Source organism: Flavobacterium sp. (assembly GCF_035292545.1).
Classification (GTDB): domain Bacteria; phylum Bacteroidota; class Bacteroidia; order Flavobacteriales; family Flavobacteriaceae; genus Flavobacterium.
On record NZ_DATDPV010000024.1, the window covers coordinates 1 to 43,940 of the forward strand.

Genomic DNA, 43,940 nt, shown 5'->3' on the forward strand with positions numbered 1-43,940 from the left:
GGAGAAAAAGAAATCAAACAATTCCTGATGGTTGCCGGAGAAATTGGCAGTATTTTCAAAAAAGGATCGACAATTTCCGCAGCAATGGGTGGCTGCCAGGCAGAAATTGGCGTTTCATCATCCATGGCAGCAGCAGCTTTGTGCGAATTAATGGGCGGAACTCCCGAACAGGTTTTAATGGCGGCCGAAATAGCTATGGAACATCATTTAGGAATGACCTGTGACCCGATTGGCGGTTTGGTTCAAATTCCGTGTATCGAAAGAAATACTATGGGCGCCATAAAAGCTATTAATGCAGCTGAATTAGCTTTAGCAACAGATCCTAAAAACGCGAAAGTTCCTTTGGATAAAGTAGTCGATACCATGTGGCAAACGGCCAAGGATATGAACAACAAATACAAAGAAACTTCCGAAGGTGGTTTGGCAATCGCCGTGAATCTGGCAGATTGTTAATTCGATTTTAGAATGTTAGATGCCTCGATTTAAAAGAAATTAATTCTATTATTTTCTTCGGGTATCAATAATGTAGATAATCTTCCAAACATCATATTCTTTAAAAAGGGTAAAAGCATTCACCCCTTTGTGGCTTAATTTTCCTTTAACATAAAACTCATAAGGCGTCCAGGCATGCGCCATTGTACCATCGATTTGGATCGCATAGCTTAAAATCTTTTCCTGAAAATTGAAATCTGCGGGAATTGCAGTAATTGAATTATAAAATTCTTTAGCCGTTTCGTCTGAAAGTTTATTTCCTTTCGGACTTTCTGCAATGGATTGTAAAATCATTTTATCGGCACAAACAGAATGCATTTTAACGGTATCTTTTCCATGGAAACCTTCAAAAAAAGTTTCAATCACTTTTTGAATTTCCTGATTTTGCGCTTGTGAATAAGTCGTTGACAATAATAAAATCATCAGTAAAAAATTTCTCATAGTTTTCTTTTTAATTAATTTGTAGCACAAACAATATTACTGTTACATTTTTGAGTTAAAAATATACATTTTATTACCATTCAAACGACAAACTAGTTGTCATAATAAAATCGTCTTTTACTAAATTTTCATTTCTAAGAAAAGCAGGTTCATCGGAATGCAACCATCGTGCTTCTGTACGCACTTTTACTTTCGAATTTGGTATGAAATCTAAGTTTATGGAGTTTCCGAAAGTTTTGAATTTCCCATTATTGGAAGCGATAACCACATTATCAACATCTTGAAAATATTCGGTTCTAAATGAAGTTTGCCATTTTGGACTAATTGTATATTGAGTAATCAAAACAGGACTAAACCAGTTGCTATATCCTTTCTCTCCCATTTTCTTTTGATAACCAATGTCAAATCCGGTGATGGTTCTCCACTTTGCATTCCATTGATAATCCCAATAAAAATTATTAAAATAGCGCGTTTGCAAATTATCACCTATAGGTTCGTCTCCAATAAAAGTGCTCCAATTCAATGTGCTTTTTACCGATGGCTTATATATGATTTGACTACCAAAAGCTGGTAATGCTTCCCGATTCGGTTTATTAATTCGTTGCCAACCGTTGTTTAACAATCCGGTGAAAGTCCACTTTTCATTGGGTTTATAATTAAATTTAACTCCAGATAAAAAATACGGTGAATTTTCAGCTAATATAGAACGCGTTACAGTCAAATTCGAATGAGAAGTTGCGGTTTCAAAACCAATGTGTGAGGTAAAAATACCCGCTTCAATGCTCATCTTTTGAGCTTTATCTATATAAACACCTATATAAGCTTCATTGAACAATTTCAAATCTTCGTTGGCATAATTATCCTGTACATATTTTCCAGCCTGCAATGCAATCTTAGCATAAAAATTTTCGTAGGAAATAGTACATCTTATCAATCCAATATTAATATTAAACTCATTGTGATGGTTGTGATTGAATAAGAAATTTTGATTTGTTCCCGATTTAGGATGATTGAAATCATAGCCATAATAAGTTTCTAGATATCCCGAAAAGTCAACCTTAACTTTTGACGGATTAATAGTGTCCTGCGCACCCATTTTTAAACTTAAAATCAAACAAAATACGGTAAAAACTATGGTGAAATTTATTTTCTTCATGTTGTGAAATTACTTAGATTTTCTTTCTAAAACAAGGTTTGTAACCGGACTATAAATCATTGGCACGTTTTCGATTGCAACATCACTTTTGTCTAATCCAAAGGCTTTTTCATCTGAAAGCGATAATTTTTTTAACCAATAATAAGAATAAAGCAACCAACCATCTTTTATAGCAAACTCGTTTTCAATAGATAAGAATTTTTCAATGATAATAAATTTGAAATCGGGTTCGGCATTATATTTTGTAGAACCATCAGGGCGAATGTGTAAATTCAATTCTTTTCTTTGAACCAATTCCTGAACAATTTTCTTGAAATACAATTCAACTTTTGGCTGCACCCTAAAACCTACATTCAATATCACTTTAATGACTTTATCATCTAAAATCTCCACCACTTCATAATTTAAGGTAAACGGATCGTTCGTTCTATTGATATGCAAAAACCAATATACATCGGCTCTTTTTGGTTTTTTAGCAAAGATTGATTTCATGATTTTCTCCTCAATCTCATAGGTTTTATCTGCCTTAGATAAGTAAATTAAATGCGTAGAATATTTTGGAATACTATCGTCTTGTCTTAACTCATTTAATAAGGGCGTTTGTTCTACCAAATTAGTGAATTTCAAGAAACGATTGTTAATTTTTCGAGAATAATACCAAACGTACATGACCATAAAAATGAACAGTTCAAAGAATAAAAACATCCAACGTTCTTTGATTTTGACCACATTGGCAATGAAGAAAGAAACTTCGATAATGAAGAAAATAAATAAAATAATGGCAACCCAACCGATTTTTATTTTCTTGATAAATACCAAATAATAGGATAACAAAACGGTTGTCATTAACATGGCAATAGTGATTGAAAATCCATAAGCAGCTTCCATATGTGCCGAATTTTTGAAATACAAAATCATTAATACACAACCTACCCAAAGGATGGTATTTACCGATGGAATATAAATTTGCCCTTTTAAATTCGTTGGATTTTTCAAAGCTACGCGAGGCCAAAAGTTTAACGAAATAGCTTCGTTAATTAACGTAAAAGAACCACTAATTAAGGCTTGAGATGCAATAATTGCTGCTAATGTGGCAATCACAACTCCGATGATTAAAAACCATTGTGGCATGATGGTATAAAACGGATTCTTCCCTTCAAGAAATTCATTCCCCTGATGCATTAACCAAGCGCCTTGCCCTAAATAATTAGTTACCAGAGCTATTTTTACAAAAATCCAAGTAATTCGGATGTTCTCTTTTCCGCAATGTCCTAAATCGGAATACAAGGCTTCAGCTCCTGTTGTACATAAGAATACAGCGCCAAGCAACCAAAATCCATGTGGATATTCTACCAACAATCGATATCCATAGATTGGGTTCAATGCGTTTAGGATATCAGGATGATGCACAATTTGAGAAACTCCCAAAACGAGCAACATCGTGAACCAAACCACCATGGCTGGCCCAAAAAAGAAACCTACTTTTTGTGTTCCGAAGCGTTGAAAAAGAAACAATCCTGAAAGAATAGCGATAACAATAGGAATTGTTGGCAGATTGGGAACGACTGCCTCTAAACCTTCTACAGCAGATGCTACCGAAATTGGCGGTGTAATAATTCCATCGGCTAATAATGTGGTTGCTCCTAAAATGGTTGGAATAACCAATTTGCCTTTACCAAAACGTTTTACAAGCGCATATAAAGAAAATACGCCGCCTTCGCCATGGTTATCAGCCGAAAGCGTTAGAAAAATATATTTGAAAGTCGTTTGAAAGGTTAATGTCCAAAACACACATGAAATTCCTCCATAAACTAACAATTCGGTTATGGATTTATCGCCAACAATTGATTTCATTACATATAATGGACTAGTTCCGATATCACCATAAATGATACCTAGAGCCACTAAAAGTGCTGCGGCGCTTACTTTTTGTACATTTGAATTCTTCATTTTATATAAAATATTAAATTTAATTTGAGGTCACTTTTGAGCATAGAAAATCTGGATTGCGATGAAATAAGTATTCGCAATAACAATTAAATTGGTATGTAACTATTGATTAGCTTGTATTAAATCGGTAACCTACACCCGATTCGGTAAGTATGTGTTTTGGGCGATTAGGATCATTTTCGAGTTTTTTACGAAGTTGGGCAATAAAAACACGTAAATATTGTGTTTGGTCAGAATACGTTTGTCCCCAAACTTCTTTTAAAAGATATTGATGCGTTAAAACACGTCCTTCATTTTTGACTAATAATGCCAATAAAGCATATTCCGTTGCAGTTAGTTTAATGATTTCGTCAGCTACTTTTACTACTCTGGCATTGAAATCAATAGTTATATTTCCAAAACTAACAATGGCTTCATTTGGCTGACCAGGAACCGAGCGCAAAGCAGTTCTGATTCTGGCTAATAACTCTTGAGATCGAAATGGTTTTGATAAATAATCATTTGCACCGTTATCCAGAGCTTTAACAATTTCATCCTCTGTGTTTTTAACTGTTAAAATAAGTATTGGATTATTATACCATTCCCGCAATAGTTTCAATACATTTTGACCATCATCATCGGGTAAACCCAAATCTAAAATAATGAGGTCTGGCGGATGATTAGCAGCGGCCGTGAGTCCTTCTTTTGCGTTTACTGCAAAATTTACTTTGTAACCATTGGCTTCTAAAGTGATTTCCAATAGTTTTCTAATTTGACTTTCGTCATCGATAATTAATATGGTAGCTTCATTATTCATTACCTATATTTTTTGTATTCATCGTTTTTGCCGGAAAAGACAATTTAAAAATTGCCCCACCTTTCTCTTTATTCTTAAGTGTTATTTTGCCTTTTTGTGCTTCCACAAAACCTTTTACTATGGAAAGACCCAAGCCTGTCCCTCCTGTTTTAGAATGTTGCAATCTGTAAAACTTATCAAAAACTTTATCTATTTCATCTTCCGGAAATCCATTTCCATCATCTGAAACAGTTATAACACAAGTCATTTTTTTGTCTTCGTGATATTCAAAATCCAAATCCATCTGATGTTTTATTTTAACTTCAATTGTAGCCCCTTTTGGTGTATATAATGACGCATTATAAACCAAATTGTAAATAATTTGCTCCATTAATCCATAATCTAATTTAAAAAGTGCCAAATTATCGTCAGCAATTACAACTGTTTTATGAAATTTTAATTCTTCGGATAAACTATCAAAAACTTTATAAGTCAATTCTTTAAGGTCACACCAATCTAATTTAGGTTGAATATAGCCACTTTCCAATCGGGACATATTCAATAAATTTTCCACCTGATGGTTTAACCGCATGGATGCTTTTTCCATTTCGGACAATAATTTCGATTTATTATCTTCTGATAAATGAACCGATTTTTGTTGTAAAGTACCAATGGAACCAATTATTGTTGCTATTGGTGTTCGTAATTCGTGAGATAAAGAGTCCAGCAAGGTTTTGTATAACTGCATTGTTTTTACTTTAGCCTCTTTAAACTGCATTTCGCGTTCTATTTTTCTGATTTTATTGGTCAAAACCCCATTGATTAAAGCAATGATAAAAAACAATAATAATAGCAAAGTATCTTCTGCGCTCTCAATATGAAGCGTATAATAAGGCTGAATAAAGAGAAAATCTAGACATAAAGCGCTTAAAACTGCTGCCAAAAGCACCGGAAGGATGTCTAAAAAAATAGCTAATAAAGAGACGACCACTAGCAATAAGTAACCCACTACTTTATATTCGACAACGTTTCGAATTAATAAACAAAGCAGTGTAACGATGGTTACAGATAGTATACTTATAAGGTATTGACTTTTAGGTTCTGTATGTCTTAAGATGCTTTTCACTTGTCTCTGATTTACTATGCAAAGTTAAAGCATCTGTTATAAGTATTTTATAATATAAAAGCTGGGAAGCATAAAGATTTTATAAAGATTTTTTTTAATTAATAATTTTCTAAAAATCAAACTATCTAATACTCTTATAACTCAATTTTATTACTTTTACATCTTCTAATAAACACATCTATGTCAGTCGCCAAAAAAGATTACAAAAGAATTACTACCAAATCACTAATTGATATGAAAGCCAATGGAGAGAAAATCTCCATGCTTACCGCTTATGATTATACCATGGCCAAAATTGTTGATGCTGCCGGTATTGATGTAATTCTTGTTGGAGATTCCGCTTCCAATGTAATGGCCGGACACGAAACTACTCTTCCAATTACTTTAGATCAAATGATTTATCATGCTTCAGGGGTGGTTAGAGCAATTACAAGAGCCTTAGTTGTGGTGGATTTGCCATTTGGAAGTTACCAATCGGATCCAAAAGAAGCCTTGCGTTCTTCTATCCGAATTATGAAAGAAAGTGGCGGACATGCCGTGAAACTGGAAGGTGGAAGAGAAATCAAAGATTCCATCAAAAAAATATTAAACGCTGGAATTCCAGTTATGGGACATTTGGGTTTAACGCCTCAATCTATTTATAAATTCGGGACTTATACCGTTCGTGCCAAAGAAGACGAAGAAGCCGAAAAGCTTTTGGAAGATGCAAAAATGCTGGAGAAAATTGGATGTTTTGCATTAGTTTTAGAAAAAATTCCGGCTCATCTGGCTACCAAAGTAGCTCAAAGCATTTCTATTCCCGTAATCGGAATCGGTGCAGGAAGCGGTGTTGACGGACAAGTTTTGGTATTGCACGATATGTTAGGCATGACACACGAATTTAGTCCTCGTTTCCTAAGAAGATATATGAATTTGTATGAAGACATGACAAAAGCTATCGGTCAATATGTTTCTGATGTAAAAGCAGTTGATTTTCCGAATGAAAATGAACAATATTAATACTGATTATTAGATTTTCGGATGATTCGATTGTTCGAAAAATCTAGTAATCGAATAATCCAAAAATCGAACAATACCTTTTGAAAATAATTTCCAATAAAGATAATCTACAAATTCTTCACGAAGACAATCATATTATTGTGATTAATAAACGTGTAGGCGATATTGTGCAAGGCGATAAAACTGGCGATAAACCGCTCAGTGATGTTGTGAAAGAATACATCAAAGACAAATACAACAAACCAGGAGAAGTTTTTCTTGGTGTGGTACATCGTTTAGACAGGCCTACAACGGGAATTGTTGTTTTTGCAAGGACTTCAAAAGCCTTGACACGAATGAATGAACTGTTCAGCAATCGTGAAACCCAAAAAACCTATTGGGCAATTGTAAAAAACAAACCTTCAAACTCCGAAGACAAATTGGTTCATTTTATGAAAAGAAATGAAAAAAACAATACTTCAAAAGCGCATATTAAAGAAGTTCCCGACAGCAAAATAGCGAGTTTAGATTATAAAATCATTGCCACACTTCAAAACTATTTTGCCCTCGAAATTCATCTTCATACGGGTAGACATCATCAAATCAGAGCCCAATTATCGGCTATCGGTTCTCCAATAAAAGGCGATTTAAAATATGGCTTTGACAGAAGTAATCCTGATGGAGGAATACACTTACATGCAAGAAAATTGGTTTTTATCCATCCCGTTTCTAAAGAAAACATAGAAATTATCGCGCCTACACCAAATGACGTGATTTGGAATGCTATTTAAAATTAAAAAAACTGTAACTTTACCTACAGCATAAATTTTAATGTCAATTATTCTACACCAATTAAAATCAAAAGTCTATGAGAAATTTACTGATTCTGTCGTGTTCGTTATTGTTTTTAAATGTTTCAGCGCAAGATCATTTTTCAGGTATAAATACTTCTAGCAAAGTCGGGATTCTCAATGCTGGCATAAATCCGGCAGAGCTTTCTAATATAACTTCTAAATATGAATTTATTGTTTTTTCTGCAAGTGTTAATGCTGCCAATAATAAAGTAGGTTTTGATGATTTAATAAATTCCGATAATATTGAAGATTTAATTTTCGCAGGAGATGAACCTGTAAATATGCGTATCGATGCAGAAATTTATGGGCCAGGATTTGCAATGAAAATGGATAAATGGGTTTTTGGTTTATCAACTAAAGCATATGCAAAATTAACCCTGGAAGATGTTGACTCAAAATTGGGTGAAGCAATTAATTCCGGAACAATTGGCTCTCTTTTTACTGGTTCTACCACGATAAATAATGATAATAATCAACGTTTGAATGGAACAACCTGGGGTGAAGTAGGATTCTCGGTGGCACGAAATCTGTTCGAAAACGAAAAACATAAGTTTAATGCCGGAACAACTTTAAAATTATTGTTTCCAGGTTCGTATGCCAATTTTGGTGCCGATAAATTTCATGGAACAATAGAAGTCAGCGCAGGACAAGCCTATTTGAATGATACTGACGCTACACTAAACATTGCTTATTCGGGAAACTTAGCAAATAGTTTTACCAATTTTGAAGATTATTCACAATCTCTTTTTGGTAAATTAAATGGATTTGCCGTGGATTTTGGTTTGAATTATAAATGGAAAGACATTGATAATTATAAAGTTAATGCCGGTATATCCATTAGAAACATTGGAGGAATGACTTTTGAAGACACTAATAATTCATCAACCAATTACGAATTAAATATTCCACCGGGAACACCACTTGAACCAGGTCTAAATCTTAATCAATTTGAAAATGTGGATAGTTTACAGGAAATTGAAACTATTTTGCAAAATAGCGGTTATTTAACGACCACAAATTCAGAAAAAAAATTCAAAGTAAAATTACCTACTGTTTTCTCTGCTTATGCTGATATAAAAATGGTTTCAAGATTTTTTGTAACACTTTATGCGCAACAAAAATTAGGTGATGACAATAAAGACGATCAGGTTACTACCCAAAATATATTTTCAGTTACACCGCGATTTTCATTAAAAAATTATGAAGTTTATTCCTCTTGGGCAAGCAATGAAATTTCTGGAGTAACTGGTGGATTAGGATTTAGAGTTTATGGATTTTATCTTGGTTCAAGTTCTATATTGACCGCATTGACAAGTGATACCAAACAGGCGGATGTTTATTTAGGATACCGATTCGGATTAAAATAAAAGTTTTATAATTCCACCAAATTTGAAATCAAAGATGAATTACAAAACAGATATTGTCTACAGAAAAGAATCGCTTAAAAAATTATTGCACAACATTCTGAAAAACGAAGATGCAATAGTACAAGCTTTGTATGATGATTTTAGAAAACCAGCCTTTGAAGCCGTTTTAACAGAAACTCATTTTGTAATTTCCGACTTAAAAGACACGATAAAAAAAATCAAATCCTGGGCAAAACCAAAAAGAGTATTGCCTTCGATCTTAAACTTTCCTTCAAAAGATTATATTTATATCGAGCCATACGGAAAAGTATTAATAATTGCGCCATGGAATTATCCGTTTCAATTAGCGCTTTGCCCTTTGATTGCAGCTGTTGCGGCAGGAAATCAAGTTGTTTTAAAACCATCGGAACTTACCCCGAATACCTCAAAAATTATTGCAAAAATTATCTCTGAAACATTTGATGCAAATCATGTAGAAGTGATGGAAGGCGGTGTTGATGTTGCGCAAAAATTATTAGCACAACGTTGGGATTATATTTTCTTTACCGGAAGTGTTGGCGTTGGTAAAATTGTTGCCAAAGCTGCCGCAGAAAATCTTACTCCGGTAACTTTAGAACTAGGCGGAAAAAATCCATGTATAGTTGATGAAACTGCCAATCTGAAACTTGCCGCAAAACGCATTGTTTGGGGAAAATTTATTAACAGCGGACAAACATGTATTGCTCCCGACTATATCTTGGTTCAAACCAAAATGAAAGCCCGATTTATTGCGTATTTAAAAGAAGAAATTACAGAAGCTTATGGCGAAAATCCTGAAAATTCGCCAGATTTCTGTCGAATTGTAAACGATAAAAATTGGCAGCGACAATGTGATTTATTAGTTGGATGCACAATCGTTTATGGCGGGCAAACCAATGCAGCAAATTGTTACATCGCTCCTACCCTAATTGATGAGCCTAGTTTAGATAGTTTGGTTATGCAGGATGAAATTTTCGGACCAATTTTGCCGATACTTTCCTATGATAATGATCTGGATTTAAAAAACATAATCTCAAAATATGAAAAGCCTTTAGCATTATATGTTTTTACAGAAAACAAACGTTTTGCAGAAAAAGTAATTCAAGAATTCTCTTTTGGCGGTGGTTGTGTAAATGACACGGTAATACAATTTTCGAATAAAAGACTGCCTTTTGGAGGCGTTGGTTATTCCGGAATTGGTGCCTACCACGGTAAAATGAGCTTTAATCTTTTTTCACATAAAAAAGCCATTGTAAAAAAAGCAAACTGGCTGGATTTACCCATGAGATATGCTCCTTATAATAACAAATTAAAGACTATCCGTAAATTTCTTAAATGGTTATAAAATATTTTAAATTTTAAAAAATTAACCATAAAATCAACATTCTTATTCCATAATTTCTTAAATTTATACAGATATCTTCTTATAACCTAAATAATTTGTTGTTGAATGTTATTACGAAACAAATTAGTGTTTTTATTTTTTTTCCTTCACCTCATAGCGACAAGCCAAGTCTATGATTTTCAGTCTATTAATCAAGAATCTGGATTACCTTCGTCTGTCATAAATTGTATTACTCAAGATAGCCGTGATTTAATTTGGATTGGAACTGATGGAGCCGGATTAGTTCGATATGACGGAAATAATTTTGAAACCATTGATCAAAGTAAAGGTTTAGAAGGCATCTTTGTGACTGATATTGTCGAAGGTTTAAATAAAAATTTAATAATTGCCACGAGGTATAATGGCATTTATATTTATGATGGGGCTACATTTCGAAAAAGCATTAATCCTGGAGGTCCGATTATATCATCAAATACGGTTTATAAACTCTTAAAAAGTAAAAAAGGAATCTATTGCATTACCGAACAGGAAATAATCCTTATAAAAAATGATGGTTCTTTAGAAAAAATTACACCTAACAATAAAACTTATCATATTGTAAACGGCGCGGCTTTAGATGAAAATTCAAATTTAATTATCTCTGCAAATAACGGATTGTTTAAAGCTCAGAATAACCAAATAAAACGGATATTTCCTGATATTTTTAAAAATTATGTTTGCTTGAATACCAATTCTAAAAATGAAATCATATTAGGCACCTATGATGGGAATGTATATAAATTTAAAAATAGCAAACCCGAGTTTCTAAAAAAAATCAAACTTCCAAGCGGCAAAAACTTCTCTATCAAACAGTTATTTGTTGGCAAAAGCGGAAGGATTTGGCTGGGAAGCAACGACAAAAGTGGTATTTGTCAATTAAGTGGTGACTCCATCTTGTTTATCAATAGTACAAATGGTTTTGATGGCGATAATATTTCTTGCTTTTATCAGGACAAATCCATGGAATTATACATTGGAACTTTAGGAAATGGCTTATATAAAACAGGGAGACAACAGTTTTTCAACTACAGTAACACCAAAGAATTAGCCTCTCCTTATATTTTTTCTATTTACAGCGAAAAGGATAGATTGTATGTTGGCATGCTTCGACAGGGCGTCTTTGAGTTTAAAGAGAATATTGATGGCAAATATATTCTGAAAAAAACTTTTATCAATAATCACGGAGCAAGAACTATCATAAAAAACAATTCCGGCAATATTACCTTTGATAACCCGAATGGTTTGTCTGTCATAAAAAACAACAAAATAATCAATCATGATTTAAGACCTAATTATTCCGGAAAAGGTGCTATTGTTGCATTAATTCAGGACAAACAAAACAGGTATTTCTTAGGAACTCAAAACGATGGCTTATTAATTTTTGATGAGAATTTTAAATTTCAAAAAAGTATATCAATAAATAACGATGAAACTTTTGCCATTACAATAAATACAATCGATGCTTTAAGTGACAATACGTGGCATGTTGGTACTATTAACGGTTTGTATATTCTAACTGAAAAGACACCAAATAAGTTTTCTTTATCAAAAAAAATTATTTCTGATGTTATTTCAATTTCTACAAAAGATAATTTCGGGAATCGATGGTTTTGCGGGAGTAATAACATTTATGTTCTTACCAAAAACAATGAAATTTTAAAATACGGCAAAAAAGATGGTTTAACATCGACATTGATTTATACTTTTATCAATGATAAATTTGGGAATCTGCTGATTGGAACCAATTTAGGAATTGATAAACTTCAAGTAAATGAAAAAGGACGAATCATTTCTATAAAAAATTACAACTCAAAAAATGGTTTCAGAGGATTGGAAACCAATATGAGAGCTCAGTTTTTAGATGACAAAGGAGATATTCTCCTTGGAACCGTAAAAGGTTTGTATAAATATCTACCCAGTTACACACGTCTGGATGAAAAAACTCCAAAAATTGTTATAAGCAATATTAAATTATTCCATCAAAATAAAAACTGGAAAACAGAAACATCTGATAACAAATGGTTTAACGTACCTAATGAAAATCATGTATTCAATAATAATGAAAATCAATTAACTTTTGAATATAATATCATTAATCGCCAATCGGGCAAAACTGCTTTATATTCCTATAAACTTGAAGGGGTAGATATTAAATGGTCAAATCCTACGACCCAAAAAGAAGTCACCTATGCAAATCTCGACCATGGGAAATATAAATTCAGAATAAAATTGGTTGATAATTTCGGGCGAGATCTTAATACAGAAAACACATATTCTTTTGAGATAGAAACCCCTTTTTATTATGAATGGTGGTTTATATTTATTATTCTTGGATTCCTGACTGCTTTTTTTCTAGTCATATTTAGTAAAACCTCAAGTTACAATAAAGAATTTGTAAAGCATTATTCTGATGCTCAATCTGATATCGAAGAATATCGTCTTTATCTCTTGTTTCTTGGAATAGCTATTCCAATTCTGGAAATCATAACTGAACTTTTCAAAATTCGAAATCAGAGTGATTTATACTTAAATCTAAGTTTAGGGCTAATTTTGGTGCTTCTCTATTTTGCCAGCGATAAAATAAAGTTCATTAAAAATAATTTACAATACCTATTTATTTTTATTTTCCTTCTCTACTTAGCTTATACGATGTATAAATTTATTTATACTGAATTCGAATTCATCATGTTAACCGAGTTCTTGATTATATTTTTCTTCTCTTATAATGTTTTTAGACCGATGCGATTGTATTGGGGATTTATGGGATTTATAATTTTATTTTTCATTTACATGTTTATTTATAATGTAATTCCTAAAAATTATACCGTCATCTTATTTAATGCCTGCATATTAACAGCCATTATTAACCATGCCAGACATATTGCCATTTTAAATACAAAAGATAAATTTTTGTTTGCAAATAATATTGTAAACAAAGGCAACTCTTTAATTATTGCTACAAACAAAAAAGGGGAATTGTCTTTTTGCAGCGAAACAATAACAACTATTTTAGGATATAAAACGGATGAAGTTATGGGCTTGAATTTTTGGAAATTGACCGAAGATCAAGAACTAATCGGAGAGGAATACCATCATAATTTTGTGGATAATAAAGTATATCTCAAAAAATTGAAATGCAAAAATGAAAATTACAAATACATTCAATGGACCGATCAAAAATATTCTGAAGATTTATTTATCAGTAATGGCCAGGATGTAACAGAGCAAATCCATATTCAAAAATTATATGAAAACCTAGTTGAATCAGCTACTGATATTATATATGAAATAGACAAATACGGGAATTATGTTTTTATAAATCAGAATACTGAAAAAATTACAGGATATAGCCTGGAAGAGATTTATAAAACAAAGTTTAATGATTTTATAAGAAAGGATCATTTAGAAAAAGTTGCCGATTTTTATGCGAAACCAACATTAGAGATGAATGCTTTTCCGATTTTAGAGTTTCCTATCATTAAAAAAAATGGTAATGAAATCTGGATTTCACAAAAAGTATCAATCAATAGAGACGAAAAACGCAGGATAACCGGATATTCCGTAATTGCAAGAGACATTACTTTTATAAAAAACATTGAGCTTAAAGAGTTAAAACGACAACAAAAAATAACAAAATACAATGCGGTTATCAATAAACTCAATACGATAAACTACTTAAATATTGAAAATCTGCAAGAAAGCATTAAACTTATAACAGAAAATGCTGCGAGAGGAACCGGAATTAATAGGGTTAGTTTTTGGGATTATCATTATGATCAAATCAAATGCTTTAATTTATATGAATTAGATAAAAATAAGCATTCTAATGGGTTAGTTTTTAAACGAACAAACTTTCCAATCTATTTTGAAGCAATAGAAAAAGAAAATCAGATTGTTGCTCCTGATGTTAATACAAAAAAAGAAATTAGTGAATTTTGCGCCGCTTATTTTCCGGAACGCAATATCAAATCCTTACTCGATTCTCCCATATATCTCAATGGGATTTTAAAGGGAATCATTTGTTTTGAAACTACAAATAAAACCAATGATTGGGATGAGGAAGATATTAATTTTGTAAAATCCATTGCCGATATTATTGCGCTTGCCATCGAAGCACACAAAAGAAAAGAAGCTGAGCAAGTTCTTGCCTACAAAAATGAAATTCTATCCGTTATAAATGATAACACAGAAAAAATTCTGGTTAGCAAAAATACTTCCGAAATTTTTGAAAAAACACTTCACTCCATCGGGAAAGTGATACAAGTGGATAAGATATCCTTTTTTGAAAATAATCCGAAATTAAATGTTGTAAGTCAAAAATACAGATGGCTGAAAGAATCACTCTCTTTAGTGGAACCAAACCAAAATTTACAAAATATTCCTCACAGTCAAATCCAGGATGCGCTGGAAAAGCTATTAGCAAAAAAACCATACAAAAAGTTGATTACCAAAATTGATAATCCAATTATAAGAGACAAGCTCACTTCATTGGGAGTTAAATCAATTTTGGGATTGCCGATTTTTATTAAAGCTAATTTTTATGGATTTATAGTTTTTGATGATTCAACAAGAGAAAGAATCTGGTTAGAGGACGAAGTGTCAATATTACAGTCACTTATTAACAATATAGCTTTAGCAATTGAACGAAATATTAATGAAGCCATCATCAACGAAAGTGAAGAAAAGTTCAAACTTCTGGTTAATAATATTCCGGGAGCGGTGTATCTTTCTGAATATGATGAGAATTGGACAAAAATATATATTAATGATGAAATAGAAACTTTAACCGGTTATTCAAAAGCTGATTTCTTAGAAAAAAGAATTGTCTATTCCGATTTAATTCATCCTGAAGATGCAGAAAAAGTCATTTCTGAGTCTAAAAAAAATCTAGCAGAATCTGAACATTTCCATCTGACCTATCGAATCATCAAAAAAACAGGTGAAATTGTTTGGATAGAAGAGTTTGGCGGTGCAATAGTAAAAGACCAAGGAATTGCATTTATCGAAGGAATATTAGTCGATATAACGGAGAAAAAATTAGCAGAAGGAGCCATAAAAGCACGTGAATATGCCGAAGCAGCCAATAGGGCCAAGTCTGAATTTTTAGCGAATATGAGTCATGAAATCAGAACGCCTCTAAACGGAATCATTGGTTTTACCGATTTATTGATGAAAACCATGCTTGATAATACTCAAATTCAATACATGAAAACGGTGAATCAGTCGGCAAATACCTTAATGGAAATTATTAATGACATTCTTGATTTCTCAAAAATTGAATCTGGAAAATTAGATCTCGAAATAAAAAAAATAGACATTAGACAAATTTGTAATCAGGTAATCGATTTAATCAAATATGAGGCCCATCAGAAAAACATAAAAATGATCCTTACCATAGATCCAAATATTCAAAAATATATTTGGGCTGATTCTTTCCGTTTGAGACAAGTGATTATCAATTTATTAGGAAATGCAATAAAATTCACGACAGTTGGTGAAATTGAATTAAAAATAGAACTTCTTTCAAAATTAGAAAATAACCAAAGTAAACTCCGCTTTTCGGTAAGAGATACAGGAATAGGAATTAAACCGGAAAGCCAGGCCAAAATTTTCGATGCCTTTTCTCAGGAAGATAATTCCACAACAAGAATATTTGGTGGTACGGGACTTGGTCTTACAATTTCAAACAAATTATTAGGATTGATGAACAGTAAATTAGAACTCAAAAGTGAACTGAATAAAGGAAGTACATTTTATTTTGATGTTCAATTCAAAACTGAAGACAGCGAGATTGATATTGAAAACAGTGATGTGTTTCTACCCGTAGAAAACATCAATTATGACACAAAAGAGCCAGTAATCATAATTGTAGAAGACAACAAAATTAATATGCTTTTGGCAAAAACTATTATCAAAAAAAATATTCCAAAAGCAATTATACATGAATGCAATAATGGAATTGAAGCTGTTGAATTATCCAAAAAAATGTTGTCTAACTTAATCTTTATGGATGTGCAAATGCCCTTAATGAACGGATACGAAGCAACCAAAGAAATACGAAAACTAAAAGGCTATAAAAAAACACCAATTATAGCCCTAACAGCAGGAACAATAGTAGGCGAAAAAGAAAAATGCATTGAAGCAGGCATGGATGACTATATAACAAAACCTATAGTTCAGGAAACTATTATTAATACAATTCATAAATGGCTGAAATTTTAATTTTTTTTCATAAATTGAAAAAAAAATCAGTAAATTTATTTAAAAAGTATAAAGTATGAAATGGTTAGGACGAAGAGAAAGTAGCAATATGGAAGACCGCAGATCAAGCCCCGGCGGTAAAATAGCGCTTGGAGGAGGAGCAATCGGGATAATTATTTTACTAATCAATATGTTCATGGGAGGAGATTCTTCTGAATTACTCAATGGAATACAGGAACAGTTGCAACAACAAACCGAAACCTCAAGCGTACCATTAAGTGCCGAAGATGAAGAAATGGGTAGATTTGTAGCCACTATTCTGGCCGATACTGAGGATGTTTGGTCTAAAATATTTCAAGAAAACGGTTTGACTTACAAAAAACCTAATTTAGTATTATTCCGCAATTCAGTAGAAACTGCATGTGGCGGAGCATCTTCTGCTTCCGGACCTTTTTATTGCCCTGAAGACCAAAAAGTGTATATGGATTTGGTCTTTTTTGAGCAATTAAAAAGCCGATTTGGAGCTGAAGGCGGTGATTTTGCCATTGCTTATGTTATCGCTCACGAAATTGGGCATCACGTACAGACTTTATTGGGTACATCATCAAAAGTACGTGAATTACAACAAAGCATGAGCCAAAAAGAGGGCAATAAACTTTCGGTTGCTGTTGAATTACAAGCGGATTTTTACGCCGGACTTTGGACTCACTATAACGAGAAGCAAAATGCAATGTTAGAGCCAGGTGATATCGAGGAAGCCTTGAGCGCTGCAAATGCTGTAGGAGATGATGCCATTCAATCAAAAACACAAGGACAGGTTGTTCCGGATTCATTCACTCACGGGACTTCTGAACAAAGAATGTATTGGTTTAATCGTGGTTTCAAATCAGGAGATATTAAACAAGGGGATACTTTTGCTGAATTAAATTAAAAAAATCATTTTATATCAAAACCACCGTCGTTTTTTGAAATAAAAGACCATTCCGATTACAATAAAAAGCATCACGCCCAGTACAATGAAATAACCATTGGGATTTCGTAGTTCTGGCATATTATCAAAGTTCATCCCATAAATTCCAACAATAAAAGTCAATGGAATAAATATAGAGGAAACAATGGTAAGTGTTTTCATGACCTCATTCATTTTATGGTTTTGAGATGAAAAAAAGAAACTGGAAGCACTTTCCAATGTAACCATATCGTCATCAATTTGATCCAGAAGTTCCAGGCTTTTTTGGTGCAAACGAGCAAAGAAACTAAAGTTTTCAGGTGCGATTGCGTTAAAAACATCATCATCTTTAATGCTTTTAATAGAATATAAGGAATCGCGCAGAGGTATAATAGAACGCCTTAAGAAATTATAATTCCCACGATGTTTTTCAATTTGTTCTAAAATCATTGGATTGGTACTCACTTTTGAAAGGCTTATTAATTCCTCTACTTTATCTTCTTCCGCTTCAATAGTGATGTAGAAATTTTCCATCACGGCATCAAGCAATAAATACAATAAGTAATCGGCTTTTTTGGTTCTCACAATTCCGGAATGCGTGCGGATGCGTTCCCGAATATGAGTAAAAAAGTCACTTCTTTTTTCCTGAAAAGAAACTAAAATCCCGTCTTTTATCAAAAAACTGATATGCTCAACAGAAATATTATCCGAATTTTCCGCAGGTAAAAGTGATTTGATATTAAAAAACAAAATATCATGAAGCTCATCTAATTTTGTTCTTCTTGTAGTATTTAAAATATCTCCGAGAATAAAATTATCGATTTTTAAATAAGCTCCTATTGATTTTATCACTTCAATATCGTTTAAACCATGAACGTTTAACCAATTTATTTTTTTTAAATCAATATGTTTGCAAACCTCATTAACCCGGAAATTTTCGAATTCCGTTAAATTGAAATCATCATAGACAAATAATTGCATTTCTGTGCGTTTGTCCTTGTGAATCCCTGTATATTCAAGAGTTGAAGGTTGAACTTTTCTGCCTTTTTTATATTTAATTTTTCTCACAAAGTCTAATTTTGTCTAAATTTAAGAATTATTCTATTTTTCAAACTATTTTTACAAAAAATCATCACATGAAAACATTAATTACCAACATAAAAGAACTCCTTCAAGTTCGTGAAACTTCAATTTCTAAAGTTTCAGGTGCCGAAATGGCGCTGCTTCCAACCATAAAAAATGCTTATTTAGTAATCGAAAATAATATCATTGCCGATTTTGGTTCAATGGAAAATTGTCCAAAAATAAATACTGATACAATTATTGATGCCGCCGGAAAAATGGTACTCCCAACCTGGTGCGACAGCCACACCCATATTGTTTATGCCGGAAATCGGGAACAAGAATTTGTGGATAGAATAAATGGTTTGTCTTATGAAGAAATTGCCAATCGCGGTGGTGGTATTTTAAATTCAGCCAAAAAACTAAACGAAACTTCCGAAGAGGAAATCTACAATCAATCAAAAGTGCGATTGGAGGAAGTCATGAAATTAGGAACCGGAGCAGTCGAAATTAAATCGGGTTACGGACTTTCTGTAGAAGGAGAATTGAAAATGCTTCGTGTAATAAAAAAATTAGCCTCGAATTATCCAATTGCCATCAAAGCTACTTTTCTTGGCGCCCATGCTTTTCCTTTAGAATACAAAGACAATCACGAGGGTTATATCGATTTGATAATCAATGAAATGTTACCAAAAATTGCCAAAGAGAATTTAGCGCAATATATCGATGCTTTTTGCGAAACAGGCTATTTTTCTGTCGCAGAAACCGAACGTATTATGGAAGCTGGCTTACGTTTTGGCTTAATTCCAAAAGTCCACGTCAATCAATTCAATGCGATTGGTGGTATTCAGGCTTGTGTAAAACATAAGGCATTATCGGTAGATCATCTTGAGGTTATGAACCCTGAAGATATTGAGGTTTTAAAAAATACCGGAACCATGCCCGTAGCGTTGCCTTCCTGCTCCTATTTTTTGAGTATTCCATACACTCCTGCACGTGAAATGATTTCGGCCGGATTGCCATTGGCTTTAGCGACCGATTTTAACCCTGGTTCTACTCCATCCGGAAATATGAATTTTGTGGTTGCAACCGCTTGTATCAAAATGAAAATGACTCCCGAAGAAGCTATCAATGCTGCAACAATTAACGGAGCTTATGCAATGGGACTTTCTGAAACCCATGGAAGCATTACAGTAGGTAAAAAAGCCAATATCATTATTACCAAACCAATTACTTCGTTTTATCAATTGCCTTATGCTTTTGGTAGCAATCTGATTGATGCTGTTATGATTGAAGGTGAAGTTATTTCATAAACAGCAACATTAAAATTTTATAAAACAAAAAAGGATTCGTTTTTGGCGAATCCTTTTTTATTAAAAATATTTAGTTTAAATCAACTTCTAAAAAAGTACTATTTTAGGGTAAAGCTTGTTTTTGAAACCAATTCGCTTTTATCAAAAATATTTACAAAGTAAGTTCCTTTTTCAAAATCTTTTCCTGGTAAATCTTGTGAAACTTGTACCGTTTTATTTTCATATTGAACATTAGTCGTAAAACTATATGTTAATGATTTATCGCCAAAAGTTTCAGTTTTTTTATCTCCTAAAACATTATTTTTACTGTCAATAACCTGAACATAATAGGTTTTATCACCAGATTTTGCAATGGAGTTTTCGGCAATCGTAAAGCTAATTTTTAGTACATCAGCACGACCTGCTTTTTCAGTTTCAATTTGTTTTCCTGAACTTCTTATTTTATAAGCAGAAGTTTTTAAATTCAAAATACTCAATTTAGAACCTTTTTCAACTGTTTTGGCCAATTCTTCATTTTGTCCAACTAAAACCTCATTGTATTTTTTTGCTTCACCTAAAACAACAACAGTACTGTCTCTTTCTGTCGTTAAAGTCACATTTTGTTTTTTAAGCACTTCATTTTCTTCCACTAAATTTTTCATTTTAGTCTCTAAAGAAAAATATTGTGTTTTGTATTTTCTCATCGAAGCGGCATCACCTTTCGATTTTTGTAAATCGGCCATAAGAATAACCACCTTTTCTCTTTCGGCAATTAACTCATCCGACATTGATGTATTTTCTGCAATTGCAGCATCATAAGTAGATTTCAATGCTTCCAAATCCTTCATTACAGTTGCTTTCTCAATTTTTGTTGTATCCAACATTTCTTGAGTTGTGTTAGCATCAGAAGTCGCTTTATAAATGTATACTAAACTTCCTGCTAAAAGAAGTGCTAATACAATAATGATTGCTTTTAGACTTGAATTACTTTTTTGATTTTCCATATGGTTTAATTTTTTACTAAAATAATAATTATTCTTTGTTATAACGTAAGTTTATATAATTATATTATTTTTGGAGAAAGAATTTTTCATGGAAAAATTAATCCCATTTACTATCAATGACCTTGCAAAAGTTACAAACTACAGATGTGGTGAAATAAAATTTGGGGAAAAAATGATGACTGTTCCGAAAGATGCAGATATAATTTCATTTCTGAAAAGTTGTGAATCTAAATACGTCTTGTTTGGAATCCCTGAAGACATCGGGGTTAGAGCAAATTTCGGAAGACCCGGAGCAGCTTCAGCTTGGGAAAGTGCTATCAAAAGTATCGCAAATATTCAGCACAATCGATTCTGTAAAGGAAGTCAATTGCTCGTTTTAGGTCATCTCGATGTTGTTGAAGAAATGGCTGCTGTTGAAAATTTAGATTTTAACGATAATAATGACCGGAAAAAACTGAGTCAGCTGGTTGAACAAATAGACAAAGAGGTTTCCCATATCATTTTTAATATTGTAAAAGCTGGAAAAACGCCAATTATTATTGGTGGTGGACACAACAATTCTTATGGAAATATAAAAGGAACTGCTCTTGCAAAAGGAAAACCTATCAATGCCATTAATTTTGACGCTCATTCTGACTTTAGAATCCTTGAAGGACGACACAGCGGCAATGGATTCTCCTATGCATATGAAGAAGGTTTTCTGAAAAAATATTTCATTTTTGGATTACACGAAAATTACACTTCTAAAAGCGTATTGGACACTTTGAAAAAAATTGATGACCGGGTTCAATTTAATACCTATGACGAAATCAATATCAGAAAGCAAAAGAACTTTGAACAAGAAATGGTTCAGGCTTTCGAATTTATCAAAGATGATTTTTATGGAATTGAAATAGATCTTGATGCCATCCCTAATATCGCCAGCAGCGCCATGACCATGAGTGGATTTTCTGTCGAAGAATTACGCCAATTTGTGTATTATTTCAGTCAAAATCAAAACGTAAGTTATATACACATTTGCGAGGGTGCTCCCGACTTGAGTGAAGATAAAAACAATCATTTAATTGGAAAATTAATTGGTTATCTGGTAACTGACTTCATGAAAGCGAACCTACATTCTTGATTTGTCAATTCGGTTATTTGCTGCATTTGAAAACATTCATATCACCGATAACCGAATTAACAATTTAACAAATCTACAAATAACCTATCTTTGCAAAAATATTTTGTACCTATTACAAGATACTTAATTCATAATTTATGTTATTCGAAGATTTATCACTTTCCAAAAGTATACAAAAAGCCGTATTTGAAGAAGGCTATATTAGCGCAACTCCCATTCAAGAACAAGCCATTCCTATCGTTTTGGCAGGAAGAGATTTAATCGGCTGCGCACAAACAGGAACAGGAAAAACAGGCGCATTTGCTATCCCAATCATACACCAATTGCACAGAATCGTTGGTTCAACAAAAAAAGCCAAACAAATTCGTGCTTTAGTAATTACCCCTACAAGAGAATTGGCTGTTCAAATCGGACAAAGTTTCGATACTTACGGTAAGTACACCAATTTGACACAGCTTACTATTTTTGGTGGCGTTTCTCAAGTGCCGCAAGTGGAAACACTTAGAAAAGGCGTTGACATTTTAGTGGCAACTCCAGGAAGATTATTGGATTTGCACAAACAAGGCTTTATCGATTTAGACCATTTACATGTATTGGTTCTTGACGAAGCAGACCAGATGCTTGACATGGGATTTGTTAATGACGTTAAGAAAATTGTAAAGCTTACGCCAAAAAACAGACAAACCTTATTCTTTTCTGCAACCATGCCAATCGCTATTCGGGAATTGGCCGAAATGTTCCTTAAAGATCCTGCAACAGTAACTGTTTCCCCAGTTTCATCAACAGCTGAAAATGTGGAGCAACACGTATATTTTGTTGAAAAAACAGAGAAGAGAAATTTATTATACCATTTGATAAAAAACCAAAATCTATCTGATGTTTTGGTGTTTTCAAGAACAAAACACGGAGCAGACAATGTTGTAAAAGCATTGCGAAAACACGATATTGCAGCTGAAGCCATTCACGGTGACAAATCACAAAATGCAAGACAACGTGTTTTAGATGCTTTCAAAAATAAAGAAGTTGGCGTTCTGGTAGCTACCGATATTGCAGCACGTGGTATTGATATTGATCAATTACCATTTGTAATCAATTTTGATTTACCCAATATTCCTGAAACGTATGTTCACCGAATTGGTCGTACAGGTCGTGCCGGAAATGGTGGAATTGCGATTTCTTTTTGCAGTAAGGACGAACATCAATATTGGAAAGACATTCAAAAACTGATAAAAGTAGATGTAAAAACAGTTTCCGAGCATCCATATCCTTGGCATTCCGGTGCTCCTGAAACGGCTCCTTCCGGTACTCCAAAGAATTCAAATCGAAGCGGTGGCGCACACAAATCCAGAAAATCTGACGCTTCAAAACAAAATAAAAAACGCTGGTACTAATTGGATTACAGATTCCATTTTTTACATGTAAGAAATAACTTTTAGCATTTGTTAAAAAACGTACTTAGTCGTTAAGTTACTTACATTCAACGATTTGCGTATTATTTATGATTTAAAACTGAATAATTTCATTAAATTTGATATTATTATTTATAAACCATTTAATACAAAAAAATTATGGAATCATTAGTTAAAAGAGGCGGTTTGTTACCGTCAGTGAACAGTTTAGGGTTAACTCCGTCAGTGAATACCTTTTTTGATGATGTTTTGTCTAGAGATATTTTTGATTGGACTGAAAGAAATTTTGCTACCCTAGGCAGTAATTTACCTTCAGTTAATTTAAGAGAAACGGATACTAAATTAGAAATTGATTTGGCAGCTCCAGGTATGAAAAAAGAGGATTTCAAAGTTGAAATCGATAATGACATGCTTATTATTTCGTCTGAAAAAGAGGAAAGAAAAGATGAATCAAACAAAAAAGAAAATTACGTTAGAAAAGAGTTTAGTTATCAATCATTTTGCAGAACATTTGGACTTCCTGATACCATAGATGAAAACAAAATTGAGGCTAACTATAAAGATGGTATTCTTCATGTTACAGTTGCAAAAAAAGAAGGTGCTAAGAAAAAAGCGCCAAAAACGATAGCTATAAAATAAACACCCTTATTTATATATCTTGAATTTCAGGATAAACCATAAAATCATTTGAACTCAGCAATTGGGTTCAAATGATTTTACGGTTTTTACTATTTACTCAGAAATAAAGATTTGTCAGTTTTCTGTAAATTTAAATAATAAATACTTAAAATAATTTATTGCTTTTATAAGATATTAGACATGTTTTTTTATTTCATGTTTAAAAAATAATCCATACAAAACACTAAATATCAGATATTTAAATGTTATATATTTGTTATTTGCATTTCATAAATGAAGAATTATCATTATATTTGATTGCATCTGTTTAAGAATCATTTAATACATACTATTATGGAATCACTTCTAAAAATAAACGGTTTATTGTCTCCTGTAAACACACTTATGGAGGATTTTTTTTCGAAAGATATTTTTGATTGGGCTGACAAAAATTTTGCTCATGTAGGAGCTAATTTACCTTCAGTGAACTTAAAAGAATCGGATAAAAAATTAGAAATTGAAATGGCCGTTCCAGGAATGAAAAAAGAAGATCTAAAGGTTGAAATCGACAATAATATGATTATTATCTCTTCTGAAAAAGAAGAAGAAAAAGAAGAGTCAAGAAAAAAAGGAAATTACCTTAAAAAAGAGTTTCATTATCAATCTTTTTACAGATCTTTTTTCCTTCCGGATTATATAGATGAAAACAAAATAGAGGCAAACTATAAAGATGGCATTCTCCACGTTATTATTGGCAAAAAAATAAGCGGAAAAGGAAAAAAAATTAAACCTATTGCTATAAAATAATCAAATATTGAAAGTTTTTATTAGGTTTCAATTTGAATTTTAAAATCAAAAAAAATACAGTTATTAATCTGATTTTTTTATTTTATTAATTTGATTTATAATAACTTGAAACAATTTTACAGGCTCAAAGGGTTTGATAATAATATCGTTCATGCCCGACGCAATTACTTCTTCTATCACTTCTTCTTTGGCAAAAGCAGTTAGGGCAACGATAGGTGTCGTTACTCCTATTTCCCTGATTTTTCTTGAAGTGTCGAAACCATTGATAATGGGCATATTAAGATCCATTAAAATAACATCAAAGGTCTCCTTTTTTAATAATTTTAAAGCAATCAAACCATCATCGACAACCTGACATTTGAAGTTATTACCTTCTAATATTTTTTTGGTAACCATTTGATTGATTTTATTGTCCTCGACAACCAAAACCTTGAAAATTTGGCTTGAAGTTAAATCCACTTCAAAATCACTGATGATTTTATTGGATTTTATAGAATCCGCTTCAAAACCTATTGTGAATGTAAAAGTAGTGCCCACGCCTTCTCTGCTTTCAAGAAAAATTTCGCTTCCAAATAATTCAATTAACCTTTGAACGATAGATAATCCAAGACCTGTGCCCTGGTAGTCATCTTCTTTTCGTTCTATTTGAACAAATTTTTCGAAAATTCTGTCCTGATCATCTTTTGCAATTCCGATTCCGTTATCTTGTACCTTAAATTTGATATAATTCATTTTACCATCAACTCTAACCAAATCTACAGTAACAATAACTTTCCCTTTTTTGGTGAACTTCAATGCATTACTTACCAAATTCATCAATATTTGTGAAAGTCGAAGTTTATCGCCTATTAAAGATTCTGGAATTGCAGTGTCAATTTCGCATTTGATTTTGTTTTTATTCTTATTTGCTATAAATTGTAATGAGCTTAAAACAGTATTAATTTCATCGGCAATATTAAAAGTCAGGCTTTCTAAAATAATTTTATTCTCTTCAATTTTATTAATTTGCAGGATATCATTAACAAGTGAAAGTAAATATTTTGCCGAAAATTTAAGTGAGTTTATATACGGACTATTTATTAATTCTTTGTGTTCATCTAAAATCATATTGGTAATCCCAACAACTCCATACAACGGCGTTCTTAATTCGTGGCTAATTGTGGATACAAACTGGGTTTTTAGTTTAGAAGCTTCTTCTGCTTTTTCTTTAGCAATCATGAGCTCCTGATTTGCAATGGTTAATTCGTAATTGACTTTCTTTTTGAATCTATTATTTTTATATAACGTAAATGATAAAAGTAATAAAACCAGAAATACGACGATAAACAGGGTCACAACAATCTTAGACTGTTTTATATTTAGTTTTTGAATATATCTCTCCGATTCAATTTTGTCAATTTGATTCTTATATTCATCTAATTCAACTTGAGTTCCTGTTATTTTGGCTCCAATTGTCCGTTTGTCGTTGACAATTTTGTTTTTTAGTTGATTAAATTTATCTAAATATAGATAGGCATTTTTATAATCTTCATTTTTAAAATAATACTTTGAAAAATCATTATATACATCCAATGTGTGATTTTCCACAAATGCTTCTTTATTTTCGCCACATAAACGCAACGCTTCATTAAAAGAGGCTTCTGCTTTTTGATTTTCATTGATATGTGAATAATAAGAACCAAATAACGAATTCATGAATAATTTCGCTTCTAATCCACCAGCTTCATTAATTATTTTTTCAGTTGATTTTAAATATGGAAAACCCTTTTTATAATCCCCAATAGCAAAATAAGCGCTTGCTATATTTAGCTTTGCATATGTGATTTTAAGTTCATCATTAATTTTATAAGCATATTTTAATCCTTTTTCATAATGCTTAATTCCTTCTTTAAAGTTGACCTTTCGATAGCAATAAACGTTTCCTAAATTATTGTTTAATCCATATTTTAAAGTGTCATTTGAAGACAAATTCGCATATTCCAATCCTTTATAATAAAAATGAATGGCTTTTTTATAGTCAGAGAATTCCTCGAAATTGAGTCCTATCAGATTGTAGGCACGAGCAACTAACTGAATGTCTTCAATTATAAGGGCTGCGCTGAGTGCTTTTTTCGCTAAATTTAAAGAATTACCACATTCTAAATCTGTTAAATAATCTCCTGACTTATAGAGCAGTAACTTAACATCTTTATCAGTAACCTTTTCTGATTGGGCAAAACCAAACTGAAAAGCAAACAAAATAAATGAAAATATTAGTTTTTGAAACATTTTAAAAATGAAAATTTTTGAGAATACTAATGTATTGAAACCTTTTGAATAAATCGGTTAAGTTTTTTATTATTTTTAAGAGAAATAAATAATTGATTTCTAATAAAATATATAAAAAATATCATCTGATTTGGCTTCATTATACACCAAAAAAAAGAGGCTTTTCAGCCTCTAGTTTTTATTTAACTTCTAATCAATTTTCTATATTTAAGTCGTTTTGGAGTTAAATCACCACCCAAACGTTTTTTCTTGTTTTCTTCATAATCAGAGAATCCACCTTCAAAATAATAGACTTCAGAATTTCCTTCGAAAGCTAAAATGTGGGTACAAATTCTGTCCAGAAACCATCTGTCGTGAGAAATCACTACGGCACAACCTGCAAAATTTTCAAGTCCTTCTTCCAAAGCACGAAGCGTATTAATGTCCAAATCATTTGTTGGCTCATCTAATAACAATACGTTTCCTTCTTCTTTCAAAGTCATCGCAAGATGCAAACGGTTTCGTTCACCACCGGAAAGCATAGAAACTTTCTTGTTTTGATCGCTTCCGCCAAAGTTAAATCGGCTTAAATAAGCTCTTGAATTCACTTGTCTTCCGCCCATCATAATCAATTCCTGACCATCACAAAAATTTTCCCAGATTGATTTATCAGGATTAATATTGGAATGCGATTGATCTACATAAGCGATTTTAACGGTGTCTCCAATTAAGAATTCTCCCGAATCTGACTTCTCTTCACCCATAATCATCTTGAAAATAGTTGATTTACCAGCACCATTGGGTCCGATAATTCCAACAATTCCAGCTTGTGGCAAATTAAAATTCAAATTGTCGTATAATAATTTATCTCCAAATGCTTTAGAAACATTTTTGGCTTCAATTACATTGGTTCCTAAACGAGGCCCATTTGGAATATAGATTTCCAGATTTTCATCCAATTGTTTCTGGTCTTCGTTCAAAAGCTTGTCATAGTTTTGCAAACGTGCTTTTTGTTTGGTCTGACGCCCTTTCGCACCTTGACGAACCCAATCCAACTCGCGTTCCAACGTTTTTCTTCGTTTAGAAGCTACTTTTTCTTCGGATGCCATACGTCCTGATTTTTGTTCCAACCAAGAAGTATAATTCCCTTTCCAAGGAATACCTTCACCTCTATCAAGTTCTAAAATCCAGCCTGCAACATTATCAAGGAAATAACGGTCGTGAGTTACCGCGATAACCGTTCCGGCATATTGTGCTAAATGTTGTTCTAACCAAAGTACACTTTCCGCATCCAGGTGATTCGTAGGCTCATCCAAAAGCAAAACATCCGGTTGTTGCAATAACAAACGACATAATGCTACACGACGGCGTTCTCCACCTGATAAATTTTTAATTGGAGTATCGCCTTCAGGAGTTCTCAAGGCATCCATCGCAATTTCTAGTTTGGTATCGATTTCCCAAGCTCCAAGTGCATCAATTTTATCTTGTAAATCCGCTTGGCGGTCCATCAATTGTTGCATTTTGTCCGCATCTTCATAGACTTCGGGCAAACCAAACATATCGTTGATTTTATTGAATTCATCCAAAACTGCCATCGTTTCTGCAACGCCTTCTTTTACAATCTCGATAACGGTTTTGCTATCATCCAAAATAGGTTCCTGTTCCAAATAACCGACCGTGTAACCAGGTGCAAAAACTACATCACCCTGATAATTTTTATCCGCTCCGGCGATAATTCTTAAAAGAGAAGATTTTCCGGAACCGTTTAAACCCAAAATACCAATTTTCGCTCCGTAAAAGAAACTCAAATAAATATCTTTCAATACTTGTTTATTACTGCTTGAATACGTTTTACTCAATTTTGACATTGAGAATATTACCTTTTTATCGTCTGCCATTTTTTATTATTGTTTATTCGTTGATTTGTATTTTTTACTGATTGTTAATTTCTAAAGACGCCCTTTAAGTGAACTGAAAACCCATGCATTTGCCAAGAATCCCACTCCTACTGCCGCAAAACCCCAACCGGCGGTATCATCATATTTAAAAGCACCTAAACTAATAAGCAACAACCCCATTAGTATCATTATTAATGTGGCCCAACCTAAAATAGTATTTTTATTCATTCCCATAAACTGTCATCTTTTATGTTTTTTAATCCCGAAGTTTCGGGAGTGCAAATATCGTGAATATTCCTGAATTTTAAATATTGATTTTTAAATGATTAATTAAAAACCTTTACCAACATTTCTTTCAATAAATCATGTTGTGACATAGCATTTGCACCAACACCCTTACTCTTCACATCAATATCACGTAAAGTCGCGACTATCTGACTGACTTTTTTCATCGGATAATTCTTCAAAGCCACATCGTAATCTTTTAAGAAAAACGGATTAACACCCAAAACAGCCGCTACATTTTTCGGGTTTCGATCTTTCAATCCGTGGTATTTCAACAATTGAATAAAAAAACTAAAAACCAAACTTGTGGTCACTACCATTGGATTGTCCTTTGGATTATCGGAAAAATATTGGGCAATCTGATACGCTTTCAATTGGTTATGTTCGCCAATCGCTTTTCGCAATTCGAATACATTAAAGTCTTTGCTAAAACCGATATTCTCTTCAATATGTTTGGCTGTGATTGCACTTCCCTGTGGTAAAATAATTTGTAATTTCTCGAGTTCATTATTTATTTTACTCAAATCGGTTCCCAAAAATTCCACTAACATCGCTGATGCTTTTGGGTCGATAGTATAATTTTTACCTGATAAGACACGCTTAATCCAATCGCCAACCTGGTTTTCATACAATTTTTTACTTTCGTAAACTACGCCAGATTTCGCAATATTCTTAGTTACTTTTTTACGTTTGTCTAATGTTTTGTATTTATAACAGATAACCAAAACCGTAGAGGGCATCGGATTTTCGGCATAACTTTCTAATTTATCGATGGTTTTCGTCAAATCCTGCGCTTCCTTTACAATCACGACCTGACGCTCGGCCATCATCGGATAACGCTTTGCCGTAGAAATTATATCTTCAATCGAAACATCCCGTCCGTAAAGAACAGTTTGATTAAATCCTTTCTCTTCTTCCGTAAGGACATTTTTTTCGATATAATCCGATAACTTATCAATATAATACGGTTCTTCGCCCATCAAAAAATAGATTGGTTTGATGTTTCCGCTTTTTATATCGTTTACAATTTTTACTACTTCGTCCATCTTTTTATTTCAAAATTCAACATTCGTTGTTCATCATTCAATCTTCAAAAATTTTAAACCTTAAACTTTAAACTTATTTAATACTTTTGCTTTATGCAACAACTGAATTTCCCTTCTTATTCGTTTCGCTTCAAAAATAACGAAAATAAAGTAGCTATCTTCGATGAAATTCGTAAAAAATTTGTCATTCTTACTCCCGAAGAATGGGTTCGCCAGCATGTGGTTCAGTTTCTTTTGCAGGAAAAAAAATATCCAAAATCATACATTAATATTGAGAAACTGCTAAAAATCAACGATCTAAAAAAACGTTATGATATTGTTGTTTTCAATCCTGACGGAAGTATTTTTATTTTAGTAGAATGCAAAGCACCCGAAATTAAAATCTCTCAGGACACTTTTGATCAGATTGCACGTTATAACATGACTTTGAATGCCCAATATTTGATGGTGACTAACGGACATAATCATTACTTTTGTCAAATGGATTATGAACAGGAACTCTACAAGTTTTTGCAGGAATTACCTAATTATCAACTTTAATTATGAATAAAATAGCTGTCGTAATTTTGAATTGGAACGGGGTGAAGTTGTTAGAACAGTTTCTGCCATCCATTGTGAAATATTCTCCGGAAGCGACTATTTATGTCGCCGATAATACTTCGACAGACCGTTCAGTTGCTTTTGTAAAAGAAAATTATCCAACGGTTGAAATTATAATAAATGAAAGCAATTTTGGTTTTGCCAAAGGGTATAATGAAGCTTTAAAATTCGTTAAAGAAGAGTATTATGCCTTAGTCAATTCGGATATTGAAGTGACCGAAAACTGGTTAAAACCCATATTGGAAACTTTCGAAAATGAACCTCAAACAGCAATTATTCAACCTAAAATATTGGATTTCAAAAACAAGAAATATTTTGAATATGCTGGTGCAGCAGGCGGATATATTGACGAATATGGTTATCCTTTTTGTCGTGGACGCATTTTTGATACTTTGGAAAAAGATAACGGACAATATGATGATGATTGTGAAATTTTTTGGGCATCCGGTGCCTGTTTTTTTATAAGAAATTCGGTTTACAAGGATTTAAATGGATTTGATGGTGAGTTTTTTGCCCATCAGGAAGAAATTGATTTGTGTTGGCGTGCTTTCAATAAAAATCATATCATAAAATACAACGGAAAATCAACAGTTTATCACGTAGGCGGCGCCACTTTGAATGAAAGTAATCCTAGAAAAACCTTTTTGAATTTTAGAAATTCGTTATTGATGTTAACTAAGAATGTTCCCGGACAATCTTTATTAAAAGTCCTATTTGTTCGGATGATTTTAGATGGAATTGCTGGGATTCGGTTTCTTCTTCAGGGAAAATTTTCTCATTTTACGGCAATTTTAAAAGCTCATTTTTCTTTTTACCAACTTTTTTCTGAAAATTATAAAAAAAGAGAAAAAATACAATCAAAAAAATACTACAAGTTAAAAAGTATCGTTTATAGCTATTATATCAATAATGACAGGGTTTTTCAAAGCCTTTTTTAACAATAGTTTAAGAGCGAAAATTTAACTGTTAATCGAATTAAACCTTAATTTTATAAAAACAAAAACAATCATTTTTATGAGAAAAATCATTTTAGCGCTATCACTAGTTGCTTTGCTAACAACTTCATGTGGTACAAAAAAGAAAATCGCTGCTTTAGAAAGTAAAAACAAAGAAATTCAGGATTTGTTGAATACTTGCACAGTGAAATTAAATACGTGTTTGACTGAAAAAGAGGCAATTTCCAGCCAAATGGATTTTTTGAAGAAAAACAATTCTGACTTAATCAATAATATGGGCAACATGACCACTTTATCTACTAAAGGTGCTGAAAATATTGAAAAAGCTTTGGAATCCATTAAAGAAAAAGACTTGAAAATTACCAGAATGCAAGATGCGTTAACTAAAAAAGACAGCGTTACACTTGCTTTAGTAACCAGTTTAAAAGGTGCTGTTGGTATTTCTGATCCGGACATTGAAATAAATGTAGAGAAAGGGGTTGTTTTCATCTCCATTTCCGATAAATTATTATTCAAAAGCGGAAGTTATAATGTAAGCGACAGAGCCAAAGAAGTTTTAGGAAAAGTGGCCAAAGTAATTAACAGCAAGCCTGACTTTGAATGTATGGTTGAAGGTCATACTGATAATGTTCCTTTTACCGGAAATGCTGTTTTGCTTGATAATTGGGATTTAAGTGTGAAACGTTCTACGGCTATTATTCGTGTTTTAACCAGGGATTTAAAAGTGAATCCGGCACAATTAATTGCCGCAGGAAGAAGTGAATTTATTCCGTTAGTACAAAATAATTCCGCAGGAAACAGAGCTGTCAATAGAAGAACACGTATTGTGATATTACCAAAAATCGATCAATTCTATGAAATGATTGAGAAAGAAATGAAGAAACAATAAACAGTTTTAAGATTTCATAAATGAAAAAAACGTCTCGAAATATCGGGACGTTTTTTTTTATATTATTATATTTTTAAAATTAAAGAATATCCAAACTTCCTTTTCCTTCCCTAATTACCACTGGTTCTCCGTTGGATAAATCGATAATCGTAGAAGCATGGTTATCACCGTAACCCCCATCAATAACTAAATCTACCAGGTTTTGCCATTTCTCGAAAATCAATTCCGGATCCGTAGAATATTCCAAAACGGCATCATCATCATGGATAGATGTAGATACAATTGGATTTCCCAATTGACGGACTATTTCTAAGGCAATGGAGTTATCGGGAACCCGAATTCCGACTGTAGTCTTCTTTTTGAATTCTTTCGGAAGGGTATTATTTCCGGGTAAAATAAATGTATAAGGCCCAGGCAATGCTCTTTTTAATAATTTGAAAGTCGAAGTGTCAATTTGTTTCACATAATCGGAGATATTGCTCAAATCATGGCAAACAAAAGAAAAATTAGCTTTTTCTAACTTCACTCCTTTAATTTTTGCAATGCGTTCCAATGCTTTTGTATTGGTAATATCACAACCCAAACCATAAACGGTATCGGTTGGATAAATGACTAAGCCGCCTTCTTTTAAAACCTTTACAACTTTGGCAATGGCCGATTCGCTAGGTTTGTCTTCGTATATTTTAATGAATTGAGCCATGATAATTTTATTTTGATATTAATCAATTTACGAAACTATATCCAGCTTCGCAAATCGTAACAATAATTTCTTGATGCCTCCGACTTCAAACTTGATTTCTGCTTTTTTGTCGGCACCAACACCTTCTAAATTGATGACTTCACCTCTACCGAAACGTTCATGCATTACGATATTTCCAACAGTCAATTTATTATCAAATAAATTAGCTGCTCCTGATGGTGCATTAGATGTCATTGGTTTTAACTTCCTAACCATTGCTGTTGGCTCTTCCCCGTACTTTTTTGGTGGCGTTCCTGTAGTAGGTTTTGCCAATCGCAATTTCGATTTATCAATATCATCAAAGATATCGCTATCAATCATGGGCTTATATCTATAATTATTTTCTGCCGGGGTAAGGTATTCTAAATATTTCCCGTCAATTTCTTCAATAAAACGAGAAGGCTCACTATCCGTTAATTTTCCCCAGCGGTAACGCGATTGTGCATAAGTCAGATACGCTTGTTTTTCGGCACGGGTTAAGGCAACATAAAACAAACGGCGTTCTTCTTCGAGTTCGCTTCTCGTACTCATACTCATGGCACTTGGAAACAAATCTTCTTCCATTCCAACCACAAAAACCTGAGGGAATTCTAATCCCTTTGCCAAGTGAATCGTCATTAAAGCCACACGATCTTCATCGGAAGTATCTTTATCTAAATCGGTTGCCAGCGCTACATCTTCCATAAATTCGGACAGTGCACCACGAGCGCCATCCACTTCTTTTTGCCCTTCGGTGAAATCCTTGATTCCGTTTAACAACTCTTCTATATTTTGTACAACTGCCATTCCTTCCGGAGTAGCATCTTTTTTAAATTCCTGAATCAATCCTGTTTTTTTAGTCACATGATCGGTAATATAAAAGGCATCCTGATTTTCATTTATCACTTGAAAACTCTGAATCATCGTTACAAAATCTTGCAATTTTTGTTTCGTTCCAGAATTTAATTTTAAATCAATTCTATCGATGTTTTGCATCACTTCAAAAACGGAACGCTTGTAATGATTGGCAGCTATGACCAATTTTTCGACCGTAGTGTTTCCGATACCTCGTGCCGGATAATTGATTACGCGCATCAAAGCTTCTTCATCTTTTGGATTAATTACCAAGCGCAAATAGCACAATACATCTTTGATTTCTTTTCGTTGATAGAAAGATAAACCACCGTAAATTCTATACGGAATATCGCGTTTTCGGAGCGCATCTTCCATGGCACGCGATTGTGCATTGGTACGGTACAAAATAGCAAAATCGCCATTCATCATTTGGTGCTGCATTTTTTGCTCCCAAATGGTACCGGCTACAAATCGGCCTTCCTCCCCATCGGTTAAACTGCGATGTACTTTTATTTTTGGCCCATCATCATTGGCTGTCCAAACAATTTTGTCCAGTTTTGTTTTGTTTTTTTCGATGATTGAATTCGCTGCTTCAACGATATTTTTGGTAGAACGGTAATTTTGTTCCAGACGAAAGGTTTTTACGCCATCGTAATCTTTTTGAAAATTCAAAATGTTATTGATATTCGCACCACGAAACGCATAAATACTCTGTGCATCATCACCAACGACACAAATATTCTGAAAACGATCCGACAACGCACGAACAATCAAATATTGAGAATGGTTGGTATCTTGGTACTCATCTACTAAAATATAACGAAAACGGTCTTGGTATTTTGCCAAAACTTCAGGAAAACGAGTTAGTAACTCATTGGTTTTTAATAACAAATCATCAAAATCCATCGCTCCGGATTTAAAACAACGATCAACATAATTCTGATAAATTTCGCCCATCCGTGGTTTTTTGGCCATCGCATCGGATTCCTGTAATTCAGGATTGTTCATATAGGCTTTTACGGTAATCAGACTGTTTTTATAAGAAGATATTCGACTTAAAACCTGTTTGGGTTTATAGACATCTCTATCCAGTTGCATTTCTTTTATAATTCCCGAAATCGCTCGGAGACTGTCTTGGCTGTCATAAATCGTAAAATTGGATGGATACCCTAATTTCTCAGCTTCAGAACGCAGAATCCTGGCAAAAACGGAGTGGAAAGTTCCCATCCAAAGATTTTTGGCTTCGCTGGCTCCAACAATATCGGAGATACGTTTTTTCATTTCACGTGCCGCCTTGTTGGTAAATGTCAGTGACAAAATACTAAAAGCATCAACACCCAAACTCATCAGATAGGCAATTCTAATGGTCAGCACACGGGTTTTACCGGAACCGGCACCCGCAATGATAATCATGGGTCCGTCTTTTTGGAGAACGGGTTCGCGTTGGGCTTCGTTAAGTTGGCTGATGTATTTTTGCATTTTTATTTTTCAATTTTGTTATGCAAAAATAGCGATTTAGAATGAAGAATTTGGTAGCGAAAAGACTTCATTTTCAGGAATTGATAATTGATTTATTTTCCTATAAAAACATCATATCCAAAACGGATTAAAGTTCCAATTATAACTATTAAAAAGAAAATCCGAATGAATTTGTTACCGCGATTAATAGCTAATTTTGCTCCTATAAATCCACCAATGGCATTGCAAATAGCCATTGGAATGGCAACCATCCAAATGATTTTTCCTTTGATAATAAACAAACAGATGGAACCAAAATTTGTTGCCAGATTGACCATTTTAGCATTGGCGGAAGCATGAAGAAAATCAAAACCCAACAACGTGATAAATGCCAAAACCAAAAAACTGCCTGTTCCGGGACCAATAAATCCATCATAGAATCCTATGAAAAAACTAATTAATACGGCATAAAGTAATTGTTGTTTTGGGGAATGTGATTTATCCGTGTGCTGCCCAAAATTTTTCTTTGCATAAGTATAAATAACCAAAAGCGAGAGGACCACAAGCAGCAACGGTTTCATAAAATCATTGCTTACATAAGTCAATAAAGTAGAACCCGCGAAAGCCGATGGAACGGCCAATACCATCATAATCAGCAATAACTTCCAATTCATTTCAACTTTTTTCATGTATTGAATAGCCGCAAAAAGGGTTCCGCTGAATGATGGAATTTTCAATGTGCCGATGACAGTGGCGACCGGTAAATTGGGTAATAATATCAATCCCATCGGCGTTTGGATTAAACCCCCTCCACCAACAATTGCATCAACAAAACCCGCAGCAAAAGCAGCTATACACAGTAAAATTAGAATTGAGGTATCCATTTTTTTGAAAATTTTATCAAATGTACTGTTTAAGTTTATTTGTTTATTCGTTTATTTGTTTTTTGATTTGGCAAACATAGCTCAATCTTAAAATCTTATAATTTTTAAAAACAAAAAATGGAAACTACAAAAATCATAGAATTATTAAGTTATACTTTACCGGCAATTATTACTGGTGTTGTTGCCTACTTTTTTTTCGATTTACATACTAAAAACGAAGAAGGAAGACGTCGTTATTTAATAAACAAAGAAGCACAAAAAAATGCTTTGCCTTTGCGTTTACAAGCATACGAACGCTTGGCTTTGTATTTGGAACGTATCAATCCTGCCAAATTATTGATTCGTATAAAACCAATTTCTGAAGATAAAAACGATTATGAAAACTTTGTAGTCGCACAAATAGAACAGGAATTCGAACACAATTTGACACAGCAAATCTATATGTCCGATGAGTGCTGGACTATTATTGTTTCGGCAAAAAATGCTACAATCCAAATGATAAGAAAAGCCAATATGAGCGAGCGCGTGGATAGCGCTGATAAATTGCGAGAAGTCATTTTGAGTGATTTAATGGAAAAACAATCCCCAAGTAATGTCGCTTTGGCTTACATTAAAAATGAAGTTGGGCAGTTGTGGTAAATTATTGATTTTAGATTAAAAAGAAAAACCTTCTTAATGAGAAGGTTTTTCTTTTTAATATTATAGATTTAGGATTAATTGTCTCGCAGTACGTGCACGGTTCCAGTGATGGTATGTGAAACACTTGTATTACTATCAATATAGGTTCCATTAAAAGTCATATCTATATATTGACCTACTGAACCAAAATTACTCAAATTAAAAGAAACGGCATTTGTTGATTGGACAGATATATACCCAATATCACTTCCTTCTATTGAAAATTCAGCCGTTGTATAAATTCCTGGAATATTTGTATTTCCCCAAATATATAATCCTTGCTGATTGGAATTATAACCAGAAATAGAAAGTCCATTTGTAGTTCCAGCACTACCGGAATTTGCCGTAATACCTGCTATGACATACACAACAGGATTGTTATCTATTTGATATGAAATAAACTCTGTAACAGCATTACAAACTGTCAAATTTCCAACGTTAGTAGTCGGCGTTGTAAATGTGTAATTAATTACCCCTGTAGTTTGAAGATTATCATAATCATACCCCTCTAAAGTGAAACTATTGTTGGTTGAACTGCAAACCAAAGTATTAAAACTAAAATTCCCATTGGTAACAGTTGAAAAAAGTGTTTGGTTGCCATAATCAAGCAATACATAGCCATTGGTTACATTAGAATTATCACATTTCAGCAAACTTCCCTGAACCGTTGTAGATTGTACTGTTCCACTGGTCACCACAATATTCGGTAAAGTAGTGTTAGCCGACAATGGACCAATAGATGAGGTGTTAATTATATTTCCACAATTATCATAGATATTCATGGTTAATGTTTCATTTGCTGGAACTAAACCGCAAACTTGACCGTCACTGTTTGTCATTCCCATTACAGGATAACTGTTTCCATTTCTAATAATTCCAACCCCAACATTGGATATTGGATTTCCATTACTATTTACAAGCGTTACACATAAAGTAACGGTTGGAAATTGGGCATCACAATTCCACCAAGAAAAATGTGATACGGTGCCCACATATTTATTCCCTTGTTTGGTTGCACTTCCTTCTTCTTTCCAATACCCAAGCGTTTCGTCAAAATGCCAAAGTGGAATTGTTGATGGAGCTGTGGCTAATTGTGTTGCTGTTATTGGCATTTCGATTTGTGCCGTATTAGAAATTTGTAATTTTTCTCCGCCACTTCCTCTTAATTCCACATTCATCATTCCGAAAGTTTCTAACACTTTTGCAGCGCCATCAGCATTCTCTGCAAATAACATTCCTGGCATTTTATCCGCAATATTAGGATCTGTCGGATCTAAATGATGCATGATAACACTTACATTTCCGGAATAAGCGCTTCCGGTTTCGGTTTTGAAATTACCATCAAAAACTACTTTGATAGCGTTTGGCAAAGCCACTTCGCTTGCCGCTCCAGAAGCAACCGTAGCCACTATATTTCCAGAAAGCATCATGATTTTTACTGTATTTGTTCCGCTGGAAGGAACCACGGCTCTTGAACCATCAATAAAACCTGATTTTTTTGCCGTGATATAAGCAAATTTCTCATAAACATTAGCATCATTAATAATGAAAACGCCATTAACATCGGTTTGAGCGGTGGAACTTCCAATCTTAACAGCCACGTTTTGAATTGGGTTGTTGTCTTCATCGACAACCTGACCCAGAAAGTCTTTTGAAGTGGCATTACCGAAGTTGTCTGAAAAGTTGCCATTTGAATTGTTGTTGTCATCACTTGGATTGCAACTAACAATCAATAAAGAAGTCAAAAATAGAACGAAAAACGATTTAAATTTAGTCATAAGGTCTTTGTTTTTAGTTGGTTATTAACCAGATGCAATTTAATCAAAAAGGTTGCGTGATAAAATTAACAAATTATTTCTCACTTAATAATTTCCGAAGCTGAACTTTTTCATTTTCTGAAAGTTTGGATAATAACTCTTCAAAATAAGTCTTATGGTTTTTATTTTTCAAAAGAAGCCTGATTTTTTCTCTTGCAAATTTGGTGAACTGCCATTTGTGATTTGTAGTGGCATTGACTAAATATTGCAACACATTCTGATCGTTTTTATTAATAAATAAAAGGTTTTCAAGTGCATTTTGTCGAATCGAACTTTCATGCTTTGGCGAACAATATTCTAACAATTCTTCGTAGAATTTGACTTTATTTCCTGCTTGATAATCTTTCGTTCCAAGTGCTAAAGTTAGCCAAAGCATACGTAAATTTTTATCATTAAAACCAATCCAACTTTTAGATTTATCGAGTAATTGCTTTTGTTCCTCCGGAAATTGGGACCAGAAAGTATTCAACACAATTTCTCGTGTAATATATGATTCATCGTTAAATAAAGTTTCATATTCCGATTTAAAATTTAAAGGGATTTTAGGCATCGTCTTAGCTATAGCCTGACGCACCTGAATGGTGTTTGTTCGCATAGCTAATCGCAATAAACTCGATTTTTCCTCAAAAGATAGATTTTCTAATTGAAATATAATTTCCTCTTTTATAGGATAAAAAGCATTCGACTGCATGGTTCTTTCGAAAATTTCTTTTTTGTCTTTGAATGGTTTGTCCCGAAGTTTTTTAATTTCTACCAATACTTTTATGGCTTCATTTTTATAAAGTAACTGATTCGCTTTCTGACTGTCAAACCCTGATTGTTCAAGCCATGCTTTACTAAAATTATTCAAATCATATTTAGATAATTTTTTGATTTCATTAAAAAAATCTTGTGTATTTACATTCTGAAAAGCATGTTTTTTTAAATAATTCTTCACTGCTTTTTTAAATATTTTCTCTCCGACTCCTTCTCGCAAAACATGCAATGCCCAAGCGCCTTTTTGGTAAAAAGTCAGAGAACTTGCTTTTTCATTCAGGACAGGAATCGTGTCGTGAGACTCTGCTTCCTTGAGTTGTTGAGCCGTTTGATATAATTTATAATAAAAATAATCATCCCCAAAAACTTTCTTTTCAGCCAATAAAGCATAATAAGTGGCAAAACCTTCCTGCAGCCAATGATGTTTGCCGCTTTCGGCAGTAACCAAATCACCAAACCATTGATGCGCCAATTCATGTGCGTTGACATTCACATAATTCCTATCATTAAAACCAATATTATCCACCACAAAATCTCTGGAAAAAAGTGTTGCTGATGTGTTTTCCATTCCGGCATACAAAAAGTCCCGAACCGGAATTTGCTTGTAGACTTCCCAAGGGTACTTCACTCCTATTTCTTTTTCGAAAAAATCAAAAATTTCTTTTGAATAGCGATACGTTGGTTCAAACTTCGCTTCATCTTCTTTCTCAATATACAAATACAATGGAATTCCGGTTTTTGAAGTCAGTTTTTGTTCTTCGAATTTTCCAATGGCAAGCATCAAAAGATAACTGCTCATTGGCTTTTTCATCTGATAAGACCACGTTATTTCATTATTAACCTTTTCTTTTTTGTTTAAAATACCATTCGAAATCACCTGATAAAAGGCATCGAAAGTTATATCCAGATTAAAAACCACTTTCTCATTCACATCATCAAAGCTCGGAAACCAATGACTGGTATATTTTCCTTGGCCTTGCGTCCAAATTTGGAGATTATCGGTTTCGACAGATCCAATAAAATACATAGCTTGTTTCGGAGTCGCCTCATATTCAAAAGTCAACGTGTTTTTGCCTTTTTCAAAACCTTCAAAAAGCAGCAATTGTTTTCCTGAATTTTTAAATTGTACTTCTTTATTATTGATTTTCACAGTTGAAAAAGTCATTCGCTGCGCATCGATTTTAATAGTGTCAATTGAAAACAATACTTCAAAATCATAATTGATTTGACCTGAAACAGTTTTCGTAATTGGATTTATAGCTATTTTTCCAAAAACCGATTTGAAATCAACCGATTGGGTTTGTTGTGAAAAAGAAAGTGTCGAAAGTAAAAGTAATAAAAGAGAATATCGTTTCATTTTTAAAATATCAGAACCTCAAAGTTACAAAGGTTTGCAAAACTATTCTTCGCATTTTTTGTAAGTTTACTGCCAAATTTAAAAATCTTGAAAAAGAAAGCCCTTTTTAACTGGAGCAGCGGCAAAGATTCTGCACTAGCCTTATATAAAGTTTTACAAAATAATGACTTTGAAATTGCGTGTTTGCTTACGAGCGTAAACCAACAGTTTCAACGTATTTCGATGCATGGCGTTCGGGTAGCATTATTGGAACAACAAGCTGAAAGCATAGGATTGCCCTTATTAAAAATGGAAATTCCCGAAATGCCCACGATGGAAGCCTATGAAAACGTGATGCGGGAAACTTTGGAAAAACTAAAATCAAAAGGTGTTACCCATTCTATTTTTGGTGATATTTTTCTGGAAGATTTACGAAAATACCGTGAAGATAAATTAGCCGAAATACAATTGGAAGCCGTTTTCCCGTTATGGAAAATTCCAACCCATGAACTTATAAAAGAGTTTATCGGTTTAGGATTTAAAACGATTGTTACTTGCGTAAACGAACGGTATTTAGATCAAAGTTTTGTAGGTCGAATTATCGATGAGGATTTCATCAACGATTTACCCGAAAATGTGGATGTTTGCGGAGAAAACGGAGAATTTCATACGTTTACATTCGATGGACCATTATTCTCCAAACCGATTGATTTTGAGATTGGTGAAATCGTGTATCGAAAATACGAAAGACCAAAAGAGGAAAGTTCAAATACCGCCTGTGATACCAATGCCACAGATGCTTTTGATTATGGATTTTGGTATTGTGATTTGGTAGAAAAACAATAAAAAAATGCTTCAAAGTCTATTGATTTTGAAGCATTTTTTTTTATAGTAAAGAATTTTTCTATTTCTCCTCATACATTTTCAGCAACTGTGTCACGGTATTCCAGTTCCGAATCGTAGCGGTTACATTCAGTTTTTTCTCGATATACTTTTGATCCAGCCTAGTTTTTCCTGCACCTACATCATACTTAATGTAAATCCTGCTCTCATCTACAGCTGCAACATCGGGTTTGAACTGGCTAATTTTCAACTCATTAATACTGTCACTTTTCAAAATGGTAGAAATAAAAGCCACGTATATTTTTTTTAAATCGACGTCTTTCTCTTTTAAAAATGCATTATTCTTAAAACAAGCTTCTAAATCGTTCTTGCCAATAACCACAATGGGCACATCATGTCCAAAAACCTTGTAAATTTCCTGTTTTATCATAAAACCAACTTTGGCAGGATTCTCCTCAGGAGTATCTACAAATACATTTCCGGATTGTATATAGGTTTGAACATTTTCAAATCCAATGTTTTGTAAAGTCGTTTTCAAAGCCTCCATTTTTATCATATTGTGTCCGGAAACATTGATGCCACGAAGGAGCGCGAGATGGGTTGTCATTTTTTATGCTATTTTGATTTTCAAAGATATTGCGTTTGAATGGAATTTTACAAGTTTTAGTTTTGAAGGTGTTTTTTTTATCTAATTCCATTGATTCCGATATTAATGGAATCATTTTTTGAGATAGTGGTGAAAATCTGCCTATCCATTATTAAGCACTAATTTCAAAAAAGTTAAGCTAAGCTTAAAAATCATAATTATATGAAGTACTATTAGCCAGACGTTTTATACTTTCATGACATTTAAATTAGCTATAAATTCATCCAGCTCTTTTAAAGATTCTTTATCAACAAGATTAGTGTCTATAGTTATTTGTGTCTGCTTTGTTTTGAGAATATAATCACCAGCAAATTTTTTAACTTCGATTAAGTTATTCAGATAAATTTTCCCACCAAATTTTTTTTTTAGATAGCCTTCTTTTACTGTAACATAATTTGTTTTTAAATTATATAAACTATTTATGATATAAGCTAGGCCACCTCCCAAAGGAATCAATGATATTCGTTCGTCGAATAAGATTGGTGCTAATCCAACTGCCAGAAATAGAATGCCTATAATTAATTCTTTTCTTGTAGATTTTCTATTGTACTTTATTTCCATATTTAAATGATGCTATTGAATTCTCCAAGCTGTTAAAAATTTCCGCTAAATATTACATATCATTTCTTAATAACAGTATTTATTTGTCAAAAATACTCATTTTGTTACATCATTTTCAAATTTCCCAATTAAAATCTATCTTCGCAGTATGCAGCAAAACCTTCTTTTAACTCCTATCGAATACCTAAAAGGCGTTGGTCCCAATCGGGGCGAATTGTTGCGAAAAGAGTTAGGCATTCATAAATACAAGGATTTAATCAATTTTTATCCCAACCGTTACATTGACCGAACCCGATATTACAAAATCAATGAGTTGCAGAATAATGCGGCCGAAGTTCAGTTAATCGGGAAAATCATCAACATCAAAACCATTGAACCGGCAAAGGGTAAAAAACGATTGGTGGCCACTTTTGTGGATACTACCGGACAAATGGAACTGGTTTGGTTTCAAGGTCAAAAAT

35 protein-coding genes and 1 pseudogene are annotated in these 43,940 nt (G+C 33.1%); 18 read left to right on the top strand and 18 right to left on the bottom strand.

Features of this window, described 5'->3' with window-relative positions; genetic code table 11:
* Positions 1–453 (top strand): L-serine ammonia-lyase, iron-sulfur-dependent, subunit beta (locus VI621_RS04060; RefSeq protein ID WP_324217100.1); only part of this gene is annotated, 453 nt, incomplete at its 5' end.
* Between the two features lie 48 nt (positions 454–501).
* On the opposite strand, the gene VI621_RS04065 is transcribed toward VI621_RS04060, so the two are convergent.
* From VI621_RS04065 to VI621_RS04085, 5 genes are all read right to left on the bottom strand, one after another.
* The gene (locus VI621_RS04065; RefSeq protein ID WP_324217101.1) at positions 502–933 is read right to left on the bottom strand and encodes a nuclear transport factor 2 family protein; all 432 of its coding nucleotides are present in this window, start codon (positions 931–933) and stop codon (positions 502–504) included.
* 73 nt (positions 934–1,006) lie between these two features.
* Positions 1,007–2,089, bottom strand: coding sequence for a porin (locus tag VI621_RS04070; RefSeq protein ID WP_324217102.1), 1,083 nt, complete (start codon positions 2,087–2,089; stop codon positions 1,007–1,009).
* 9 nt (positions 2,090–2,098) lie between these two features.
* On the bottom strand, positions 2,099–4,039 hold the full coding sequence (locus tag VI621_RS04075) for a KUP/HAK/KT family potassium transporter (protein ID WP_324217103.1): 1,941 nt from the start codon (positions 4,037–4,039) through the stop codon (positions 2,099–2,101).
* 109 nt (positions 4,040–4,148) lie between these two features.
* Positions 4,149–4,835 carry a response regulator gene (locus tag VI621_RS04080; RefSeq protein ID WP_324217104.1) on the bottom strand — a complete coding sequence of 229 codons (687 nt, stop codon included), beginning with the start codon at positions 4,833–4,835 and terminating at the stop codon, positions 4,149–4,151.
* Positions 4,828–5,940 carry a sensor histidine kinase gene (locus VI621_RS04085; RefSeq protein ID WP_324217105.1) on the bottom strand — a complete coding sequence of 371 codons (1,113 nt, stop codon included), beginning with the start codon at positions 5,938–5,940 and terminating at the stop codon, positions 4,828–4,830. The genes VI621_RS04080 and VI621_RS04085 overlap by 8 nt, the downstream gene beginning before the upstream one ends.
* 180 nt (positions 5,941–6,120) lie before the next feature.
* Between VI621_RS04085 and panB the strand changes: the two genes are divergently transcribed.
* The 6 genes from panB (at position 6,121) to ypfJ (ending at position 17,673) form a co-directional block, all read left to right on the top strand.
* The gene (gene panB / locus VI621_RS04090) at positions 6,121–6,939 is read left to right on the top strand and encodes a 3-methyl-2-oxobutanoate hydroxymethyltransferase (protein ID WP_324217106.1); all 819 of its coding nucleotides are present in this window, start codon (positions 6,121–6,123) and stop codon (positions 6,937–6,939) included.
* A gap of 80 nt (positions 6,940–7,019) precedes the next feature.
* On the top strand, positions 7,020–7,709 hold the full coding sequence (locus VI621_RS04095; protein ID WP_324217107.1) for an RluA family pseudouridine synthase: 690 nt from the start codon (positions 7,020–7,022) through the stop codon (positions 7,707–7,709).
* A 77-nt stretch (positions 7,710–7,786) separates the two neighbouring features.
* The gene (locus VI621_RS04100) at positions 7,787–9,139 is read left to right on the top strand and encodes a hypothetical protein (protein WP_324217108.1); all 1,353 of its coding nucleotides are present in this window, start codon (positions 7,787–7,789) and stop codon (positions 9,137–9,139) included.
* Positions 9,140–9,173: 34 nt separating this feature from the next.
* Complete coding sequence (locus VI621_RS04105) at positions 9,174–10,502, top strand: aldehyde dehydrogenase (RefSeq protein ID WP_324217109.1); 1,329 nt, start codon at positions 9,174–9,176, stop codon at positions 10,500–10,502.
* Between the two features lie 105 nt (positions 10,503–10,607).
* Entirely contained in the window at positions 10,608–16,763 is a 6,156-nt protein-coding gene (locus VI621_RS04110) for a PAS domain S-box protein (RefSeq protein ID WP_324217110.1), read from the top strand.
* Positions 16,764–16,818: 55 nt separating this feature from the next.
* Complete coding sequence (gene ypfJ, locus VI621_RS04115; protein ID WP_324217111.1) at positions 16,819–17,673, top strand: KPN_02809 family neutral zinc metallopeptidase; 855 nt, start codon at positions 16,819–16,821, stop codon at positions 17,671–17,673.
* A gap of 15 nt (positions 17,674–17,688) precedes the next feature.
* On the opposite strand, the gene corA is transcribed toward ypfJ, so the two are convergent.
* Entirely contained in the window at positions 17,689–18,759 is a 1,071-nt protein-coding gene (gene corA, locus VI621_RS04120; RefSeq protein WP_324217112.1) for a magnesium/cobalt transporter CorA, read from the bottom strand.
* 68 nt (positions 18,760–18,827) lie between these two features.
* Between corA and hutI the strand changes: the two genes are divergently transcribed.
* Entirely contained in the window at positions 18,828–20,066 is a 1,239-nt protein-coding gene (hutI, locus tag VI621_RS04125) for an imidazolonepropionase (protein WP_324217113.1), read from the top strand.
* A gap of 98 nt (positions 20,067–20,164) precedes the next feature.
* Here the strand turns inward: hutI and VI621_RS04130 are convergent, their stop codons facing one another.
* Entirely contained in the window at positions 20,165–21,049 is an 885-nt protein-coding gene (locus VI621_RS04130; protein ID WP_324217114.1) for a hypothetical protein, read from the bottom strand.
* A gap of 88 nt (positions 21,050–21,137) precedes the next feature.
* Between VI621_RS04130 and VI621_RS04135 the strand changes: the two genes are divergently transcribed.
* From VI621_RS04135 to VI621_RS04150, 4 genes are all read left to right on the top strand, one after another.
* Complete coding sequence (locus VI621_RS04135; protein WP_324217115.1) at positions 21,138–22,172, top strand: formimidoylglutamase; 1,035 nt, start codon at positions 21,138–21,140, stop codon at positions 22,170–22,172.
* A 137-nt stretch (positions 22,173–22,309) separates the two neighbouring features.
* Positions 22,310–23,563, top strand: coding sequence for a DEAD/DEAH box helicase (locus tag VI621_RS04140; protein ID WP_324217116.1), 1,254 nt, complete (start codon positions 22,310–22,312; stop codon positions 23,561–23,563).
* A 177-nt stretch (positions 23,564–23,740) separates the two neighbouring features.
* Positions 23,741–24,220, top strand: coding sequence for an Hsp20/alpha crystallin family protein (locus VI621_RS04145; protein ID WP_324217117.1), 480 nt, complete (start codon positions 23,741–23,743; stop codon positions 24,218–24,220).
* A gap of 333 nt (positions 24,221–24,553) precedes the next feature.
* Positions 24,554–25,006 carry an Hsp20/alpha crystallin family protein gene (locus tag VI621_RS04150; protein ID WP_324217118.1) on the top strand — a complete coding sequence of 151 codons (453 nt, stop codon included), beginning with the start codon at positions 24,554–24,556 and terminating at the stop codon, positions 25,004–25,006.
* Between the two features lie 63 nt (positions 25,007–25,069).
* Here the strand turns inward: VI621_RS04150 and VI621_RS04155 are convergent, their stop codons facing one another.
* The 4 genes from VI621_RS04155 to holA form a co-directional block, all read right to left on the bottom strand.
* The gene (locus tag VI621_RS04155; protein WP_324217119.1) at positions 25,070–27,274 is read right to left on the bottom strand and encodes an ATP-binding response regulator; all 2,205 of its coding nucleotides are present in this window, start codon (positions 27,272–27,274) and stop codon (positions 25,070–25,072) included.
* A 182-nt stretch (positions 27,275–27,456) separates the two neighbouring features.
* Positions 27,457–29,151: an energy-dependent translational throttle protein EttA gene (ettA, locus tag VI621_RS04160; protein ID WP_324217120.1), complete on the bottom strand. Its 1,695-nt coding sequence runs from the start codon at positions 29,149–29,151 to the stop codon at positions 27,457–27,459.
* Positions 29,152–29,202: 51 nt separating this feature from the next.
* On the bottom strand, positions 29,203–29,385 hold the full coding sequence (locus VI621_RS04165; protein WP_324217121.1) for a CAL67264 family membrane protein: 183 nt from the start codon (positions 29,383–29,385) through the stop codon (positions 29,203–29,205).
* A gap of 92 nt (positions 29,386–29,477) precedes the next feature.
* Entirely contained in the window at positions 29,478–30,482 is a 1,005-nt protein-coding gene (gene holA / locus VI621_RS04170) for a DNA polymerase III subunit delta (protein ID WP_324217122.1), read from the bottom strand.
* Positions 30,483–30,575: 93 nt separating this feature from the next.
* Here holA and VI621_RS04175 point away from each other — a divergent pair, with 93 nt between their 5' ends.
* From VI621_RS04175 to VI621_RS04185, 3 genes are all read left to right on the top strand, one after another.
* Positions 30,576–31,022, top strand: coding sequence for a type I restriction enzyme HsdR N-terminal domain-containing protein (locus VI621_RS04175; RefSeq protein ID WP_324217123.1), 447 nt, complete (start codon positions 30,576–30,578; stop codon positions 31,020–31,022).
* Between the two features lie 2 nt (positions 31,023–31,024).
* Positions 31,025–32,020, top strand: coding sequence for a glycosyltransferase family 2 protein (locus VI621_RS04180; RefSeq protein ID WP_324217124.1), 996 nt, complete (start codon positions 31,025–31,027; stop codon positions 32,018–32,020).
* A gap of 76 nt (positions 32,021–32,096) precedes the next feature.
* Positions 32,097–32,927, top strand: coding sequence for an OmpA/MotB family protein (locus VI621_RS04185; RefSeq protein WP_324217125.1), 831 nt, complete (start codon positions 32,097–32,099; stop codon positions 32,925–32,927).
* A gap of 79 nt (positions 32,928–33,006) precedes the next feature.
* Here the strand turns inward: VI621_RS04185 and VI621_RS04190 are convergent, their stop codons facing one another.
* The 3 genes from VI621_RS04190 to VI621_RS04200 form a co-directional block, all read right to left on the bottom strand.
* On the bottom strand, positions 33,007–33,627 hold the full coding sequence (locus tag VI621_RS04190; protein ID WP_324217126.1) for an L-threonylcarbamoyladenylate synthase: 621 nt from the start codon (positions 33,625–33,627) through the stop codon (positions 33,007–33,009).
* Positions 33,628–33,654: 27 nt separating this feature from the next.
* A complete protein-coding gene (locus tag VI621_RS04195; protein ID WP_324217127.1) occupies positions 33,655–35,979 on the bottom strand; it encodes an ATP-dependent helicase in 2,325 nt (774 codons plus the stop codon).
* A gap of 92 nt (positions 35,980–36,071) precedes the next feature.
* Positions 36,072–36,842, bottom strand: coding sequence for a sulfite exporter TauE/SafE family protein (locus VI621_RS04200; RefSeq protein ID WP_324217128.1), 771 nt, complete (start codon positions 36,840–36,842; stop codon positions 36,072–36,074).
* Positions 36,843–36,959: 117 nt separating this feature from the next.
* Between VI621_RS04200 and VI621_RS04205 the strand changes: the two genes are divergently transcribed.
* Positions 36,960–37,481 carry a hypothetical protein gene (locus tag VI621_RS04205; RefSeq protein WP_324217129.1) on the top strand — a complete coding sequence of 174 codons (522 nt, stop codon included), beginning with the start codon at positions 36,960–36,962 and terminating at the stop codon, positions 37,479–37,481.
* A 74-nt stretch (positions 37,482–37,555) separates the two neighbouring features.
* Here the strand turns inward: VI621_RS04205 and VI621_RS04210 are convergent, their stop codons facing one another.
* Both VI621_RS04210 and VI621_RS04215 read right to left on the bottom strand, forming a co-directional pair.
* Complete coding sequence (locus VI621_RS04210) at positions 37,556–39,298, bottom strand: hypothetical protein (RefSeq protein WP_324217130.1); 1,743 nt, start codon at positions 39,296–39,298, stop codon at positions 37,556–37,558.
* 73 nt (positions 39,299–39,371) lie between these two features.
* On the bottom strand, positions 39,372–41,450 hold the full coding sequence (locus tag VI621_RS04215; protein WP_324217131.1) for a M1 family metallopeptidase: 2,079 nt from the start codon (positions 41,448–41,450) through the stop codon (positions 39,372–39,374).
* An 87-nt stretch (positions 41,451–41,537) separates the two neighbouring features.
* Here VI621_RS04215 and VI621_RS04220 point away from each other — a divergent pair, with 87 nt between their 5' ends.
* The gene (locus VI621_RS04220; RefSeq protein WP_324217132.1) at positions 41,538–42,275 is read left to right on the top strand and encodes a diphthine--ammonia ligase; all 738 of its coding nucleotides are present in this window, start codon (positions 41,538–41,540) and stop codon (positions 42,273–42,275) included.
* A gap of 58 nt (positions 42,276–42,333) precedes the next feature.
* Here the strand turns inward: VI621_RS04220 and VI621_RS04225 are convergent, their stop codons facing one another.
* Positions 42,334–42,879, bottom strand: coding sequence for a DUF1697 domain-containing protein (locus VI621_RS04225; RefSeq protein ID WP_324217133.1), 546 nt, complete (start codon positions 42,877–42,879; stop codon positions 42,334–42,336).
* 225 nt (positions 42,880–43,104) lie between these two features.
* Entirely contained in the window at positions 43,105–43,479 is a 375-nt protein-coding gene (locus tag VI621_RS04230) for a hypothetical protein (protein ID WP_324217134.1), read from the bottom strand.
* 148 nt (positions 43,480–43,627) lie between these two features.
* Here VI621_RS04230 and VI621_RS04235 point away from each other — a divergent pair.
* Positions 43,628–43,940: pseudogene (locus VI621_RS04235) on the top strand (ATP-dependent DNA helicase RecG); the annotation flags it as partial.

Bases quoted from the DNA above. Each gene is read 5' to 3' on its own strand.
- VI621_RS04200 (WP_324217128.1), bottom strand. From the start codon at position 36,842: ATGGATACCTCAATTCTAATTTTACTGTGTATAGCTGCTTTTGCTGCG.
- VI621_RS04130 (WP_324217114.1), bottom strand. From the start codon at position 21,049: ATGGAAAATCAAAAAAGTAATTCAAGTCTAAAAGCAATCATTATTGTA.
- VI621_RS04135 (WP_324217115.1), top strand. From the start codon at position 21,138: ATGGAAAAATTAATCCCATTTACTATCAATGACCTTGCAAAAGTTACA.
- VI621_RS04110 (WP_324217110.1), top strand. From the start codon at position 10,608: ATGTTATTACGAAACAAATTAGTGTTTTTATTTTTTTTCCTTCACCTC.
- VI621_RS04075 (WP_324217103.1), bottom strand. From the start codon at position 4,039: ATGAAGAATTCAAATGTACAAAAAGTAAGCGCCGCAGCACTTTTAGTG.
- VI621_RS04215 (WP_324217131.1), bottom strand. From the start codon at position 41,450: ATGAAACGATATTCTCTTTTATTACTTTTACTTTCGACACTTTCTTTT.
- VI621_RS04155 (WP_324217119.1), bottom strand. From the start codon at position 27,274: ATGTTTCAAAAACTAATATTTTCATTTATTTTGTTTGCTTTTCAGTTT.
- VI621_RS04185 (WP_324217125.1), top strand. From the start codon at position 32,097: ATGAGAAAAATCATTTTAGCGCTATCACTAGTTGCTTTGCTAACAACT.
- VI621_RS04225 (WP_324217133.1), bottom strand. From the start codon at position 42,879: ATGACAACCCATCTCGCGCTCCTTCGTGGCATCAATGTTTCCGGACAC.
- VI621_RS04205 (WP_324217129.1), top strand. From the start codon at position 36,960: ATGGAAACTACAAAAATCATAGAATTATTAAGTTATACTTTACCGGCA.
- VI621_RS04065 (WP_324217101.1), bottom strand. From the start codon at position 933: ATGAGAAATTTTTTACTGATGATTTTATTATTGTCAACGACTTATTCA.
- VI621_RS04165 (WP_324217121.1), bottom strand. From the start codon at position 29,385: ATGGGAATGAATAAAAATACTATTTTAGGTTGGGCCACATTAATAATG.
- ettA (WP_324217120.1), bottom strand. From the start codon at position 29,151: ATGGCAGACGATAAAAAGGTAATATTCTCAATGTCAAAATTGAGTAAA.
- VI621_RS04210 (WP_324217130.1), bottom strand. From the start codon at position 39,298: ATGACTAAATTTAAATCGTTTTTCGTTCTATTTTTGACTTCTTTATTG.
- holA (WP_324217122.1), bottom strand. From the start codon at position 30,482: ATGGACGAAGTAGTAAAAATTGTAAACGATATAAAAAGCGGAAACATC.
- VI621_RS04070 (WP_324217102.1), bottom strand. From the start codon at position 2,089: ATGAAGAAAATAAATTTCACCATAGTTTTTACCGTATTTTGTTTGATT.
- VI621_RS04140 (WP_324217116.1), top strand. From the start codon at position 22,310: ATGTTATTCGAAGATTTATCACTTTCCAAAAGTATACAAAAAGCCGTA.
- VI621_RS04145 (WP_324217117.1), top strand. From the start codon at position 23,741: ATGGAATCATTAGTTAAAAGAGGCGGTTTGTTACCGTCAGTGAACAGT.
- ypfJ (WP_324217111.1), top strand. From the start codon at position 16,819: ATGAAATGGTTAGGACGAAGAGAAAGTAGCAATATGGAAGACCGCAGA.
- VI621_RS04180 (WP_324217124.1), top strand. From the start codon at position 31,025: ATGAATAAAATAGCTGTCGTAATTTTGAATTGGAACGGGGTGAAGTTG.
- panB (WP_324217106.1), top strand. From the start codon at position 6,121: ATGTCAGTCGCCAAAAAAGATTACAAAAGAATTACTACCAAATCACTA.
- VI621_RS04080 (WP_324217104.1), bottom strand. From the start codon at position 4,835: ATGAATAATGAAGCTACCATATTAATTATCGATGACGAAAGTCAAATT.
- VI621_RS04150 (WP_324217118.1), top strand. From the start codon at position 24,554: ATGGAATCACTTCTAAAAATAAACGGTTTATTGTCTCCTGTAAACACA.
- VI621_RS04230 (WP_324217134.1), bottom strand. From the start codon at position 43,479: ATGGAAATAAAGTACAATAGAAAATCTACAAGAAAAGAATTAATTATA.
- VI621_RS04175 (WP_324217123.1), top strand. From the start codon at position 30,576: ATGCAACAACTGAATTTCCCTTCTTATTCGTTTCGCTTCAAAAATAAC.
- hutI (WP_324217113.1), top strand. From the start codon at position 18,828: ATGAAAACATTAATTACCAACATAAAAGAACTCCTTCAAGTTCGTGAA.
- VI621_RS04195 (WP_324217127.1), bottom strand. From the start codon at position 35,979: ATGCAAAAATACATCAGCCAACTTAACGAAGCCCAACGCGAACCCGTT.
- VI621_RS04190 (WP_324217126.1), bottom strand. From the start codon at position 33,627: ATGGCTCAATTCATTAAAATATACGAAGACAAACCTAGCGAATCGGCC.
- VI621_RS04100 (WP_324217108.1), top strand. From the start codon at position 7,787: ATGAGAAATTTACTGATTCTGTCGTGTTCGTTATTGTTTTTAAATGTT.
- VI621_RS04105 (WP_324217109.1), top strand. From the start codon at position 9,174: ATGAATTACAAAACAGATATTGTCTACAGAAAAGAATCGCTTAAAAAA.